The 57420-nt window shown below is 40.8% G+C and carries 59 protein-coding genes, 1 other RNA gene and 1 pseudogene (2 of these 61 running past the window's edge); 40 read left to right on the top strand and 21 right to left on the bottom strand.

Annotated elements, in window-relative coordinates; all coding sequences use genetic code 11:
• Window positions 1-927, top strand: partial view of a hypothetical protein gene (locus QWZ08_RS12260; RefSeq protein WP_353960482.1) — the 3' portion only. It extends 633 nt beyond the left edge of the window; only the last 927 of its 1560 coding nucleotides appear in the window; its start codon lies beyond the left edge, outside the window; it ends in the stop codon at window positions 925-927.
• A gap of 15 nt (window positions 928-942) precedes the next feature.
• Here the strand turns inward: QWZ08_RS12260 and QWZ08_RS12255 are convergent, their stop codons facing one another.
• Complete coding sequence (locus QWZ08_RS12255; RefSeq protein WP_290337707.1) at window positions 943-2118, bottom strand: class I SAM-dependent methyltransferase; 1176 nt, start codon at window positions 2116-2118, stop codon at window positions 943-945.
• 124 nt (window positions 2119-2242) lie between these two features.
• Window positions 2243-2518, bottom strand: coding sequence for a hypothetical protein (locus QWZ08_RS12250; protein ID WP_290337706.1), 276 nt, complete (start codon window positions 2516-2518; stop codon window positions 2243-2245).
• 412 nt (window positions 2519-2930) lie between these two features.
• On the opposite strand from QWZ08_RS12250, the gene QWZ08_RS12245 reads away from it, so the two are divergent.
• From QWZ08_RS12245 to QWZ08_RS12235, 3 genes are all read left to right on the top strand, one after another.
• Window positions 2931-3512 carry a TMEM175 family protein gene (locus QWZ08_RS12245; protein ID WP_290337705.1) on the top strand — a complete coding sequence of 194 codons (582 nt, stop codon included), beginning with the start codon at window positions 2931-2933 and terminating at the stop codon, window positions 3510-3512.
• 346 nt (window positions 3513-3858) lie between these two features.
• A complete protein-coding gene (locus tag QWZ08_RS12240) occupies window positions 3859-5364 on the top strand; it encodes a S10 family peptidase (protein ID WP_290337704.1) in 1506 nt (501 codons plus the stop codon).
• Between the two features lie 27 nt (window positions 5365-5391).
• A complete protein-coding gene (locus QWZ08_RS12235) occupies window positions 5392-5844 on the top strand; it encodes a DUF4268 domain-containing protein (RefSeq protein ID WP_290337703.1) in 453 nt (150 codons plus the stop codon).
• A 5-nt stretch (window positions 5845-5849) separates the two neighbouring features.
• On the opposite strand, the gene QWZ08_RS12230 is transcribed toward QWZ08_RS12235, so the two are convergent.
• From QWZ08_RS12230 to QWZ08_RS12220, 3 genes are all read right to left on the bottom strand, one after another.
• Window positions 5850-6275: a hypothetical protein gene (locus QWZ08_RS12230; protein ID WP_290337702.1), complete on the bottom strand. Its 426-nt coding sequence runs from the start codon at window positions 6273-6275 to the stop codon at window positions 5850-5852.
• Between the two features lie 419 nt (window positions 6276-6694).
• Window positions 6695-8044 (bottom strand): M20/M25/M40 family metallo-hydrolase, encoded by a 1350-nt coding sequence (locus QWZ08_RS12225; protein ID WP_290337701.1) that lies wholly within the window; start codon window positions 8042-8044, stop codon window positions 6695-6697.
• 137 nt (window positions 8045-8181) lie between these two features.
• Entirely contained in the window at window positions 8182-8541 is a 360-nt protein-coding gene (locus QWZ08_RS12220) for a methionine-R-sulfoxide reductase (protein WP_290337700.1), read from the bottom strand.
• Between the two features lie 231 nt (window positions 8542-8772).
• Between QWZ08_RS12220 and QWZ08_RS12215 the strand changes: the two genes are divergently transcribed.
• From QWZ08_RS12215 to QWZ08_RS12195, 5 genes are all read left to right on the top strand, one after another.
• Window positions 8773-9051, top strand: a complete 279-nt coding sequence (locus QWZ08_RS12215) for an ArsR/SmtB family transcription factor (protein ID WP_290337699.1) — start codon at window positions 8773-8775, stop codon at window positions 9049-9051.
• A 143-nt stretch (window positions 9052-9194) separates the two neighbouring features.
• The gene (locus tag QWZ08_RS12210) at window positions 9195-10565 is read left to right on the top strand and encodes a TolC family protein (protein ID WP_290337698.1); all 1371 of its coding nucleotides are present in this window, start codon (window positions 9195-9197) and stop codon (window positions 10563-10565) included.
• A 36-nt stretch (window positions 10566-10601) separates the two neighbouring features.
• Complete coding sequence (locus QWZ08_RS12205; protein WP_290337697.1) at window positions 10602-11747, top strand: efflux RND transporter periplasmic adaptor subunit; 1146 nt, start codon at window positions 10602-10604, stop codon at window positions 11745-11747.
• Between the two features lie 136 nt (window positions 11748-11883).
• Complete coding sequence (locus tag QWZ08_RS12200; RefSeq protein WP_290337696.1) at window positions 11884-15078, top strand: efflux RND transporter permease subunit; 3195 nt, start codon at window positions 11884-11886, stop codon at window positions 15076-15078.
• A gap of 41 nt (window positions 15079-15119) precedes the next feature.
• Complete coding sequence (locus tag QWZ08_RS12195; protein ID WP_290337695.1) at window positions 15120-15395, top strand: DUF1456 family protein; 276 nt, start codon at window positions 15120-15122, stop codon at window positions 15393-15395.
• 93 nt (window positions 15396-15488) lie between these two features.
• On the opposite strand, the gene QWZ08_RS12190 is transcribed toward QWZ08_RS12195, so the two are convergent.
• Window positions 15489-15833 carry an RNA recognition motif domain-containing protein gene (locus QWZ08_RS12190; RefSeq protein ID WP_290337694.1) on the bottom strand — a complete coding sequence of 115 codons (345 nt, stop codon included), beginning with the start codon at window positions 15831-15833 and terminating at the stop codon, window positions 15489-15491.
• A 465-nt stretch (window positions 15834-16298) separates the two neighbouring features.
• Here QWZ08_RS12190 and QWZ08_RS12185 point away from each other — a divergent pair, with 465 nt between their 5' ends.
• Window positions 16299-16727 (top strand): hypothetical protein, encoded by a 429-nt coding sequence (locus tag QWZ08_RS12185; RefSeq protein WP_290337693.1) that lies wholly within the window; start codon window positions 16299-16301, stop codon window positions 16725-16727.
• A 47-nt stretch (window positions 16728-16774) separates the two neighbouring features.
• Here QWZ08_RS12185 and QWZ08_RS12180 read toward each other — a convergent pair whose 3' ends face one another.
• The 5 genes from QWZ08_RS12180 to QWZ08_RS12160 form a co-directional block, all read right to left on the bottom strand.
• The gene (locus QWZ08_RS12180; protein ID WP_290337692.1) at window positions 16775-17794 is read right to left on the bottom strand and encodes a quinone oxidoreductase family protein; all 1020 of its coding nucleotides are present in this window, start codon (window positions 17792-17794) and stop codon (window positions 16775-16777) included.
• A gap of 165 nt (window positions 17795-17959) precedes the next feature.
• The gene (locus QWZ08_RS12175) at window positions 17960-18406 is read right to left on the bottom strand and encodes a hypothetical protein (protein ID WP_290337691.1); all 447 of its coding nucleotides are present in this window, start codon (window positions 18404-18406) and stop codon (window positions 17960-17962) included.
• Between the two features lie 379 nt (window positions 18407-18785).
• On the bottom strand, window positions 18786-19193 hold the full coding sequence (locus QWZ08_RS12170) for a hypothetical protein (protein ID WP_290337690.1): 408 nt from the start codon (window positions 19191-19193) through the stop codon (window positions 18786-18788).
• A 261-nt stretch (window positions 19194-19454) separates the two neighbouring features.
• Window positions 19455-20822 carry a Gfo/Idh/MocA family protein gene (locus QWZ08_RS12165; RefSeq protein ID WP_290337689.1) on the bottom strand — a complete coding sequence of 456 codons (1368 nt, stop codon included), beginning with the start codon at window positions 20820-20822 and terminating at the stop codon, window positions 19455-19457.
• Window positions 20823-20882: 60 nt separating this feature from the next.
• Entirely contained in the window at window positions 20883-21482 is a 600-nt protein-coding gene (locus QWZ08_RS12160) for a 3-keto-disaccharide hydrolase (RefSeq protein WP_290337688.1), read from the bottom strand.
• A gap of 379 nt (window positions 21483-21861) precedes the next feature.
• Here QWZ08_RS12160 and ffs point away from each other — a divergent pair.
• Window positions 21862-21960: signal recognition particle sRNA small type (gene ffs / locus QWZ08_RS12155), an RNA gene on the top strand.
• Between the two features lie 152 nt (window positions 21961-22112).
• On the top strand, window positions 22113-22766 hold the full coding sequence (gene fsa / locus QWZ08_RS12150; protein ID WP_290337687.1) for a fructose-6-phosphate aldolase: 654 nt from the start codon (window positions 22113-22115) through the stop codon (window positions 22764-22766).
• A 91-nt stretch (window positions 22767-22857) separates the two neighbouring features.
• Here the strand turns inward: fsa and QWZ08_RS12145 are convergent, their stop codons facing one another.
• The 4 genes and pseudogenes from QWZ08_RS12145 to QWZ08_RS12135 all read right to left on the bottom strand — a co-directional run bounded on the left by QWZ08_RS12145 (window position 22858) and on the right by QWZ08_RS12135 (window position 24298).
• Entirely contained in the window at window positions 22858-23262 is a 405-nt protein-coding gene (locus tag QWZ08_RS12145; RefSeq protein WP_290337686.1) for a hypothetical protein, read from the bottom strand.
• A gap of 68 nt (window positions 23263-23330) precedes the next feature.
• Window positions 23331-23966 carry an NAD(P)-dependent oxidoreductase gene (locus QWZ08_RS12140; protein WP_290337685.1) on the bottom strand — a complete coding sequence of 212 codons (636 nt, stop codon included), beginning with the start codon at window positions 23964-23966 and terminating at the stop codon, window positions 23331-23333.
• A gap of 42 nt (window positions 23967-24008) precedes the next feature.
• A pseudogene (locus QWZ08_RS28200) lies at window positions 24009-24101 on the bottom strand (hypothetical protein); the annotation flags it as partial.
• Window positions 24092-24298, bottom strand: coding sequence for a GNAT family N-acetyltransferase (locus QWZ08_RS12135; RefSeq protein WP_290337684.1), 207 nt, complete (start codon window positions 24296-24298; stop codon window positions 24092-24094). The pseudogene QWZ08_RS28200 and the gene QWZ08_RS12135, both read right to left, overlap by 10 nt.
• A 237-nt stretch (window positions 24299-24535) precedes the next feature.
• Here QWZ08_RS12135 and QWZ08_RS12130 point away from each other — a divergent pair, with 237 nt between their 5' ends.
• The 12 genes from QWZ08_RS12130 to QWZ08_RS12075 all read left to right on the top strand — a co-directional run bounded on the left by QWZ08_RS12130 (window position 24536) and on the right by QWZ08_RS12075 (window position 36647).
• Window positions 24536-25978: an anthranilate synthase component I family protein gene (locus QWZ08_RS12130; protein ID WP_290337683.1), complete on the top strand. Its 1443-nt coding sequence runs from the start codon at window positions 24536-24538 to the stop codon at window positions 25976-25978.
• Window position 25979: 1 nt separating this feature from the next.
• Window positions 25980-26558 carry an anthranilate synthase component II gene (locus QWZ08_RS12125; protein ID WP_290337682.1) on the top strand — a complete coding sequence of 193 codons (579 nt, stop codon included), beginning with the start codon at window positions 25980-25982 and terminating at the stop codon, window positions 26556-26558.
• 80 nt (window positions 26559-26638) lie between these two features.
• Window positions 26639-27625, top strand: a complete 987-nt coding sequence (gene trpD, locus QWZ08_RS12120; protein ID WP_290337681.1) for an anthranilate phosphoribosyltransferase — start codon at window positions 26639-26641, stop codon at window positions 27623-27625.
• Window positions 27626-27720: 95 nt separating this feature from the next.
• A complete protein-coding gene (trpC, locus tag QWZ08_RS12115; protein WP_290337680.1) occupies window positions 27721-28512 on the top strand; it encodes an indole-3-glycerol phosphate synthase TrpC in 792 nt (263 codons plus the stop codon).
• Window position 28513: 1 nt separating this feature from the next.
• On the top strand, window positions 28514-29140 hold the full coding sequence (locus tag QWZ08_RS12110) for a phosphoribosylanthranilate isomerase (RefSeq protein ID WP_290337679.1): 627 nt from the start codon (window positions 28514-28516) through the stop codon (window positions 29138-29140).
• A gap of 16 nt (window positions 29141-29156) precedes the next feature.
• Window positions 29157-29786, top strand: a complete 630-nt coding sequence (locus tag QWZ08_RS12105) for a phosphoribosylanthranilate isomerase (protein WP_290337678.1) — start codon at window positions 29157-29159, stop codon at window positions 29784-29786.
• Between the two features lie 174 nt (window positions 29787-29960).
• Window positions 29961-30461 carry a GNAT family N-acetyltransferase gene (locus QWZ08_RS12100; protein ID WP_290337677.1) on the top strand — a complete coding sequence of 167 codons (501 nt, stop codon included), beginning with the start codon at window positions 29961-29963 and terminating at the stop codon, window positions 30459-30461.
• Between the two features lie 144 nt (window positions 30462-30605).
• Window positions 30606-31799, top strand: a complete 1194-nt coding sequence (trpB, locus tag QWZ08_RS12095; protein ID WP_290337676.1) for a tryptophan synthase subunit beta — start codon at window positions 30606-30608, stop codon at window positions 31797-31799.
• A 10-nt stretch (window positions 31800-31809) separates the two neighbouring features.
• Window positions 31810-32277, top strand: coding sequence for a GNAT family N-acetyltransferase (locus tag QWZ08_RS12090; RefSeq protein ID WP_290337675.1), 468 nt, complete (start codon window positions 31810-31812; stop codon window positions 32275-32277).
• Between the two features lie 4 nt (window positions 32278-32281).
• Window positions 32282-33052 carry a tryptophan synthase subunit alpha gene (gene trpA / locus QWZ08_RS12085; RefSeq protein ID WP_290337674.1) on the top strand — a complete coding sequence of 257 codons (771 nt, stop codon included), beginning with the start codon at window positions 32282-32284 and terminating at the stop codon, window positions 33050-33052.
• Window positions 33053-33097: 45 nt separating this feature from the next.
• Window positions 33098-34192 carry a TlpA disulfide reductase family protein gene (locus tag QWZ08_RS12080; RefSeq protein WP_290337673.1) on the top strand — a complete coding sequence of 365 codons (1095 nt, stop codon included), beginning with the start codon at window positions 33098-33100 and terminating at the stop codon, window positions 34190-34192.
• A 223-nt stretch (window positions 34193-34415) separates the two neighbouring features.
• Window positions 34416-36647, top strand: coding sequence for a transferrin receptor-like dimerization domain-containing protein (locus QWZ08_RS12075; protein WP_290337672.1), 2232 nt, complete (start codon window positions 34416-34418; stop codon window positions 36645-36647).
• 260 nt (window positions 36648-36907) lie between these two features.
• Here the strand turns inward: QWZ08_RS12075 and QWZ08_RS12070 are convergent, their stop codons facing one another.
• Window positions 36908-37657, bottom strand: coding sequence for a pyridoxine 5'-phosphate synthase (locus QWZ08_RS12070; protein WP_290337671.1), 750 nt, complete (start codon window positions 37655-37657; stop codon window positions 36908-36910).
• Between the two features lie 171 nt (window positions 37658-37828).
• On the opposite strand from QWZ08_RS12070, the gene QWZ08_RS12065 reads away from it, so the two are divergent.
• The gene (locus QWZ08_RS12065; protein WP_290337670.1) at window positions 37829-38155 is read left to right on the top strand and encodes a DMT family transporter; all 327 of its coding nucleotides are present in this window, start codon (window positions 37829-37831) and stop codon (window positions 38153-38155) included.
• A 79-nt stretch (window positions 38156-38234) separates the two neighbouring features.
• Here QWZ08_RS12065 and QWZ08_RS12060 read toward each other — a convergent pair whose 3' ends face one another.
• Together QWZ08_RS12060 and QWZ08_RS12055 are read right to left on the bottom strand one after the other, a co-directional pair.
• Window positions 38235-39107, bottom strand: coding sequence for an OmpA/MotB family protein (locus QWZ08_RS12060; protein ID WP_290337669.1), 873 nt, complete (start codon window positions 39105-39107; stop codon window positions 38235-38237).
• A 272-nt stretch (window positions 39108-39379) separates the two neighbouring features.
• Entirely contained in the window at window positions 39380-39874 is a 495-nt protein-coding gene (locus QWZ08_RS12055; RefSeq protein WP_290337668.1) for a DUF4251 domain-containing protein, read from the bottom strand.
• A gap of 307 nt (window positions 39875-40181) precedes the next feature.
• On the opposite strand from QWZ08_RS12055, the gene QWZ08_RS12050 reads away from it, so the two are divergent.
• Window positions 40182-41039, top strand: a complete 858-nt coding sequence (locus tag QWZ08_RS12050) for a ThuA domain-containing protein (protein ID WP_290337667.1) — start codon at window positions 40182-40184, stop codon at window positions 41037-41039.
• A gap of 120 nt (window positions 41040-41159) precedes the next feature.
• Here QWZ08_RS12050 and QWZ08_RS12045 read toward each other — a convergent pair whose 3' ends face one another.
• Window positions 41160-41984, bottom strand: a complete 825-nt coding sequence (locus tag QWZ08_RS12045) for an SGNH/GDSL hydrolase family protein (RefSeq protein ID WP_290337666.1) — start codon at window positions 41982-41984, stop codon at window positions 41160-41162.
• Between the two features lie 240 nt (window positions 41985-42224).
• On the opposite strand from QWZ08_RS12045, the gene QWZ08_RS12040 reads away from it, so the two are divergent.
• The 10 genes from QWZ08_RS12040 (at window position 42225) to QWZ08_RS11995 (ending at window position 52178) form a co-directional block, all read left to right on the top strand.
• Window positions 42225-42464: a MoaD/ThiS family protein gene (locus QWZ08_RS12040; RefSeq protein ID WP_290337665.1), complete on the top strand. Its 240-nt coding sequence runs from the start codon at window positions 42225-42227 to the stop codon at window positions 42462-42464.
• Window positions 42465-42530: 66 nt separating this feature from the next.
• On the top strand, window positions 42531-43508 hold the full coding sequence (gene moaA / locus QWZ08_RS12035; protein WP_290337664.1) for a GTP 3',8-cyclase MoaA: 978 nt from the start codon (window positions 42531-42533) through the stop codon (window positions 43506-43508).
• Window positions 43505-43987, top strand: coding sequence for a cyclic pyranopterin monophosphate synthase MoaC (moaC, locus tag QWZ08_RS12030; RefSeq protein ID WP_290337663.1), 483 nt, complete (start codon window positions 43505-43507; stop codon window positions 43985-43987). The genes moaA and moaC overlap by 4 nt, the downstream gene beginning before the upstream one ends.
• On the top strand, window positions 43920-44573 hold the full coding sequence (locus QWZ08_RS12025; RefSeq protein WP_290337662.1) for an NTP transferase domain-containing protein: 654 nt from the start codon (window positions 43920-43922) through the stop codon (window positions 44571-44573). The genes moaC and QWZ08_RS12025 overlap by 68 nt, the downstream gene beginning before the upstream one ends.
• Window positions 44566-44940 carry a HesA/MoeB/ThiF family protein gene (locus QWZ08_RS12020; protein ID WP_290337661.1) on the top strand — a complete coding sequence of 125 codons (375 nt, stop codon included), beginning with the start codon at window positions 44566-44568 and terminating at the stop codon, window positions 44938-44940. Before QWZ08_RS12025 ends, QWZ08_RS12020 begins: the two co-directional genes overlap by 8 nt.
• A 9-nt stretch (window positions 44941-44949) precedes the next feature.
• A complete protein-coding gene (locus QWZ08_RS12015) occupies window positions 44950-45705 on the top strand; it encodes a sulfite exporter TauE/SafE family protein (protein WP_290337660.1) in 756 nt (251 codons plus the stop codon).
• 66 nt (window positions 45706-45771) lie between these two features.
• Window positions 45772-46959: a molybdopterin molybdotransferase MoeA gene (locus QWZ08_RS12010; RefSeq protein WP_290337659.1), complete on the top strand. Its 1188-nt coding sequence runs from the start codon at window positions 45772-45774 to the stop codon at window positions 46957-46959.
• Window positions 46960-47370: 411 nt separating this feature from the next.
• Entirely contained in the window at window positions 47371-49740 is a 2370-nt protein-coding gene (locus QWZ08_RS12005) for a TonB-dependent receptor (RefSeq protein WP_290337658.1), read from the top strand.
• Between the two features lie 2 nt (window positions 49741-49742).
• Window positions 49743-50828, top strand: a complete 1086-nt coding sequence (locus QWZ08_RS12000; protein ID WP_290337657.1) for a DUF4249 domain-containing protein — start codon at window positions 49743-49745, stop codon at window positions 50826-50828.
• Window positions 50829-50918: 90 nt separating this feature from the next.
• On the top strand, window positions 50919-52178 hold the full coding sequence (locus tag QWZ08_RS11995) for an aminotransferase class V-fold PLP-dependent enzyme (RefSeq protein WP_290337656.1): 1260 nt from the start codon (window positions 50919-50921) through the stop codon (window positions 52176-52178).
• Between the two features lie 7 nt (window positions 52179-52185).
• Here the strand turns inward: QWZ08_RS11995 and QWZ08_RS11990 are convergent, their stop codons facing one another.
• Window positions 52186-52980 (bottom strand): DUF481 domain-containing protein, encoded by a 795-nt coding sequence (locus QWZ08_RS11990; RefSeq protein ID WP_290337655.1) that lies wholly within the window; start codon window positions 52978-52980, stop codon window positions 52186-52188.
• A 206-nt stretch (window positions 52981-53186) separates the two neighbouring features.
• Between QWZ08_RS11990 and QWZ08_RS11985 the strand changes: the two genes are divergently transcribed.
• The 3 genes from QWZ08_RS11985 to QWZ08_RS11975 all read left to right on the top strand — a co-directional run bounded on the left by QWZ08_RS11985 (window position 53187) and on the right by QWZ08_RS11975 (window position 55365).
• The gene (locus QWZ08_RS11985) at window positions 53187-53951 is read left to right on the top strand and encodes an SDR family NAD(P)-dependent oxidoreductase (RefSeq protein WP_290337654.1); all 765 of its coding nucleotides are present in this window, start codon (window positions 53187-53189) and stop codon (window positions 53949-53951) included.
• Window positions 53952-54029: 78 nt separating this feature from the next.
• On the top strand, window positions 54030-54548 hold the full coding sequence (locus QWZ08_RS11980; RefSeq protein ID WP_290337653.1) for a 5' nucleotidase, NT5C type: 519 nt from the start codon (window positions 54030-54032) through the stop codon (window positions 54546-54548).
• Between the two features lie 61 nt (window positions 54549-54609).
• Window positions 54610-55365, top strand: coding sequence for a PIG-L deacetylase family protein (locus QWZ08_RS11975; RefSeq protein ID WP_290337652.1), 756 nt, complete (start codon window positions 54610-54612; stop codon window positions 55363-55365).
• Window positions 55366-55416: 51 nt separating this feature from the next.
• On the opposite strand, the gene QWZ08_RS11970 is transcribed toward QWZ08_RS11975, so the two are convergent.
• Window positions 55417-56439, bottom strand: a complete 1023-nt coding sequence (locus tag QWZ08_RS11970; protein ID WP_290337651.1) for a hypothetical protein — start codon at window positions 56437-56439, stop codon at window positions 55417-55419.
• 456 nt (window positions 56440-56895) lie between these two features.
• Between QWZ08_RS11970 and QWZ08_RS11965 the strand changes: the two genes are divergently transcribed.
• Window positions 56896-57420 carry the 5' portion of a phytanoyl-CoA dioxygenase family protein gene (locus QWZ08_RS11965; protein ID WP_290337650.1) on the top strand. 459 nt of this gene lie beyond the right edge of the window, so 525 of the gene's 984 nt are visible here — the first part of the coding sequence; the start codon lies at window positions 56896-56898; its stop codon lies off the right edge, out of view.

Below are 57420 nucleotides of genomic sequence, written 5' to 3'. Positions count from 1 at the left end.
GATAATTTGCCGCCCGGCGCCCATTTTCAAACTGGTTTTTATGAACGATTGTACCTGTATCAAAGCTATTGCTGGTATGCGTTTATCCGCCAGGATTTTTTAATGTACTACAGGTATGCGCAAAAATGGGTGGACATTTTTAACGAGCAGCCACTCATGATTAAGGTTGAGACTGGATATTACATTAAGGGAATGCATAACTTATTAAATGCGCATTTTGATCTTCGTAACTACCAGGGTTTTGAAAATGTGTTAAAAGCCTTCGAAGCATTTTCCAATACCGAACTGGCCATGCATCATGACAATCACCGAATTCAGACATTTGTGTACATCAGCGCATCAAAAATTAACCAACACTTTATGTTGGGCACTTTTTCTGAAGGACTTAAACTGGTGAAGGGGATCGAGGAAAAGCTGGAGGAATATTCGCTTTACCTCGATAATCATCGCCTGCTTGTTTTTAATTATAAGATTGCTAATCTGTTTTTTGGTGCGGGTAAATACGATATCTCCATCGACTATCTTCAAAAAATAATTAATGGTAACCCTGAGATGAGAAACGACTTGCAGTGTTATGCAAGATTACTGCACCTTATGGCGCATTACGAACTGGGTAATTTTGACATCATAGAGTCATTGATAAAATCTGTGTACCGGTTTATGGCAAAAATGCAAAATCTTACCATAGTGGAAGAGGCTATGTTCAAGTTTTTACGCAACTCATTTCAATTATCAAGACAAAAATTAAAACCCGAGCTGGAGAAATTTTTGCAGAGTATAAAAGGTCTGGAAAAAAACAGGTTTCAAACCCGAAGTTTTGCTTACCTGGATATTATATCATGGGTGGAAAGTAAAGTGTATGAGAAGCCGCTAAGTACAATCATTGGCAACAAATACCTGCAACAAAAAACGCGTATTTATCAATAAAACACCATCAGTATGTTATAAACGTTCCAGCAATGTTTCGAGATGATGCATTTGAATGCCAAATAATGATTTTAAGGCACCGATCTTGTTAAGATAAAATTGCTTTGTATTTGCGGGTTTGTCTTGTTTAACGCCCACTATCAATACATTCTTTGGAGTATGTTCTGTGGCGATAAATTCAAACACGCGGGACTTATAACCCCAAGCCTCCAGTAATAAAGATCTGATGGCATCAGTGACGATCTCGGCCTGTCGTTCCATTAAAATGCCATGTTTGGTAATCGATTTTAATTCATTGTCAGGAGCCATTTGTTTTCTGATTTGCTTATGGCAACAGGGCGCACAAATTATCACGCGTGCATTTGCTTTTATGCCACTGTAAATGGCATCGTCAGTTGCTGTATCGCAGGCATGCAATGCTATTAACATATTGGCATTATTTACAACTGCATCTTCAATTGTACCGCTCTGAAAACCAAGCGCCTCATAGCTTGATTCACGGGCGATCCTATTGCAGTTATCTACCAGCTCCTGCCTCAGTTCAATACCGGTTACGGTGGCTTCAAGGTGCAATTTACTGGTGAGGTAATCGTACAGTGCAAATGTTAGATAGCCCTTGCCGCAACCCATATCTACCACATGCAGGCCTTCTTTAAAGTCAATATCTTTAATTATCCCGTCAATAATTTCAACGTAACTGTTTATCTGTTTGTATTTATCCTGCCTGTCTTTTTTTACTTTTCCTTCTGCAGACGTAATGCCCAATGCTTGCAGATACCCTTTCTCAGTAGTTTGTATAATGCGATTTTTTTGTTTGTCGTGCTGATTTGCCTGTTCGGTTATTTTCAAGGAGGGGGCATTGGTGGTTATTTTTAAACGCTCATTTTCTTGAAGAGCCAGGTGTACATCTTTTTGCGACGTAAAAACATCGGCGTTTAAAAACTCGTTGTGGAGCATTTGTTGCATTAATGCAATACCTTCTTTAACGTCGTAATTTTTTGTGATGTCCTTTGTTGGATACCGGTATACATAACTTAATTTGAGGGAATTTTTAATAAGCAACGGCTTAATAAAAATATTTTTAAGTTCGGCCGTTTTTATTCTGCGATTGCCCAGTGTAATTTTTATTACCTGTAGCTTTTCAATGTCTGTAGCCAGTTGATTAAAAAATTGTTGCAATTCTGCTGACATTGGGAACATTGTTGGTTTATACAATACAGCAAAGGTAAATTGTTATTTATTGCGATTGTATCAAAACCCTCAGGCCAAAATTTTTTTAACTCAAAAACTGGAGGAAATTGTTCTATAGAGGTGCTTATGAAGAGGCTTTTAATTCTTCTTCTATGCACTCATGAAAATTGTTTTCATTTTCCAATATCCACTGGGGCAGGGGCTGTTTAGTGATTTTCCAGGTATTGTCTTCCTTTTGCATCTCAAAGATGATCCTGTTGTCCCTGTTATCAACCACATTTACAGAAAATATGGCCGGTGTACTGCCGGAATTATATCTTCTGAAATTAAATTCCCTCAGGCGTCCGTCGGCTTTTATCAGCTTGGTAAATTGTATATTCTTTATAAATGATAACTGCATATGTATATTTTAAGAAAAAAAATTAGAGCAATAAACATGCTACAAACTAGCAACCTGAAAGATAATTGGATTGATTTAATGTTATCAGTAAATTAATTATTTTTTAGCAAAATTAACAATCGCGTTTTGTTTGTTGAAGCCGTGCCTTAGAACTGGTTTACACGGGCATCGGCACTATTTAAAACCTGCTGAACAATCATTTTCGACAAATAAATATTGTAAGAATCAGATAGCAATGCCCTGCTAACCTGTGTCACAATATCTGCCAAAATTTCTTAGTCAAAAATAAAGGCCTTCGATGGAGTGCAGGTTGTTTATCTCATAAATTAAGCTGGACAAGGGACATTAAATATTCTTGCGTATGTTTGGGCGATTTTGATTTAAAATATTTCAAAAACAAACCAATGATAGTATGGTAAAGACAAGACTGGAAGCTTTTAGTGACGGCGTAATTGCCATTATAATAACGATTATGGTGTTGGAACTCAAAGTGCCACACGATGATAGTTGGACTGCTTTAAAACCCCTGTTCCCGGTTTTTTTAAGTTACCTCTTAAGCTTTATTTACATTGGAATTTACTGGAACAATCATCATCACCTGCTACATACTGTGAACAACATAAGTGGCAAAGTACTTTGGGCTAATAACAACTTGCTTTTTTGGTTGTCACTGGTACCGTTTACCACTACATGGATGGGAGAAAACCATTTTTCTACCTGGCCAGTGGCAATTTATGGTATAGTGTTATTGATGGCAGGAGTTGCTTACTATATATTGGAAAGAACGCTCCTTGACCATGCTATCAATAATACAAAGCTGGCAAAAGCAGTGGGAAGCGATATAAAAGGCAAATCATCCATCGCCATTTATATCATTGCAATCGTACTCACTTTCATCCATCCGTTTATCGGCTGTTTCCTATATATTTTCGTTGCGGCAATGTGGCTTATTCCCGATAAGCGGATTGAGAAAAAGCTAGCAGAAGAAAAATAAAATTACTGACTGGAATATAAAATAAAAGAGTTTTGGCTGTTGACCAAAACTCTTTTCCCTCTGCTTCTCTGCATGTACCCAAAGGCTATGCGGCCAGATGGTGCATTGGATATGTTCTCAGTTAAAATTCATTCAACTTTACATCATCACTTCGAGAAGCGATCTCTGCAATGTTAGGCCAAAAATATGCCATAAAATGTTAAAAATTCATCAGTTTGTCAATGCAATCGTCTGCATTTTAAAATTGTTAATAAGTTGTGAACTGGATTATATATGCATTAACTGAATTTGTTTTGATCTCATTCTTCGATGCTTTTATACTATATTGGGAAATTAAAATAATCTTATGCGCTATCTTATTTTGTTTTTGTTATCCTTGTTTTCTCTGGCAGTAACTGCTCAGAAAACGGCCCATACTGTAATAAAAACAGATCTTGTTCCGGCTGGAATTACTGCAACAATATCGAAAAATTCTGTCAATTTAACTGCTGGCAAAAGGCTGGACTATACTGCATTTACGGGATATTTAAACCTGCAGAATGATACAGGCAAACAGGTAGCGAAAATATTTTTCACTTATTACCGCAAAGATGGAGAAGATGCATCACAAAGACCGGTTTGTTTCACATTCAACGGCGGGCCGGGGTCATCTTCTGTTTGGCTACATATGGGTGGCCTTGGTCCCAAGAGAGTTTTATTACAGGATGATGGCACAGCACCGGCACCCCCTTACCAAATTATAAACAATGAGTATACCTGGCTTGATAAAACCGACCTTGTTTTTATTGATCCTGTGTCAACGGGGTTTAGTGTACCTGCCGGCGCGGAAAGTGCCAAACAGTTTCACGGTTTTGTTGAAGATGTACAAAGTGTCGGCGCCTTTATACGCAGTTTTTTATCTAAATACCAGCGCTGGGCTTCTCCTAAATATTTGGCAGGCGAAAGTTACGGCACCACAAGGGCGGCAGGGCTTGCAAAATTTTTAACGGACAGTTACCGGATTTATATTAATGGAATTTTATTGATTTCCCCCGTGCTTAATTTTGGAACTAATGACATTGCGATAGGGAATGATTTGCCGTTTGTGTTGTATATACCTTCTTACACAGCCGCCGCCTGGTATCATAAAAAATTGGCCGCAACGCTGCAAGGGGATTTACAAAAAACTTTAAAGGAAAGTGAAGACTTTGCAATGAATGAATATGCGCCGGCCCTGCTTAAGGGTGAATGGCTTGGAGATGCTGAGAAAGACCGGATTGCGGAGAAGCTGAGCTACTATACCGGACTCAGTAAAGTCTATATATTACAAGCTAATCTGCGTGTATCGGACAGTCGTTTTTATAAGGAATTACGGAGAAAGGACGGCCTTTCAATAGGCCGGCTCGACAGTCGCTTTACCGGGCATAATTTTGACAATGCCGGTGAAGGAGTTGATTACGATCCATCCTTCATTAATATTGATGGTCCGTTTACCAGTACAATGAATGACTATTTTGAACGGGACTTAAACTTTAATGAGGAAAGGGAATACAATATTTTTGGAAATGTTTATCCCTGGAATTATAATAACGTACAAAACCAATACCTGAATGTAGCTGAAAGCCTGCGGGACGCCATGACAAAAAATACGCACCTGAAAGTATATATTGGCAGCGGCTATTACGATTTTGCTACGCCCTACTTCACAGCCAATTATGATGTAGCGCATATGTTTCTGGAGCCAGACTTGAGAAAAAACCTGCGTCATTATTATTACGAATCCGGCCACATGTATTATATCAACAAGCCTTCCATGATTCAGTTTAAAAAAGATGTTGATAATTTTTTCGAATGGAGTAATGGCTTGAAATAGTGGCCGCCTTAAAAGCCAGAATTTTTTATGAATTCAAAACAGCAACCGGCTTTAGTCAGACAGCAATTCTGGACAGTTTTTGGAAAGTACATGCGACCGATACTTTCAGCTTCTGGCGAAAAGATCAACTGGATAAATTACAAAACTGGTGTAAAATTTATCCGGATCAACTTGAATTGCAGCAATGGTGAAGCCTCGATAGGGCTGGAATTATCGAATCCGGAAGAAGAGATCAGGCATTTGCAGTTTGATCAGTTATTACAATTCAAAAAACCATTCCAGCAGCTGTGTGGCGCAGACTGGCAGTGGCAAAAAGACGTTTTGAGCGATGGTGAAAAATGCAGTAGTACCATATCTGCCAGTATTAGAAACGTGCATATTTTAAATCAGTCTGACTGGCCGCAGCTGATTTCATTTTTTAAAAATGGGATGATTGCCCTGGACCAGTTTTGGAATGAATACCAGTTTGCGTTACAGTAGTATGCCTACTTCCATTTTACTATATCGCCACGACAGTTGGGTAACTCAGTTTTAGGAAAATTATAATCAATACTAACGGGCCCGCTGCTTGCTTTCAATTTTTTGTTTTTATCATTCTGATTCGAAACCAGTTTTCTCAAGCCAGTCAGGAATTTCCTTTTAGTAGCTATTTTTAATTTAGCCAGAGAAAATAAGACTTTAAATTCACCTTCTCTTCCGCAGCCGGTTATTTGCCATGCCTGGATAGTTATCTTGTTCTTCTTGTTAAATTGCTGAGTGAAATTTTTTAAAAAGTCATCGCTAACGGGACCGCAGCACATACTCCCAAAAGATACGACTGCATCATATTTTTCTACGCGGGACGAATCTGGTTGCGTATAGCCTTGCATATGCAACAATGCCGATAAAAAAAAAGTAACTGCAATTTTCATTTATTACAAATTTATTCTCAAAGGTCATGATAATTTAATAAACCGGGTATCGTAATTATTGAGCGGGAAGATCAGCACTGATCAATATTTGATTGAAGCTGTTTTGTAAAATGAAGGGAGCCGGATAAAAATCCGGCTCCGTTTTTTCTCTTAATACTCCTTGAAACCTTTGAAAAGCCTGTAAAATTTTAAATTATGTGGATTCGATTAATTACTGCTTGTTTATTGAATTTTAAAAATAATCTCTTTCGGGAGATTTAAATCGCTTTTTGAGTAGTCGGAAGTTTTTAATATGCAAACGGCAATCCTCGCCGTAATAACGGTAGACAATTCTACAAGTGTAGTGATTTCGCCAGTAGTTGAAAGTTGGCTCATCCTCTGGCAAGAGCAAATGTTCACATGCCCCGGGGCTATTTTTATTACCTGCTAACACCGGGAACGACAGCCAGGCTTTCATTACCACTTTCCCCAACGCTTTGCACAGCAAAAAAATAATTGTCTTTTGAGTAAGGCAATACTATTTGAAGTTCTTTAGTAAAAATTTTTTTTTGCCAGAAGGCACTGGTAGTTTCCCGCATCAAAACATAATATCCTTTCACTTTTCCGGTTTTTGGGGCAAGCCAGGTAAGATTGGTAGTGTTGCCTAATTTTTTTATGTCAACTTTTACTGCTTCAGGCATAGCTGGCGCTTTGGAAAGATTGGCCAGGTTGCAAAGATTCAGTGCTGTGTTTTTCCGCAGGTATTCAAAGTCAATGTGCTCAGGCAAATCCCCAAATTGAATTCCATTTTCCAAACGAACATCCTGGTGCTGGCGTGTATAGTTCTCGTTCATTTCTGTAATTCTCACCGCTGCAAAGCCATTTTCTACATAAGGTGTGTGATCGCCACCCCGTAAAAAACGGTCGTTGCGGTACACCATCACCACTTGTAAATTATCAACATATCTTTCGCCTGTTTCCTTTACATACCTCGCCAGCTGACGAGATATGCCATCGTTCTCCAATCCAAGCTGGCGGATGTTTTTAGCATTTTTATCCAACTCATAAAACGGAAGTCCTTCACTGAATACTCTCACCTGTGTATTGTTAATAATATTGGTTTCGCTGCTGTTATTACTGCCCATAATATCATTGTTCAATACTGCTTCAATATTCAGGTTTAGCGCCTTCGATTTTTTAGCCATATAGTTAGCCCCCAGGAGGCCTTGTTCTTCGCCGCTTACCGTCACAAAAATGATGGATGCAGGAAAAGTATGTTTGCTCATGATCCTGGCACATTCCAGTACTGCAGCGCAGCCGCTGCCATCGTCATTTGCACCGGGTGCATCGCCTTTTCTGTCCATTACATTGCTGCGCATATTATCCAAATGACCGCTGATAATAAAAATCCTTTTGTCAGCAGTATCTGTTCCCTTTAACGTAGCTACTACATTGCCCAGTAGTAAAACACTGTCTACTCTTTTTCCATCGGGTTGCAAAGTTGCGGTATCGATAAAAGCGGAAAGGCGGCCATTGGACTGCTTTGCAAATTCAGTAAACTTGCTCAATACCCATTTTCTCGCAGCACCAATACCACGGCGACTGTCAGTCTGTGTGCTAAGGGTGTTGCGGGTGCCAAATGCTACCAGCATTTTAATATAGCTTTTTAAAGAATCTGGATCAACCTGTTTTACCATCTGGTCAATCTCAGCATCCCTTTCAATTATTTGCTGGGCTGTTGCCGGATTTATAATACATGCGAACAAACCAATAACCAACGCTCTTTTCATGAAAAAATATTTGCTTTAAAATTAGCGCATTCGTTTACATCCGGGTAATTTAAATCGCCGCAATTAGTTTGAAATAATTTGCATTTATGACTGTTAGCGGCAAAAAATTTCATGAGCTTTTATGCTGCCAAATCATATCAGGCAGGAATAAATTTTAACGAAATGGAGTTTACACAATGCCTGGTATTTTTCCTAGTGAGTCTTTCCCCGGTAAACACGTGTCCCAGGTGGGCATCGCAATTGGCACAAACAATTTCAGTTCTGCTTCCGTCTGCATCGGGTATCCGTTTCACTGCTCCCGGTATTTCGTCATCAAAACTAGGCCAGCCGCACCGGGAATCAAATTTATCGGTTGAATTGTACAGGGGGCTGTTACACCTGCGGCAAACATAAGTACCTGTTGATTTATTATTGTTGTACTCACCGGTAAAAGGTCTTTCTGTCCCCTTGCGAACGATTACATATTCTTCTTCAGGTGTTAATTTATTGTATTCCATTTTTTTGAATTTTTATTTTAATTATGTACGAAAACTAACGCTTGGCGGATGCTTAAAATAGGTGCTTAAAAATTTTGTCAGCACCCATTCACTTTCCATAACGACCGCCATATTACCGCTTATAACAAATCGTTTTGCAAAATAGTTTGTTTAACCAACTTTGCTCTTCAAACTTAATTTCCCCGGATATTTATTTATTGATACATTTGCATACATCAATCTATCCATCTCATGGAATTGAAACAGCTGGAAAAAATTGCCAAGGCATTAGGCGATATGAACCGGTTGAAAATACTGGAAGATATGGCTGGAAGGGGAGGCTGTATACAATGTTCCCAGATAACGGATAAAATTAACCTTGCACAGCCTTCAGTGAGTCATCATATAAAAACGCTTACGGAAGCAGGCCTGATACAACCATCCAAAGATGGCAGGTGTTACAGCTACACCATTAATAAAGCGTTGTTGAAAGAGTATATAAAAGAAATTGCCTCTTTTGGCGGAAAGTAATTTGTCCTTTTCTTTTAAAAATCTTTTTGAAGTTGCATGCAGGGCATGCTATAAGTGGCAGCCAATTAACTGGTGTGAATATTGTTGACGCAATTCAGTGCCTTTAAATAATTAATAAATAAATGAATAGAAATTTACAATTAATGAGACAATTAAAAATAATGGTTCTTACTGCCTGCGATAAAAATAATCGGGTTGCTGTGAAATTATTTGTAAATAGCTTCTTTCTATTATGCCCGTTTTTTTTGCTGGGGCAATCGATGGGAAAAGATAGCTTACTGCAGGAAGTTACATTGAAGAGTGCAGTTGATTATGCTATTGTTCATCAACCGCAAATACAGCAATCCATAATAGACCAGCAGATTCTGGAAACCACCATCAGGAGTAAACTTGCAGACTGGTATCCCCAGATTAATTTCAATTATAACCTGCAGCATAATTTTATTGTTCAAACAGCTATTATTGGAGGCAATGCCATTAAACTGGGTGTGAATAATACGTCCGCGGGCCAGTTCACCGTTTCGCAGGCCATTTTTAATAAAGATGTTTTGCTCGCCAGCCGAACAAAAACAGATGCCCGGCTACAAGCCAGGCAACTTACCAGCAACAATAAAATTGAGCTTGCCGCGGATGTGTCAAAGGCTTTTTATGATGTGCTTTCTACCGAACAACAGATTAAGGTTTCAACGACAAACATTCAGCGGATTGAACAAAGTCTTAGGGATGCCTTCAACCAGTACAAAGCCGGTATTGCTGATAAAATCGATTATAAGCGGGCTACTATTACGCTGAACAATTCCAAAGCAGCCAAAAGAAGCAATGAAGAATTATTGAAGGCAAAACTGGAAAACCTTAAAACGCTGATGGGGTATCCGCTATCAGCCAGTCTGAATATTGTATACGATAGTCTGCAAATGGAAAAGGAGATTGCACTGGATACGTCACAGGAAGCTAACTACACAGCCAGGATTGAATACCAGTTGCTGGAAACACAAAGACGGTTGTTGCAGTACAATGTGCAATATAATAAATGGAGTTACCTGCCAACAATTTCTGCCAATGGGGCTTATAACCTTTCTTACCAGAATAATAATTTTGCAAAAATATATAGTAATAATTTCCCCAATTCTTTTGCAGCACTAACGCTGGGCTTCCCAATTTTTCAGGGTGGCAAAAGAAAAGCGGCGCTGCAGGCTGCGCAACTCGAGCTGGAAAGAAATAATCTCGATATCATCAATTTAAAAAATTCAGTCAACTCTGCTTATACGCAGGCAATGGCTGTTTACAAAAGCAACCTGGAAAATTTTCAGGCGCTGAAGCAGAATCTTGTGCTGGCCAAAGAGGTGTATGACGTTTTGCAATTGCAATACAAGTCTGGCATAAAAGCATATCTGGAAGTGATCACATCAGAAACGGATTTAAGAACAGCAGAAATAAATTATTACGCTTCTTTGTACCAACTGCTGGCCAGTAAAATAGATGTACAAAAAGCGCTTGGACAAATTGTTTATTAAGAAAATCACCCAACATAAAAATAAAATACTGTTTGTATGTACTTAAAATATCTTCAGCTGTCTGCAGGTTATGCAACTCTTTTTTTATTAACGGCCTGTGGTAATTCAAAAGACCAGGCACCTCCGCCGCCACCTCCACCGGCGAAAGTAACCGTGCAGCCTGTGATAAAAACGGATGCCGTTTATTATGACGAATATCCTGCAACAATCAATGCACTTAACCAGGTTGAATTAAGACCTCAGGTAAGTGGGTTTATTTCCGGCGTTTATTTTAAAGACGGTGCCAGGGTTCGCAAAGGTCAGCTGTTGTATTCAATAGATGAGCAATTGTATGCGGCCAATTATCAGCAGGCTGTTGCGGGCTTAAGTGTGCAGGAAGCGAACTTAAATAAAGCCCAGAAAGATGCCAACCGTTTTCACGAGCTGGATAAAAATGATGCGGTGGCAAAGCAACTTGTAGACAATGCGGACGCGGCATTGGAAGTAGCGAAAAAACAGGCAGAGGCAGCCAGGGCAAATATCCAGGCCGTGCAAACCAACGTGAAATACACAAAAGTATACGCTCCCTTTGACGGATTGATTGGCATCTCGGCAGTTAAACCGGGCGCAGCAGTTACAGCGGGCCAAACGGTACTCAACACGGTTTCATCAGACAGGGAACTGGCTGTGGATTTTAATGTAGACCAAAAAGAAATTTATCGTTTTACAAAGCTTATGAGCGATGCCCCGAAAAAAGCAGACTCCACTTTTTCACTTGCCTTTGGTACAGATGTGTATCCTTATCCCGGAAAAATTGCTTTGCTTGACAGGGCAGTAAATGCACAAACAGGAACCATTAAAGCAAGACTGATCTTTCCCAACAATAAAAATTTATTGATTGCTGGTATGAACGGAACTGTACGGGTTAAAAACAATTCGGCAACTCAATCTTTGCTGATTCCATATAAAGCAGTAACAGAGCAACTCGGTGAATTTTTTGTGTATGTGCCCAATGACAGTAACAAAGTTTCTCAGCGAAAAATAGTCCCCGGTAAACAGATAGGTGCCAATGTAATTGTAAAAGATGGTTTGAAAGACGGGGAGTCTGTCGTAGTGGAAGGAGTGCAGAATTTAAGGGAAGGTGCGGCTATCAATACTTCTTCAGCTCAGCCTGCAGGACCAACAACAACACCAGCAAAATAACGCCATTGATTGGTACAACATAATCTTTGATTCAAAATTTTGCAACAGGTTTTTATTACTGAGGTATTTTGAACGGTAACAGAACCTTATTGCATCCATAAAATAGTACCGTCTTAACGGTTAAATAGTAAATACGATGATAGCAGATACTTTTATAAGGAGGCCGGTAACAGCCATTGTAATATCCATTGTTATTGTACTGGTTGGAATTATTTCAATGACAATTTTACCCGTTGCACAATATCCTGACATTACACCACCAACGGTTTCTATATCCGGCAACTTTATAGGCGCAGATGCGGAAACCGTTGAACAAACTACCACCACTGCAATGGAAACGCAGGTGAATGGTACACCGGGCATGACCTACATTTCAAGTAGCAGCAGTAGCAGTGGTGCCAGTAGCATCAATGTAAATTTTGAGTTAGGAACCGATGTGAATATTGCAGCGCTGGACGTACAGAACCGGGTAAGTGTTGCCCAACCAACACTACCGGATGCAGTGAAACGTTTGGGGCTCACCGTTCGTAAACGTGTGCCAAGTATTATGGTGGCGCTGGCGTTTTATTCACCCAATGGAACGCATGATGCTACCTTTATTGGTAACTACGCTAACATTTATGTAAAAGACGCTTTACAACGGGTTCCTGGTGTTGGAGATATTGTGTCCCGTGCAGATGATTTTGGGATGCGTATCTGGCTGAATCCTGAAAAACTGGCTAATCTGGGCATGAGTACTTCTGATATCCTGGCTTCCCTTACCGAGCAAAACTTACAGGTTGCAGCAGGAACCATTGGTGGCAATCCACAACCATCTGCGCAAAGTTTTGAGTACAACGTATTAACCAACAGCCGCATCAATACCAAGGATCAGTTTGAAAATATCATTGTTCGTACAGTTCCGGCAACAGGTACCGTTGTATATTTGAAAGATGTGGCAAGAGTGGAACTGGGAAAATTTGATTACGGCAGCAATGCTTTCGTGGATGGAAAGCCTGCGGCGTTTGTGTTGGTTTACCAGGCCCCCGGCGCCAATGCATTGCAGACTTATGAAGGAATAACTAGAGCGCTTACCGAATTAAAAAAGACGTTTCCGAAAGACATTGATTACAGTATCCCGCTGGAGACCGTTTCAGTGGTTAAAATTTCGATCAATGAAGTATTGCATACTTTGGTTGAGGCTTTATTGCTCGTAACATTCGTGGTATTTTTGTTTTTGCAGAACTGGCGGGCAACCTTGATTCCTGTGTTGGCCATTCCTGTTTCTTTGATTGGCACATTCATTTTCTTTATTCCTTTTGGGTTTACTATTAATACCTTAACACTGTTTGCATTTGTGCTGGCCATTGGTATTGTGGTGGATGATGCGATTGTAGTGGTAGAAGCCGTGCAGCATTATATGGATCATGAAAAAATATCCGCCAAAGAAGCTACCCGTAAGGCAATGAATGATATATCCGGACCCGTTATTGCCATTGCATTGATACTCGCTGCTGTATTTGTTCCCGTGGGTTTTATTCCGGGCATTGTCGGTAAGTTGTACCAGCAGTTCGCTATTACCATTGCGGTGTCTGTAATTATATCTGCTTTTGTTGCTTTATCTCTTACGCCGGCTCTTTGTTCTATTATGCTTAAGCCATCCAAAGATGAAACGGCTAAAAAGAATGTCTTCGAAAAATTCTTTGCCTGGTTTAACAGGGGGTTTGGCAAGATAACCACATCATATACATCCGGCGTTGGTAAATGGATAAAAGCAACGCCATTAGTGTTGATCATGTTGGTTTGTTTATTTGTTGGCTTGTTCTTTTTATTTAAAAGTAAACCCACAGGCTTTATACCAAGTGAAGATGAAGGCCGGTTATATGTTACTTATGAAATGCCCGAAGCTACGTCTACCAACAGAAGTAAAGAGATGCTGTTGACTGTTTTAAAAAGAGTTCAGGCGATTCCCGGTGTTAGAACCGTTGGCGGCCTGGCAGGTTTAAATATTATCAGCTTTTCTTTTAAATCAAACGTGGGAACAATGTTTGTCAACCTGAAACCCTGGGATGACCGGAAAAGCAAAGAGATGCAACTGCAAAGCATTATCGATGCAATACAGCAACGAACGAGTGATATAAAGGAAGCAAGGATACTCGCTATTGCTCCTCCTGCCATTCCTGGCCTGGGTGCTACTGCCGGTTTTACTTTTGAATTACAGCAAACAACCAGTACAGATAACATTCAGCAGTTTGAAACAGTTGCTAAAAACTTTTTGGGCAATGTAAATAAACGCCCGGAGATTGGCCGTGCATATACTTTTTTTACAACGCATACACCAAGTTATAAAGTGGATGTTGATAAGGCCAAAGCAAAATTGCTGGGTGTAAATGTGGCGGATGTTTACAACACGCTTTCTACTTTGCTTGGAAGCAGCTATGTAAATGATTTTAATTTGTATGGGCGCAACTTCAGGGTGGTTGCACAGGCTGATAGCACCTATCGTTCTTCCATTGGGGAGCTGGACAAATATTACGTCCGTAACAGCCAGGGTGGCATGATACCCCTCAGTGCATTGGTGACTTCAAAAGTGATAGAGAGTCCTTCGCTTATTACGCACTATAATATTTACCGTTCTATTGAAATCAACGGATCTCCCAAACCCGGTTTCAGCAGCGGCCAGGCGATTGAGGCTTTACAGGAAGAAGCAAAAAAATTACCCGCAGGGTATGGATTTGAATTTAGTGGATTGAGCCGCGAAGAAATAAAAGCAGGTAGCAGCACTGTGACTATTTTCGCCATCTCAATTGTTTTTGTATTTCTTTTTCTGGCAGCCTTGTACGAAAGCTGGTCCGTGCCTTTTTCAGTTTTATTTGCGGTGCCGATTGGCGCTTTTGGATCTATCCTTACACTGGTATTACTGCCTAAAATTTCCAACAATGTATATGCGCAGATAGGGCTGATTACGTTGATCGGGCTGGCTGCAAAAAATGCGATCCTGATTGTTGAGTTTGCCAAAGAAAGGGTCGATCGTGGTGTTGACATTACCCATGCTACGCTGCAGGCTGTACAACTGCGGCTACGTCCAATCGTTATGACTTCGCTTGCATTTATTTTAGGTGTACTTCCTCTTGCTTTTGCAACAGGTGCAGCAGCAGAATCACGTAAAACAATCGGCTGGACAGTATTTGGTGGCATGCTGGCTGCAACAACACTGGCCATTTTTGTGGTGCCGGTTTTATTTGTGCTCATCACCAAATTATCTTACGGTAAGAAGTTGAGCAAGCTATCAGAAGAAAAAGAAAATGAAGACAACATAGACAAAACTATATTTGAAAACAATGTTGGATAAGAAGCTTTAGTTTTGCCATTATACCTGATAATTGAAATATTATGATCACCAATAACGATATCCTTAAGAAATTAAGGGTTGCACTTTCGCTGCGCAATGACGATATTATTGAAATATTGTCATTGGTAGATTTTGAAATCACCAAAGGAGCATTGGGCGATCTTTTCAGAAATGAAGATCATCCCGGATACGTTGAAGCCGGTGACCAGATTTTACGCAATTTTTTAAACGGGCTGATTATTTATAAAAGGGGAAAATTGCCTGAACCGAAACAGGGATTAAAAGATGGGAAAAACGAAACTCCCAAAAAACAATAAAGGTAGCTATAAGAATGTGTTGCAGCCAGTTATCAAAAACAGGAAAAGGCGCAGTAATTTTAAATTACTGCGCCTTTTTTAAATAATTAAATATTATTGAAACCGGTTGCGATCCCGATTAAATCCACCATTGTTATTACCGCGGGGAGCGCCGCCACCCGGGCGTGCATTAGGTCCTGCACCCGGCCCTCTTGAACTGCCTTCCTCAGCTCTTTTAACTACCAGCGGCTTTTTGCCCAACGAAATATCATTCAGACTTTCAATGGCGTCCAGTGCTTCTGCATCATTTTGCATTTCTATAAAACCAAAGCCTTTACTTTTACCGGTTTCCTTATCCATAGCTACTTTCGCAGAAATAATAGTCCCAAATTTTTCAAATATTTCTACCAGTTCATCATCATCCAGATCGTATGGGAGTCCAGCAACAAAAATTTTCATCAGGTTATTTTTTTGTAAATGTACAAAACTTATCGCGGCTATTGTTTGCAACATAAGTTTTCTTAAAAAAGCTATATAGTAAAAGTACTGTTTTTTTTATATGTGGCTGTATATTAACAACTAAAGACAGTAAAAAAACAGAAAAAAGGAACGCAGCACAATAATTATCTTCTTTTTCAGTTAACTATTCATCTGAAACCCTAAATCTTTACCCCATGACCAATTACCCCAACAACGCTTCAATGCTGTTGAACCTCACCCTCATTCTTTCTGTAGCTTCACTTGTTTACTTCTCAGTAAAACTTGCAAAGCAGTCTCCTAAAAAAGTATAACGAAAGGAGAGTGAAGGTCGATCTATGGAGTGTCCATTTAAACAACGTTTAAACGGACACTCCATTTTTTTGTGTTATATATCAATGATCGTTCCCGTATTTTTTTTCTTACTTTCATCTCCAAATCAAAAATATGATCAGAAAAAATCCATCGGTGGATGTTATCAATGATATTCTGCGGCTTACAATGGACGCTTACCCTGCATCAAATTTTATAAAAAGCTTGTTGTTTCAATACCGGGAAAGGGGCGGACTTAGTAAAAAGCAATTGCAGGATTTGCATGCCAAAGCTGCTAAAGTTGCCGGGATGCCACCGGGTAAATTAGCCACCCTGGAAGCGGTCATTCTTAAAAAGCCCACCCGTTATAAGTCTCCCATGCCGGTTGCAGCACCTGCTGTTATTAAAGATGAAAAATCGGGTGTATACATCAATGAAATTCTTGCAAAATACCCCCAGCATAAAATGGTTTTGTTTCTTAAATCCAAATATGATAACGGTGATATATTGTCGCCGGCTGAGAAGGGTGAAATTGAACGGCTGCACAAACTGCTGATAAAATAAACTTCGTATATTCAACAAATTATAAAATCATTTTTGCAGGTTCCGACTTATTTCCATTGAACCACCACCTTGCCGGTGCTCATCCTGTTTTCCAAAAAGTCATGTGCTTCACCAATTGCCGTTGAAGGGAATGTTTTTGCGATGGATGGTTTGAATACACCTGCCTTGTAAAGTTCCATCACCTGATGTAAACAACGTTGGATTACCGCCGGTTGGTGGTCTGCAATCTGCAGCATATTGATGCCGATTATCGACTTGGAAGGCATCATCAGCATGGCCGGATGATAGAACCCAAATTGCAGTGCGATAATGATTTTACCAAAAATATTTTTACCATTCAATGCAGAAGCGCCATAACAGACAATGCGGCCACCTGGTGCAAGTGATCGAATTCCTTTTTTGATGCTCTTACCACCAACCGCGTCAAAAATGGCATCTACACCTTTTTGTTCAGTAACATCTTTTATCACCTTTTCAAAATCTTGCGTATTGTAATTGATCGGGTGCTGAACTCCTAACCCTTTCAGGTAATTTAACTTGCTCTCGCTGCCAGCTGTGGCAAATATCCTGCACCCACGGTGTTTGGCAAATTGTATTAATGCCGTACCAACACCACCAGCACCAGACTGAATTAAGACACTGTCACCTCTATGCAAGTTCACCATCTCGGAGGCTGCGTAAAACGCCGTGCAATATTGTGTTGTAAGAGCGGTTGCTGTCGCTGTATCCAACTCGTCCGGAATTACAGCCACTGCGCTCGCATTGGTTAACGCATATTCAGCGTAACCACCAAACCTTGTCATTGCTGTAACGCGGTCGCCCTTTTTTAAATTGGTAACACCTGCACCGATTTCATCTATTGTTCCGGCGACATCATAACCCAAAATGGCGGGCAGAGGAGGGGCTTCTTTATACATCCCTCTCCGCGCCATAACATCGGCAAAATTCAACCCGAAGGCGGCTACTTTTATTAATATTTGTCCTGGTTTAATTTCGGGCTTCGGTACTTCTCTTATTTCGAATGCTTTAAGTGCTGGTCCTTTTTTTATTAATACTGCTGCTTTCATACAATTTTATTGCTTTAAGATAAGCAGTAAGTTTTACAAACAGCTTTTTTAAGTGATGGATATTTTTAGGTGCGTTTAATAACCAAGCTCAGCGTTGAAATAATTTAGTAGTCAACATTGATGAAGTTATTATCTACGCTGCTTTTGCAGATTACTTGCTTTTGTTTACGAAGGTCTCATTGCTGAAAGCTTCGCCTCATCATCAGCAATTTTCTTTCTTAACTTTTCAATTTTATCCCGGGTTTTATTTAAATCATCTTCTGATTTCCTTGCCTTTTTCGCATCTTTTTTCGCATCGCCAGCTTTGTTATCTGCTTTGTTAGCCAGTCTTTCACTTTGAGGACTGCTGTTTAATTTGTCAGCAGCTTTTGCATTGTTGTTTGCCGACTCCTGTGCCTTTCGGGCAGTATTTTGCATATCAAGGGTCTTCTTTTCTACACTATTTTCAAGATCAGCAAGTTTTAATTTTTGTTCATTTAAACGCTTGGCAATTTTTAGTGCTTCCTTTTGCTGTTTCAGCATATTGATAGAATCCTTTGATACTGTTTGTGCATGTACATTTGTCGTTGCCAGCAAGGCTATCAATGCAGTGATTATCCATTTAGTTTTCATAAACAATTTATTTAGTGAATTGTAATAAGAACAAATTGTATGCCCGGGCAGCTCGTGGTTTTGGTAATGCATGTAGGTAAAGAGAAAAATTATTAACACCATTAAAACATATGCCTTCCTAACTTTGTTAGCTAAATAAAAACAAATGAAAAAAATGTATTGCTGGAAATGTGTAGTGCTTTTGGCGAGTATGTATTCTGTGATATATGCTTTTATAAACTAGCATTTTAAGAATGATAAGAAATGAATTTTTTGAGTAAAATTCTTGGGAAACCTCAGCTGTTGTATTACAGCAGTAATCCGTACCAGTTAGTGTTGACTATTAATCCTATGAAAACCCCTTTTTGAATTGAAGCTTCACTTTTGAACACTATCTTAATTATACTTTTTTTCCTACTTGCTGCTGCGCTTTGTATCGGGCGATGGTGTTGTGGGCGTCAAGCAATTGGAGTTTAAGGGCGTGTAGGGCAGGTTGGCCCTGTCGTAATAATGCCTCCGTTTCTTCATTGCTTTTTTGTAACAATAAGATATCTTCATCCAATATTTTGTTCAACTTGTTGGCTTGCTCCAGCTTTTTTTCACACTCCATTTCTGCGGCTTGTTTTAACTGATGCACATGAACATTTTCCTTTTGCAATGTTTCTTTTTTTAACAGTGCACTTTCCAGATAGCCCTGCGTGCTCTTAAGCGATTTCTGCAATTTTGCCATCGCAATGGTGCGTACAATCCAGGCAATAACAAAACCTGCAATGAAAGCCGCTGCTGAAAAAATATATGTTTGTGTCAATGTGTTCAAATTTTAAGTTACAATAGTTTTTCTTACTCCTCAGCCAATAATAAATAGCCGGATATATGCAATAATCTCACCAACTATTTTGCGAAGGTAAATTTTTTATAACTTGTATACGTGTTGTTGCAGAAAATTATAAAAATAGATTAAAAAACAAAAGGCTGCAAATCCTGTGTTTGCAGCCTTTTGTTTTTTCCGTTAAGCTAATGCAAGCAGGGCGAAAGCTATTTTTAAAAAATACTTTTCATCCTGATGATTTTATTTTTTTACTAACTGCATTGTTTCTGGGTTCCAAAGCATGGCGGTGTCCTGGTTAAAACTGTCGTTGCAAAGTAAGGCAGGCGCCGCAGCCCTGTAGGCAAATACGGCATCTTCTGCAACCTTTCTGCCATTGCGTATAGCTGTAAAAAAGTTAACAAAATGATCGTATGGTCCGCCCAGGTAATCTTTCTCTGCAGCAAACGTGTATTCTTCCGGAGGCAAAATTCTTTTTCGGTCACTGAGTGGTGTACCTGCTTTTTTCATTTGCTCAATCAGGAAAGGATCATCTGTTTCGGTTGTTTTATTTCTTTTTAAAGTAACACTATCCCAGGTTACATCCATGCTGCCTTCGCTGCCTACCAGTTTTAGGTAAGTGGTACCGCTGGTGCCATCTACAAAATTACAACGCAGGGAAAGATTGAAAGGAGCATGGGCAACGCTTTGCGGATAATCAAATGTTCCCAACAAAACATCGGGTACTTCACGGCCGTCTTTCCAGTAGCGTAAGCCGCCGGCAGCATATATTTTATTAGGGCCGTAAGAATTGGTAATGAAATGAAGACTTGAGAATAAGTGCACAAAAAGATCACCCGCCATGCCGGTTCCATAATCCCTGTAATTTCTCCACCTGAAAAAACGGGTAGCATCAAACGGACGTTTGGTGGTGTTGCTGATATAGGTTTCCCAGTCAACGGTATCTGTTGAAGCATCGGCAGGAATTGGGTATTGCCATGCGCCTGTAGGAGAGTGCCTGGCCCAAAAACCTTCTGCATAATTTAATGTACCGATGGCACCATCCTTTAATAACTGTTTTGCCTTTTCATTACCCAGTGAAGAAACGCCCTGGCTGCCCACCTGGAACACTTTGCCTGTTTCCGTTTGCGCTTTTATTACGGCGGGCCCTTCTGTAATGGCATGTACCATTGGTTTCTCGCAATACACATGTTTACCAGCACGCATGGCATCAATAGAAATTTGCTGGTGCCAATGATCGGGTGTTGCGATGATGACCGCATCCACATCTTTACGACTTAAAATTTCTTTGTAGTGTTGCGTTAAAAAAAGATCATTGCCCCATTTTGTAGTGGCGTCTTTTAACCGGCCTTTGTACAGATCGCATACGGCTACCAGTTTTACATTGGGTGTTTTTAAGGCTGTGATAACATCCTGAGTGCCCATGCCTCCTGCACCTATCAGGGCGAAGTTTATTTTATCGTTTGCGCTGAAGGGGTTGCGGTGCAGCTTTTCGAAGTAGTTATTATTTGCTTGAGTTGCAAACGCGGCATTACCCACAGCAATTGCCGCAGAGGCGCCGGCCATTTTTTTGATGAAATTTCTGCGAGAGGAATCTGAGGTATTTTTCATTTTTTTAAATTATGTTGATTGGGAAAATTATAACTTGAATTCAGGTAAAATGAAGTGAATTTATTTCAGTTCTTTAATGCGAATATTTTTCCATCTTACTTTAATGCCACCACCATCGTGGATCTGCAATGCGATAAAACCTTCGCCCTGCCCGATTTTTTCATCCTTTAAATACACCATCTGGTGTCCGTTTAACCAGCTTGTAATTTCGTCACCGTTTACCAAAATCTTCATGGTGTTCCATTGTCCCATCCTTAGCCATTTTTCATCTTCCGGTTTTGGTTGTATCAGCCAGCCACGGCCGTACGATTCGTAAATGCCACCGGTATGCAAATTTTCCGGCGCCACTTCTACCTGCCAGCCGCTGATTTTTGTACCCTCAATAGAAGAGCGGATAAACACGCCACTGTTACCATTGGCCTCTTGTTTAAACTGTAAACTGAGCTCGAAATTTTTATAATTTTTTGTGGTAGAAAGATAACCATACTGTTTGTCAGGGCCACTTTCGCATACGAGTTCCTTTTTATCAACGTACCATTTTTCGGTACCGTTATTTTTCCAGCCGGTAAGATCTTTGCCGTTGAAAATGGATTTAAAACTTTGTGCAGAACCTGCTGCTGATAAAAATACAAGGCAGTAAAAAAGAGACCATCCTTTCATTCTGAAGAATTTTTTTTGTGAGTAAATTGTTTAAGCAAAATCGCTGGTTACAGGCGAAAATTTTGAATTTTAAATGTAAGGATGTTTTTCTTATTATTGGATTTTTATGTGCCTTGTTGTATAATGTGTGACCTAATTAAAACGTTTTATTTTACCAATTGTAATTGAAATATTTTTTTATGCGCAGATACATGAAGACGAAAGCTACCGCTGCATGAAAAATAATGTACAAGAGTGCGACGCAAATGCAGTACCACAAAGCTTCTTAGCCCGGACAAAAAGAAAGCTTACACAATGGTAATAGACTACACCTGAAATGAGTTGCAAAATAATTGAGATGTTATTTTTATCTCTAACTATTTCTACCCTATATTTGCATCGGCAAGTCTTATACGACCAGCTCCTGTTGAACTCCCCCAGGACCGGAAGGTAGCAAGGGTAGATGGTTGAGCGGTGCGATGTAAGTAACTTGCCATTTTTTATGCCCCATAGTTAAAATATCTTCCCTAATTTTGTGTATTGAATCTTCTGTATAATTTTTAATTGTTTTTATGACAATTAATCTACTTTTGCAATGTATTTGAATTTATCACCAATAAAAAAGCATTCCTCCTTTAAGGGGATAGTCGTATGAAATTTTTTATAGACACAGCCAACCTGGCACAGATTAAAGAAGCAAACGATCTTGGAATTTTAGATGGCGTTACAACCAATCCTTCACTGATGGCCAAAGAAGGCATCAAGGGAATTGAAGCCGTTACCAATCATTATAAAACTATCTGCGAAATGGTAGATGGTGATATTAGTGCTGAAGTAGTTTCAACCGATTTTGATGGCATCATCGAAGAAGGAAAAAAGCTGCACGCTATTCATCCGAACATCGTAGTAAAAGTGCCGATGATAAAGGAAGGCGTAAAAGCAATTAAATGGTTTAGTGACAATGGCATCAGAACCAATTGCACGCTGATATTTTCAGCAGGCCAGGCGATACTGGCTGCAAAAGCAGGCGCATCTTATGTTTCGCCGTTTATCGGCAGAATAGATGACAGTGGTTGGGATGGTATGGAACTGATTCACCAGCTGCGCCAAATATTTACCGTGCAGGGATATAAAACAGAAATTCTGGCAGCGTCAATACGCTATCCAAATCATATTATTAAATGTGCTGAGGCCGGGGCAGATGTTTGTACCTGCCCGCTGGATTCCATCCTTGGATTATTAAAACATCCATTGACAGATATTGGCCTGGCTAAGTTTTTAGAAGATGCCAAGAAGTTTGCATAACAATATTTGCCATAAAGAAGGCTGGTAAAAGAAATCCCGGATAATTGTATTTTCAGTTAGCCGGGATTTCTATTTGTGCTATATCGGAGCGTTATGATCTGCCGTTTTTCTTTCTGGACTGTCTCATTTCATTCATGATTTCCTCTGCTGTTTTCAAATGTTCATCATCCGGCTTCTGTTTGATGTAAATGTCGAATTCCCGGTGGAGCGCCGGATTGTTTTTCATCACCACCCTGATAGATACTTTCTGTTGTTTAAAATCCCTGTCAATCCATAAACTGTTTCCTTTAAACTGGCCGGCGGACGATGTAAAAACCAGGTCAGTAGTATCCAGCGGAAGGTATCTGCCGTTGGCCAATTTGCCGTCAATATTGATGTAATTGTAAGTGCCTTTTTTCAGACTATCGGTATATAGGTTTACATAGATGCTGTCTATCTTTTGCGCTTTGGCAAAGGCTGTGCAGACTACAAAAAAGAAAAGTAAAAGTTGCTTCAATTTTTTTTTGTAAAGATGTACAATATTGTACCCTGTTTTGGTTAAGGGTTTGATAAAATTAATTGATGTTAATTGGAGATGCCTACCCGGTGCTGAATGTATTCGTTGGCCGTTATTTCCTTCAGCATAAACATAGCCAGGTCGCCGGCGTTGATGCGGTATTTGTTTGTAGCCGGGGGATAGTCAGCATTGGTAGTATAATGTCCGGTAACTTCTGCATCAATAATATCAGGCGGACAAACAAACGTCCATTCGAGTGAAGATGCCTTTAAGAAATTATAGGCTTTAAAGTGTTCCATGCTGACGGGTATATATTCTGGTTTAAAATCCGGCAGATCCATGATCAGGGTCTCGTCATCTGCGCCGGCATTTAAAATACCCAATCCCCCGATGCCGATGATTCGTTTGCAACTTGATTTCTGCATTTGCGCAACAATATTTTTCATGCCCAGTGACCTTGTAACATCTGTTCCATCGAAAGCGCCACCCAATGCGGATAACACGGCATCGCAGCCTTTGATAGCAGTGAGCACCAGCTTTTCATCAAATAAAGCGCCTTGTATCAATTCCAGTTCTTTATGTTCCGGCAGGTTTTCTGTAAACACATTTCTGCCGTAGGCTTTTACCTGATGGCCCATGTACAAAGCCTGTTTTACCAATTGTTTGCCTACCATACCGGTTGCTCCGAATATTATCAGGTTCATATTATTATAATTTTTGTTGAAGGTACTTTATAAAATGCCAACTTAATTTTCCTTTAAAACATCTGCATATTCTGCTTTGTTCCGCTTCATTAACGTATTGGCAAAAGGACAATGCGGTATTATCTTCAGCTGATTTTTACGGGCATATCCTGCTGCTGTATTGACAAGGCCCTGACAATATCTTGTCCCCTTAAAAAATCATCCACTTCCCTATGGTTAATGATCATCACCTGGCCGGGTGTCAACGAATAGTCCAGTTCTGCCAGGTAATTATCCTTGCCTTCAATGTAAAATACGCCTTTGGTTGAAGCCTGTTTGTGTTGGATATCCATTCTTATATTTTTTATTGAATTTACTAAAAAAGTTTTTTTGGTAATAAAATCTGCCACATATTTGCACAACGAAATGAAAATACAAAATACATATAGCAAAATCTGGTGGTGGCAATCATTATTATGATGTGTCGCAATGCTATGTATGTACTAACTATATTAAGGCCCCGACACATTGTGTTGGGGTTTTTTAATTTATTGGTTTCGGGCTTTTAATTACGTTCACAAAAAATACGCATGAGGAAGATTATTATTGACACAACCTGCAAAAAATTATTAGCCGATGTATTTACCCCAGTGGGTATTTACCTCAGGTTAAGAGACCGTTTCAGGGATACTATTTTGCTGGAGAGCAGCGATTTTCATGCAGGTGAAAACAGCTATACGTTCATTGGTATCAATGCCATTGCGGGCATTGAAATAAGTAATACTGCTGTGCTGGAATTTAAGTTGCCGGGACAGCCACAGGAAAAAATTGCTATTGCAAATCCTACGGACGTGCCTCAACTGTTGTGGGATTTTATGCAACGCTTTGAAATAAAAACGCCCGCAGCAAAACCCATCAGTGTTGCCCAGGGGTTATTTGGCTACAGCACGTATGATGCGGTTCAGTTTTTTGATTCTATCGAACTTAATAAAAACAAGAACGCTGCAATATTGGACGGCAGTGGTGTTGCGGCGGCTGAAATACCGCTGATGCGCTATCGTCTATATCAGTATGTAATAGCCATCAATCATTTTAAAGATGAATTATTTATTTGCGAAAATGCGATTGAAGGCATTCCGAGCGAAGTAGAACTTGTAGAGAGTTTGATCCGCAGCAAAGACGTACCAACTTTCCCTTTCCATACGAAAGGTGAAGAAAGTTCTAATCAAACCGATGAACACTACATGGAAATGGTGAAAAAGGGTATCGCCAGTTGCCATCGTGGCGATGTGTTTCAGATTGTATTAAGCAGAAGATTTGAGCAATCATTTACCGGGGATGAATTCAATGTATACCGTGCACTGCGCAGCATTAACCCCAGCCCTTATTTATTTTATTTTGATTACGGCGATTATAAACTGATGGGGTCATCTCCCGAAAGCCAGCTGATCGTACAAAACGGAAAAGCCATTGTACATCCCATTGCAGGAACTTTCAGGCGTACTGGAAATGATGATACCGACAAAGCCCTGGCGATACAACTGGAACAGGATGAAAAAGAAAACGCCGAGCATGTAATGCTGGTGGATCTTGCAAGAAACGACCTGAGCAGGATGTGCAATGAAGTAGAAGTTACTCAGTACAAAAAGGTAAACTATTATTCTCATGTGATTCATTTAGTAAGTGAAGTACAGGGCAAGGTAGGAGCCGAGAAAAACCCTTTTAAATTGCTGGCGGTAAGTTTTCCGGCAGGTACCTTAAGTGGTGCGCCCAAGTTTAAAGCCATGCAATTAATTGACGGATACGAGCCGACTGTTAGAAGTTATTATGGTGGTGCTATCGGCTCCATTGGCTTTGATGGCAGTTGCAATCATGCGATTATGATCCGGACTTTTTTGAGTAAAAACAATACACTCATTTGCCAGGCAGGCGCAGGCATTGTTGCGGCAAGCAATCCCGCAAGCGAGTTGCAGGAAGTAAACAATAAATTAAATGCATTAAAACAAGCCATTGTTCTGGCGCAAAATATCTGAGATGAAAATATTGGTATTTGATAATTATGATTCCTTTACGTACAACCTTGTTCACCTGGTAGAAAAGATCACCCATGAAAAAGTGGACGTGTTTCGTAATGACCAGATTGCTTTGGATGATGTGAATGCATACGATAAAATTATTTTATCTCCGGGCCCGGGCATACCGGAAGAAGCAGGTTTATTATTGCCGCTGATTAAAAGGTATGCTGCCACTAAATCTATACTGGGCGTATGTTTGGGCCACCAGGCAATCGGTCAGTCCTTTGGTGGTACTTTAAAAAATTTAGATAAAGTATATCATGGCATTGCAACAAAAATCAACATCCTGAATGAAGAGGCACCGGTATTAAAAGGTTTGGGTAAAGAAGTTGAAGTAGGCCGTTACCATAGCTGGATTGTTGATAAGGAAAATTTTCCTGCTGAACTGGAGATTACAGCGGTAGACGACAATGGTTATGTAATGGCACTGCAACATAAAACATATGATGTGCAGGGTGTACAGTTTCACCCGGAAAGTGTGCTGACACCATTGGGGGAGAAGATGATGCGTAACTGGCTGGGCGAAAGTTATAAATAAGACGTTATAAGTTGTAATTGAAAATCAGATTTTAAATTAATGCTTCCCGCATTCTTTACCGGGAAGGCAATATTGCTAGTATGAAACAAATATTAAGCTATTTATTCGAACACAAAACACTTTCAGCTGAACAGGCAAAAGAGGTATTGTTGAATATCAGTAGGGGCATATACAATGAAAGTGAAATCGCTTCCTTTATTACCGTGTATTTAATGCGCAGCATTACCATTGCAGAGTTGCAGGGTTTCCGGGATGCATTGTTGGAATTGTGTGTGCCGGTGAATTTACATGGGCAGGAAGTGATGGATATAGTAGGCACAGGCGGAGATGGAAAAAATACTTTCAACATATCAACTCTCAGTTGTTTTATTGTTGCCGGAACGGGCAACAAAGTGGCTAAACACGGCAACTATGGCGCTTCTTCCATCAGTGGTTCAAGTAACGTAATGGAGCAATTGGGTTACAAATTTAAAAATGATACCGATGCCTTAAACAGGGAAATGGATGAAGCAAATATTTGTTTTTTACATGCGCCATTATTTCATCCCGCATTAAAAGTAGTAGGACCAATCCGTAAAAATTTAGGCGTACGCACCTTCTTTAATATGCTGGGTCCGATGGTAAATCCTGCCTCCCCCAAACACCAGCTGGTAGGAGTTTACAATCTTGAAATGGCGAGGATATACAATTATTTATTGCAACAAACCAGCAGCAATTTTACTATTATTCACGGGCTGGATGGTTATGACGAAATCTCTTTAACAGGTGATACAAAAGTGATCACCAATACAGGTGAAAAGATCATGAGCGCAGAATCGCTTGGCAAGCGCACGGTAAGTGCGGTTGATATTTACGGAGGCGACACACCGGAAGAAGCAGCTAAAATATTCCTGAACGTTTTAAAGGGGGATGGTACATGGTCACAGAATTCAGTCGTATTGGCCAACTCAGCCATGGCATTGCAGTGTACAGGTAAATATGCCGATTATGAAACCTGCTACCAGCTGGCCGTGGAAAGCCTTGAAAGTGGTAAGGCATTGGAAACGCTCAGAAAAGTATGCGCCTGATTAATTTTACAATGATGCTGACAGCGTCATTGTATTGAACGTTTGAAATAATTATAACCAACTTTTATACAAGTCAATTTTACTCCATCTACTGAATGAATATTTTAGACACGATAATAGCGCATAAAAAAATAGAAGTTGCACAAACCGAATTACAAACGCCCGTTCAGGAACTGGTGCAATCAGCGTTGTATAAGCGCCCAACGTTTTCACTGAAACAATTTTTGCTGGATGAAATCAAAACAGGTATCATCGCAGAGTTTAAAAGACAATCTCCCTCCAGGGGAATAATTAATGATAAGGCAGATGTGGTAGAAGTTACCGGAGCATATACTCAATATGGGGCAAGCTGTTTATCGGTATTAACAGATCAGCATTTTTTTGGTGGCAGCAACGCGGACTTAATAAAAGCCAGGGTAAATAATATACCTATTTTACGCAAAGATTTTATTGTTGATGAATACCAGATCACTGAGGCCAGGTCGATTGGTGCAGATGTAATTTTGCTCATTGCTGCCTGCCTTACACCGCAAAGGGTGGAAGAACTGGCCCGGTTTGCAAAAAATCTTCAGCTGGAGGTATTGCTTGAAATACACTGTGAGGAAGAGTTGCACCATATTTGCGCCGCCACGGAAATTGTTGGTGTGAACAACCGGGACCTTAAAACGTTTACCGTAGATATTAACCGCTCCATCGCTTTAAGTAAAAAAATACCGGCTGATAAAATTAAAATTGCCGAAAGTGGTATCAATGATATTGAAACAATTGGTATCTTCAAAAATGCTGGTTTCAAAGGGTTTCTGATAGGCGAAAACTTTATGAAACAACCTGATCCGGCGATTGCTTTTGCCCATTTTGTTCAACAATTAAACGCAACCAACAAATAAAATGAGAGTAAAAGTTTGTGGTATCACGCAGGAGGAGCAACTAGTAAAATTACCTGAAACGGGCGCCACTTTTGCAGGCCTTATTTTTTATCCTAAATCACCGCGGTATGTGTTGCGGCAGATGACAACCACGCAAATAAAAAAAGAAAGCAATGTAAATAAAGTAGGCGTTTTTGTAAACGCTTCTGTGGAAGAAGTGCTGCACATGGTGGATGAATGCCGCCTGCATATGGTTCAGTTACATGGTGATGAAACACCAAAATATTGCGAAAAAATCGCTGACTATATTTCGGTGGTAAAAGCCTTCCGCATCAGTGACAGTGATAATATTGGCTGGCGTATAAAAGACTATATGGAAGTGTGCGATATGTTTATGTTCGACACGGAAGGCGCAGGTTACGGTGGTACCGGCAAAAAATTCGACTGGGGTAAACTGCATGATGTGGCGGTTGGTAAACCCTATTTTTTAAGCGGAGGCATTGAGCCCGGGGATGTTGAGAAATTAAAAGCATTCAGTCAGCTGCCCGAAGCGAAAGGATTGTTTGCCATTGATATCAACAGCAAGTTCGAAATATTGCCCGGCGTTAAAGACATGGAAAAAATTAAAAAATTTATACAACAATTATAACCAGAAAAAACAAACGATGAACATTAAGGTATGTGGTATCACGCAGTTAAAACAATTGCAGCAGTTAGATGGATTGAATATCGATTTTGCCGGCCTGATTTTTTATAAAGAATCACCCCGTTATGTGGTGGGTAAAATTTCTAAAGAAGAACTGGAGTCAACCGACTTTGACATTAAAAAAGTAGGTGTGTTTGTAAATGCCGCTTATGATGAAATTATACAAATGGTGGAAGATTATGGTTTGGATGTGGTGCAGTTGCACGGCGAAGAAACGCCTGAGTTGTGTGAGCAGCTATCTGATGACGTAGAAGTAATTAAGGCTTTCAGTATTGATGCAAACACAGGCTCAATAGATGGGCTGGTAGCGGATTACGATGCCGTGTGCGATTATTATTTATTTGACACCGCTGGTAAAAATGGTGCTGTAGGCGGCACGGGAAAGCAGTTCGACTGGAAGTTGTTGAAAAAAGCTAAAATTGAAAAGCCATTCTTTTTAAGCGGCGGAATTGGCCTGGAAGATGCGGTAAAAGTAAAGGCCTTTAAGCACCCCGATTTTATGGGTATCGACATCAACAGTAAGTTTGAAAAGGAACCTGGCGTAAAAGACATGGCATTGGTGCTGCAGTTAAAGCAGGCCTTGAAATAACTCTTTGCATGTATTCAAATTTCTTTTGTCCTTGAATGCAAAAAGCTGTAATCCCCTTCAGGGGATTGGTCCGGGCCAGTAAGCTTTGTGGTACTTTGTTGCATCGCCCTCTGGTACCGCATACCATTGTTGGACTTTTATTAAAGCGTAGTGGGTTTATTTTAATTGACAAGTATGATAACAATTCAAACCGCCACTGAAGAAGATATACCAGCCCTGCTGGAAATCTATAACGATATCATCATCCACACCACGGCAGTATGGCACGAAGAGCCGCATACGCTCGCCATGCGGGAGGAATGGTTTGCAATTAAAAAAGAACAGGGCTTTCCGGTATTTACGGCAAAAGAAAATGGCGTCGTGATAGGATTCAGTACCATTGGGCCTTTCAGGCCATGGTTTGGGTACCGGTTTACGGTAGAAAATTCTGTGTATGTTGCCGGTAAAAGCCGCGGGAAAGGCGTGGCAAAATTATTGATGCCACCGTTGATTGAAGCCGCAAAACAATTGGGACTTCATGCAATAGTAGCGGGTATAGAAGCTACCAATGAAGCAAGCATTGCGCTGCATGAAAAGTTTGGCTTTGTGGAAGTGGCGCACTTTAAGGAAGTAGGGTTTAAGTTTAACAGGTGGATGGATTTGAAATTTTTGGAACTGATTATTCCTGGCATTTAAAATATTAAATGCATTGCAGCAGGAACCAGGGTCAGGCCGCAAATTCAAACAACATAAACAGCAGCCGGTACTCCGAATTGAAAGGGCTGCACATAGCTGAAAAAGTACAAGTGAGTGACACAACGATGTTAAATTGAAATACAAATGATGACAACACAACAAAATAATTTCGCTGTAAATGAGCATGGATATTACGGCGATTTCGGCGGGGCTTTTATACCGGAAATGTTATATCCCAACGTAAAGCAGCTGCAGGAGCAATACCTGCAAATAATGCAGGAGCCTGCGTTTCAGCAGGAGCTGCAGCAATTGCTTCGGGATTATGTAGGCAGGCCAACACCGCTGTTTTTAGCAGAAAGGGTGAGTGAAAAACACGGTGTAAAAGTGTACTTAAAAAGGGAAGACCTTTGTCATACCGGCGCACATAAAATCAACAATACGGTTGGACAAATTTTGCTGGCGCAACGCCTCGGCAAAAAAAGAATTATCGCCGAAACCGGCGCCGGTCAGCACGGGGTTGCAACGGCCACCGTTTGTGCACTGAAAGGTTTGGAATGCATCGTGTACATGGGGGAAAAAGATATTGAGCGGCAAGCCCCCAACGTGGCAAGAATGCAAATGCTGGGTGCCACAGTGGTGCCGGCCATCAGTGGCAGTAAAACGCTGAAAGATGCCACCAACGAGGCGATCAGGGATTGGATCAACAACCCCGTAGATACACATTATATCATCGGCAGCGTGGTAGGGCCGCATCCTTACCCCGATATGGTGGCACGTTTTCAAAGCATCATCAGCGAAGAAATTAAAAAGCAATTGCTGGAAAAAACAGGTAGTGAATTACCAACACATGTGATAGCCTGTGTTGGCGGCGGCAGCAATGCAGCAGGTGCTTTTTATCATTTCCTGGACGATTTGTCTGTACAACTGGTGGCGGTGGAAGCAGCCGGTTGTGGTATTGATAGCGGCATGAGCGCAGCAACAAGTCAGCTGGGTAAACCGGGTATTTTGCATGGCAGCAAAAGTTTATTGATGCAAACCGAAGACGGTCAGGTGGTAGAACCACACAGCATTTCAGCGGGACTGGATTATCCGGGTATTGGTCCTTTACATGCACATTTGTTTAAAACTGGACGTGCTGTTTTTATGAGTGCAACCGATGAGCAGGCGTTAAAAGCAGGCTTTGAAATAAGCCGTACAGAAGGCATTATACCGGCACTGGAAACTGCTCATGCTTTTCACATATTGAATGAGATGACTTTTAGAAAAGACGATGTAGTGGTGATTTGTTTAAGCGGAAGAGGGGACAAGGATTTGGCGACTTACATGAAGTATTTATAGTAAAATGATTATGGACAGCACAGTCGAAATAATCCCCTTCTCCACCAACCTCGCAGTCAATTTTGCTGCCCTTAATAAAGCGTGGGTGCAAAAATATTTTGTGCTGGAACCGCAGGATGAAAAGATGCTGGCTGACCCTGAAAAGTATTATATTAACGAAGGCGGATTTATTTATTTTGCCTTGTTCAATGGCGAAGTGGCCGGAACAATAGCCCTGCTGAAAGTAACTGACAGCATTTTTGAATTATCGAAAATGGCGGTGGATGAAAAGTTCCAGGGGAAAAGGATCGGGAATGTATTGGTAGATTATTGTCTGACAGAAGCGAAAAGCTTGCAGTTGGAAAAATTGATTTTGTATTCCAATACCACGCTTGGCCCAGCCATTCATTTGTACGAAAAATATGGATTTAAGGAAGTGCCGGATTTTGAATCGGAGTATAAAAGAGCAAATATTAAAATGGAACTTGCATTAAAATAAAAGGATGAACAGAATTGATGAACTATTCGCAAAGAAAAATAAAAAGGTACTGAACGTGTACTGCACGGCAGGCTACCCGCATTTAAACAGTACGGTAGAAGTGCTGACAGCTTTGCAGCAAAATGGGGCCGACCTTGCAGAGATCGGTATGCCTTACAGTGATCCGCTGGCGGATGGTCCGGTGATCCAGCAAAGCAATATGATAGCATTGGAAAATGGTATGAGCATTTCCATTTTGTTTGAACAGCTGCAGCAGGTAAGGGAAACGATTGCCCTGCCAATTATTTTAATGGGCTACATGAACCCGATTATGCAATACGGCCTGGAAAAATTTTGTGCAGATGCTGAAGCAGTTGGTGTAGATGGCATCATTTTGCCAGACCTTCCGATGTATGAATTTGAAACCATTTACAAGGATCTTTTTAACAAACATAACTTAAGGTTTATCTTTTTGGTAACACCTGAAACCGGTGAAGAAAGGATCAGGAAAATTGATGCGTTGAGCAGCGGTTTTTTATATGCGGTATCTTCCTCATCCACCACGGGTAATAATAAAGCCATCAGCGATCAAAGTAATTACTTTAAAAAATTGCAGGGCATGCAACTCAAAAATCCCATCCTGGTTGGGTTTGGTATTAAGGACAGGGAAACTTTTCAAACCGCTTGTGCCAACACCAATGGCGCCATTATCGGCAGTGCGTACATTAAGGCGTTGCAGGATAGCGTCAATATACAGGCAAGCACTAAAGAATTCCTAAATAGCATCACTGCTTAAAACCATTTGATCAAAACGGGTTAAATTGCATGTTAAATAAAAACCATGAAGCATTTTTTTCTAATTATATTATTACTGCCCTTGCTGGTAACGGCGCAAACAAAATCAAAAGCAAAGTCGGCTGCACCCGTAAAAAAGGCTGCGACAGCTGCCAATGCCCCGGCTGATGGTTTTGCAATTCATGGTGAGGTAACAGGTTTTGCAGATGGTACAACGGTGGCATTATTAAACGGTCAAACTGGTACACCTGAAGCCGAAACAACTATCAATAAAAACAAGTTCGCTTTCACAGGAAAACTGGCTGCTCCTGATTTTAAAATTGTGTTGTTCAACAAGCAGCCTCCTTATCTCGTGTTGTTTTTAGATAACAGTACTGTAACTGTTAAAGCTACCAGGGATGCCATAGGTAACGCTGTGGTAACCGGTTCAGCAACGCATAAGGATTACGAAAGTTTATTGCAAACTATACAACCGTATCAAAAATTGTTTGCTGAAAATGCTTCAGAAGGTGATGGTGATAAGGACAAAGCGTTGGCGGCAATTGATCAGTTTATCAAACAGCACGCTGCTTCTTTTGTTACCCCGCTCGCAATCATCCGCTACAACCAGTTATCAGAAGATGCAGTTAAAATGGAAGCCATGTACAATGATTTAAACGCTCCGTTAAAAGCTTCTTCTATGGGCACCTATATCGCCCAACAAATTACAGAGGCAAAGAAAAATGCGGTGGGCACCATGTTGCCAGACTTCACGCAACCTGATACAACCGGAACGCCGGTTAGCCTTTCTTCTTTACGTGGCAAATTTGTACTGGTAGATTTTTGGGCAAGCTGGTGCAGGCCCTGCCGCCAGGAAAACCCCAATGTAGTAGAGAGTTACAATAAGTTTAAAGACAAAAATTTCACCGTGCTCGGTGTTAGTTTAGATAAGGCAAAACCTTCCTGGGTTGATGCCATAAAAATGGACGGGCTTACATGGAATCATGTAAGTGATTTGCAGGGGTGGAGCAACGCTGTGGCACAACAGCTGGGCATCTTCAGCATTCCCCAAAATTTCTTAATCGGCCCTGACGGTAAAATCGTAGCCAAAAATTTAAGAGGCCCTGCGTTGGAAAAAAAGCTAAGTGCTTTGTTGAAATAAAAGGGGAAGTTAACTTTTAGTCATTATGCTGATGCTACAAATTAATTTAGATTAAGTTGATTTTTGATATGTAAAAACTACTTTTTTTTGTTCGTGCAATGTTGTTATAAATTATCTGTGCTCAGGTAATTTTATTATTCATGTAGCTTTTTAATCTTGCATTAAAAAGCTATATTCGTTTTAAGAGCATGATTCAAATATCTTTCCACCAAAACTTTTAACCATGAGAAAATTTTGTACGCTGCTGATGGCAGGTAGTTTTAGTTATGTTGCCGCTGTAGCGCAAACCAATAGCATACTGGGTTTTAGCGCCTCTTCTGCACAGGCGCAGTTGGAAACAGAAAAAAAATACGATGCCAACTTGCAGGCGAAAAACGTGGATGTTTTAATCAAAGAAATGTCTGCTGTACCACACCATGTAGGCTCTCCCGGCGATGAAGCCAATGCAAAATACATACTCGATAAATTTAAAAGCTGGGGCTATGATGCACAGATAGAAACTTTTTATGTATTGTTTCCAACACCTGTCACAAGGCTGCTGGAAATGACCGGTAGCAAAAATTTTAAAGCTTCTCTAAAAGAACCTGCCTTGAAAGAAGATGCTACATCGGGGCAAACTTCCACCCAGTTACCAGTGTACAATTGCTGGAGTGCCGACGGTGATGTAACCGCCGAGCTGGTTTTTGTAAACTATGGCGTACCTGCCGATTACGAAAAGCTGGCGAGGATGGGCGTTGATGTAAAAGGTAAAATTGTAATTGCCAAATACGGGCAGAGCTGGCGGGGTATTAAACCAAAAGTGGCGCAGGAGCATGGCGCCATTGGTTGCATTATTTATTCTGATCCCAAAGAGGATGGATACTTCCAGGGAGATGTGTATCCAAAAGGCCCGTACAGGCCTTCCTTTGGTGCACAAAGAGGCTCGGTGATGGATATGCCTGTTTATCCCGGTGATCCGCTCACACCCGGTGTTGGTGCCACCAAAGATGTAACAAGGCTCGACAGAAAAGACGCAACCAATTTATTAAAGATACCTGTGATCCCAATCAGCTATGCCGATGCATTGCCCTTGCTGCAAAGCCTGGAAGGACCGGTTGTTCCGGATGCATGGAAAGGTGCTTTGCCCATTACATATCATGCAGGCCCAAGTGTAAATAAAATTCATTTAAAATTATCATTTGACTGGAAAATAAAGCCTTTGTATGATGTGGTGGCAAAATTAAAAGGTTCCGATTTCCCGGATGAATGGGTGATCCGGGGTAATCACCATGATGCCTGGGTTAATGGCGCCAACGATCCATTAAGCGGACAGGCTGCTATGATGGAAGAAGCCAGGTCTGTCAGTGAACTGGTAAAAACAGGGTGGAAACCAAAACGTACCATTGTGTATTGTGCCTGGGATGGCGAAGAGCCAGGTCTGATGGGGTCAACAGAATGGGTGGAAGAACATGCGGATGAGCTACAGAAAAAAGCCGTGCTCTATATCAACTCGGATGGAAATGGCCGTGGCTTTTTAGATGCGGGAGGTTCCCAGGCGCTGGAGCCTGCCTTTACTGAAATCGCTAAGTCGGTAATGGATCCGCAAACAAATGTTACGGTATTCGACAGAAGGCGGTCGCTCGAAATCATTGGTGCAACCAGTGCAAAAGCAAAGAAAGATTTGCTGGCTATAAATACATTCACTTTGCCTGCATTGGGCTCTGGCTCTGACTTTTCGCCGTTTGCACAACATGTAGGCGTACCTTCTTTAAACATTGGTTTTGGTGGGGAAGATGAAGGCGGCGAATACCATTCCATTTATGATTCATACGACTTATACAAGAAATTTAAAGACCCTGAATTTGCATACGGTGTAGCCCTTGCAAAAACAGCAGGCCACACAACGCTTCGGTTTGCTGATGCAGAAACCCTTCCTTTCGATTTTCGTAATCTGCAGAGCACCATCAGTAAGTATGCATCCGAAGTAATTGCCATGGCCGATGAAATGCGGGAAAATACGCTCGTGGAAAATCAGCTTATTAAGGATAAATATTACACCATTGCGGATAAAGTAACCGAGCCTTTATTGCCGCCTGTTGCAAAAACCGAAGTGCCTTTTTTAAACTTCAGTTCGCTGCAAAATGCAGTTAGTACGCTGGCCAAAAGCGCAGCTGCTCTAAACACTGTGAGCAGCGGAAACATTCCTGCTGATAAGAAAGATGAACTTAATAAACAATTATACCGGGCAGAGCAGGTGCTCCTTACAAAGCAAGGCTTACCACGCCGTGGCTGGTACAGGCATGCCATTTATGCTCCCGGATTTTTTACCGGCTATGGCGTAAAAACATTGCCAGGTATCACCGAAGCGCTGGAACAACGCAACTGGAAAGAAGCGCAGGAACAAATTGAAATTGCAGCAACAACCATCAACAGTTTTTCTGCTTACCTGGATGCGGCAGCCAATGCGGCAAAGTAAGATGATAGAAATGTTGGTCCGGGCTACAAAGCAATGTGGATCATCGTTGCATCGCCCTCTTGTACTTTTTTAAGCCATTTGGAACGCCTTCAGTTTGTTGTGGTTTCCACTGATTTAAAATAAAAATTTGAAGAGCTCATTTCAACCGTCGTCAGTCCCGATAGATATCCGGATTAACCGCTGACGGGGTTGCAATGGGCTTTCATTTTTTCCTGATATTTGAGATTGAAAAAGATAAATTTATAAGTTCAAGGTGGCACTTACTCTTCCCCATAAACATAAGATTCTATCCCGCTCAGGCAACGTTTGTATAATTGTACAGTATTTTCCAATCCCAGATAAAGCGCATCACAAATCAAGGCATGGCCGATAGAAACTTCCAGCAAGCCGGGAACGTTCTGTGCAAAATACTGCAGGTTTTGCAGGTCCAGATCGTGACCTGCGTTAATGCCCAGCCCAAGCAGGTTGGCCTTTTCAGCTGCTTTTATATATGGTTCAATAGCAGCTTCTTTATTACCAGCTGCAAACTCTTTGGCGTAAGCTTCGGTGTACAACTCAATGCGGTCGGTGCCTGTAGCGGCTGCACCTTCCACCATTTCAATTACCGGGTCAACAAAAATAGAAGTGCGGATCCCTTCATTTTGAAACAGGCGGATCATCTTAATTAAATAATCTTTGTGCTGAATCGTATCCCATCCATGGTTGCTGGTAATCTGTCCCAATGCATCGGGCACCAGCGTTACCTGTGCCGGCTGGTTGGCCAATACCAGTGTTACAAATTTCTCTTCCGTACAATTGCCTTCAATATTCAGTTCAGTGTTGATCACTCTTTTTAAGTCAAACACATCCTGGTAACGGATATGTCTTTCATCCGGCCTTGGATGAACCGTGATTCCCTGGGCCCCGAAACGCTCAATATCTAAAGCTGTTTTAACAAGATCAGGGTTGTTGCCGCCACGACTGTTCCGCAGCGTAGCGATTTTATTGATGTTAACCGAAAGTGTTGTCATAAAAAAAATATTACTTGTCTGTACAAAGTTAAGTTTGTTTGCAGGCATTTAAAACGACGGGCAGCAATTTTAGAGATGACGGGTGTCAGTAAGGATCCCAATGGTATTGGCAGAACAATGTTAAGTTTGCACCAGGTTAATATACACTACTTAATTAAAATTTGATAAAATATGAACTGGATTTTGCTGATTATTGCAGGCCTTTTTGAAGTAGGTTTTACCACCTGCCTGGGCAAAGCTAAATTAACTACCGGCACTACATCTACGTTGTGGATTGCCGGCTTTTTTATCAGCCTTTCACTCAGTATGTTGCTGTTATATAAAGCAACACAATCATTGCCGATGGGAACAGCTTATGCAGTGTGGACGGGTATTGGCGCCGTAGGTACCGTGTTAACCGGCATATTATTTTTTAAAGAGCCGGCAGATTTTGCACGCCTGTTTTTTATCAGCACACTAATAGCTTCGATCGTAGGATTAAAAGTGGTTACAAACTAAAACTAACCCTGTATCAAAAAACAAAAACCATCTTTTTACAGATGGTTTTTGTTGTATTAAATCGTTTATAAAAATGGTATTACTTTTTGGGTTCCAGTAATTTAAAGAACTGGTCAAGCTGCGGCAGGATAACAATTCTTGTTCTGCGGTTGGCGGCTCTTCCTTCTGCAGTAGTGTTATCGGTAACTGGTTTATATTCGCTACGTCCTGCAGCTGTAATGTTAGCAGGGTTTAAGCCATATTGTTTTTCCAGGATGCGTACAACAGCAGTAGCTCTTTTAACACTCAAATCCCAGTTGTCAATCAGCATATCGCTTCCTTTGTAAGGAACATTGTCCGTATGGCCTTCCACCATAAATTCAATATCCGGTTGGTTTTTCAACACCATAGCAACTTTGCCCAATACAGCACCAGCTTTGTCGCTTACATTATAGCTTCCACTTTTAAATAATAATTTATCGCTGATATCGATGTACACAACACCTTTATCAACTTTAATATTGATGTCTTTGTCGTCCATATTGCCAATAGCACCTTTTAAATTGGTAACCAATGCCAGGTTCATAGAATCTTTACGGCTGATGGCTGACTGGAGGTCCTGGATATAGGCATCTTTTGCACCAATATTATCCAATGATTTCTTGATACTTTCAGCCTGTGACCCACTGATGACTGATAAATTTTCCAGTTGCTTTAAGGCAGTGGTGTTGTTTTCTTTCAGAAAATCAATTTGTTTTTTCAGGCTGGCAATTTCTGCATCAAGCAACGCTTTTCCCTGGGCATTTGATGCGGTAAGGGTTGTACAGTTTTTAAGATCTTCCTGCAGCTTAGCGTACTCAGCCTGCAGTGCAGTATTCTTATCTTGTTCGCTCTTCAATACTTTTTTACTAACACAAGAGCTGAAAAATAAGGCAAATGCCGTTCCTAAAACAATACCGTAGTTACATTTCATATTTATAAGAGTTTAAGTTATTGGCGAAGTTATCTGATTAGCACTTAAAACAAAAAAAAACACTGGTTAAAAAATACCTATCGTTGCAGATATATTCTATTATCAAAATATAAGGTAAATAAGTTGCATCATTTGTAATAATAGTGTTAGGCAGTAGGCTCACTGCGCAGTGCTTTTAGCTCTTAAACACATTGGAGGATGCCCTTTAAGTCGCGCCATATTGCCCAACACCCATGTTGGGAATGGCAATTTCATTGAAATAATACAGCTGATTATTTTATGTTGGTGATACGACCGTTAAAAGAAATTGCCTGCCTGTTGTTACTGTTTACATTCAGGTAAGCCTTTCCATTATCGTAGATTGTGAGGCTCATATTCTGTACATCCTGGCCATCTTTGGGTTTAATGTTAACATCCCAACCTCCTTTTTTTCTGCGGTTGATTGAATAGTCAAAATCAACAGAGGTAAATTTTATCCCACCGTCTGTATTTCCAATGGGTGCTGCATAGGCACGGCCAAAATAGGGGAGATCGCTGATGATCGAATCTTTTAAAATCGTAACAGTATAGTCAGTTGTTAAGATGCGCTGGCGGCCGCTTGAGGGTATTACGGACTCCGCATAAAAAACATACCGTTGATTATCCAGTAAATTTTTTATCGTGGTTTCTTTTGCATAAACTTTTTGCTGGGCAGTCACCACCATTTGAATGCACATCAACAGCATTAAAAAAAGAAAAAACGGCGATAGTTTTACTGTCTTTTTCATGATTCTTTTTATAATTAAAATTACCATTTAGTCTCTTAAATTAAAAGTTAATAATACAGCTGACACTCGCCAGGATTGAAATGTGCATCTATACAAGTGTGAAATTAAAATTCGTAAGGAGGGTCGTTTATATCACTTCAATTACTATTCCGCATTACCTTTCGATATCTTTGGCAACCTTGATCTTAACCATGCGGGGGAGCCACTTCTATGAAAAGAAAGAGTGCCAATCGCAACAAATTAAATCAATTTTTAACAGGTATCTTTAGGCACAGGTTTGTGTGTGGTTATACAAAAAGAATTAAAAATGAAAAAGCAGGTTAATACAGGGTTGATGCGTTCATTCATTGTTTCGTTGGTATGCCTGTTATTTTGTTGCAATATTTTTGCACAGGAAAAAAATGGCAATAAGAAGTTTAACGTGCTTGCTTTTTTTACCGCAAAAGAAGACCAGGCGCACATCAGTTTTGTGCACGAAGCCAACCAGTGGTTTCCTGCAATGGGGAGAAAATATCATTATACATATGATACTACCAGCAACTGGGACAATTTAAATATAGTTTTTCTTTCCCGTTACCAGGTAGTGATTTTTTTAGACACCCGCCCGGAGGATGCTAAACAAAGAGCAGCCTTTGAAAAATATATGGAAGATGGTGGCGGCTGGATGGGTTTTCATTTTTCGGCCTTTGCCTTAACACCTTCCGACTTTCCGCAAAACTGGGATTGGTACCATAATCATTTCCTCGGTTCTGGCTCTTATGCCAGCAACACCTGGCGGCCTACCAGTGCAGCATTGCGGGTAGAAAATAAAAGCCATCCTGTAACAAAAAATGTACCGGCTACTTTTACCGCAGCCTCCAACGAATGGTACCGTTGGGAAAACGATCTCCGCAAAAATCCTGACATCAATATACTTGCATCTATTGATTCCTCCAGTTTTCCGCTGGGCACCGGTCCCAAGCCTTCCGAAATATGGCACAGTGGCTATTACCCGGTAGTTTGGACAAATAAAAATTATAAAATGATCTACTGCAATATGGGCCACAATGATATCGACTATGAAAATAAAACCAACAAAACGTTGTCCTCCACTTTCAGCAGTAAAGAGCAAAACAAACTGATTATTGATGGGTTATTATGGCTGGGTGGTGTAAAAAGAAAATAGCCAATTTTACCCCTGGCAATCATTTCTGGAGATATGCGGCTTATGCATTTTGTAGCTACCTGCAAGCAAGACATTTTGAACTCACCAAATGAAAACGTGGTAAAATAACCATCAAAAAAATTATAATTTTTTCATCAGTTTAACCAGCATATCTGCAATTACCGCATAGCCTTTATCGGAGGGATGCAATCCATCGTATGTCATATCAACCGCATCAACAGGGTAGGGATATTCATCCATTGCAGGGTTAAAGGGAACATCAATAAAATCAGGGTAGGGATAATTAGTGTAAACGCCGGTTGATGGGTTTTTTAAACGTTTGTATTTTACCATATTCTTTAGTGTGATGCCACTTTTATGATAAAGATCAACCAATTTGCAATGGTCGTATGCCGCAATGGCTTTAATGGCTGCGGCAAACTGTTCCAGTGTTTGCCCGTTTTTCGCTTTGTAACTTCCCCAGGCATTGTTTTTAAAATCAGTGATATAAACAAAATCTGCCCGTTGTAAAGGGGTAATTAAAATAATTTCCGCAGCGCTGTTTAAACTGTGCAGCTTGTTAATGATAATGCGGTAACTGCCATATACCGTGTTATTGCCGGTATTGTTTTTATAATCGTCAATGGTGCCAATGGGGCGTCCCTGCCACCAGTCGTTCGTGCCTAAAAAAACGGAGTATACATCTGCTTTTGTTAATTCCAGCTTATCAATACTTTCAGCAATCCCGCCACTGGTCCACCCATTGTAGCCTTTGTTAACATAGGTTATATCGGGCAGTTTTTCTTTCACCCTCGTCATATAACCTTTTGTAACCCGGTCACCAGTCTCATTGGTGTGTTCATTTAAGTAAGTAATGGAATCGCCAATGGCAACCCAGGTTAAAGGCCTATTGTTAAAAGATACGATTGCAGCAAAAGTTACGGCAAGGCCTAGAAGTTTCAGCATGGCGTTGTTGATTTATTTGCTTAAAGATATAATTGTTTTTAATAATCGTCCACCGTTAAAAGTTCGGGCTTACACAGTTTATATTTGTAATAAGGAATGAGTTAAAACCCGGCTCCTTTTTTGAATTACCGAAGATTACAAGTTTAGCAGAATTAATTGGTTTTTTACAATTTCACCTGCTTATATTTATTGATATTTGCAGTAGAAAAGAAAAAGCAGTGTTGCGAAAATAAAAGAGATATGAAAATAATTGCCTTTGGAATTGCGAAAGAAATAACGGGCGATCTTTTTACGGAGTTTGATGCAGGGCCTGATCCGGTAAGTGTTGCCGAATTGAAAAAGCTACTTTTCAACCAGTTTCCTAAGTTGGAAAAACTGGCGACCTTATCCGTTGCGGTTAACAATACATATGCAGGTAATGACGTCATGATCAGAGGGGAAGATGAAGTAGCGCTGATACCTCCAGTTAGTGGCGGCTAAGCGTTGCCCGCAAATTTTATAATGAAGAATTCAAAAATAATTACATTGGGTAAATCCTTACAATAAATGCTCACAGACAATCACAACAGGGTTATAAATTACTTACGCTTATCTGTAACAGACAACTGTAATATGCGTTGCCAGTACTGTATGCCGGCGGAAGGAGTTGAGTTTTCGCATAATAAGGAATTGCTGTCATGGGATGAGATGTTCCTGCTTTCATCTACTTTTATTGAGTTGGGTATTACTAAAATAAGAATTACCGGCGGAGAGCCTTTTGTAAGAAAAGGACTGATGGATTTTCTTCACCGGCTGGCAGCTGTAAAAGGGCAGGAAGAAATTTCCATTACTACCAATGCAACGTTGATAGGGGAACATATCGCTGCCTTAAAAGCATTGGGCATACTGAATATAAACGTGAGTATGGATAGCCTGGATAAGGACCGCTTTAACGCCATCACCCGACGCAATTATTTTGATGTTGTTTACAATAATGTGCTGCAACTGCTACAAAATGGTTTTAATGTAAAGATCAATTGCGTAGTAATGAATGGCTTAAACACAGATGATATTTTGCCTTTTGTTGAGTTTGCTCACGAACAGAATGTCTCGGTTCGTTTTTTGGAAGAGATGCCGTTTAACGGCCACAGCAAAGGTTTTGAAAAAATAGAATGGGATTTTTTGAAGATCATGGATCACATTCAGCAACATTTCCCGGGTACCCACCGTATGAATGATGGGCCAAGTTCAACATCTGAAAATTATACCATTGAAAATCGCCGCGGATCATTTGGTATTATACCTTCATTTTCAAGAACATTCTGCGGTACCTGTAACCGCATCCGGGTTTCTGCAAAAGGAGAATTGCAAACTTGTTTGTACACCAATGAAAGCGTATCATTTAAAAGGCTGTTGCAACAAAATCCGCATCCCGATTTAATAAAGCCGCTTATTTTGAAGGCTATCCACAACCGGTTTAAAGATGGCTTTGAAGCGGAGGAAAAAAATGAATTCAAAAAATCAATGTCATTAATCGGCGGATGAAAAAAGAGAACAGCATACTATCGCATCTTGATACAGATGGAAATCCGCAGATGGTGGATGTATCCGGTAAACAAATTACCACCCGTACAGCAACGGCTCAGTCAACAGTGGTATTCCCAGTTTCGGTTTTTAAACAGCTTGAAAAAAATAAATTTCTCAGCAGCAAGGGCAGCATTTTTGCAACGGCTATAATTGCTGCAACAATGGCAGCTAAACGCACAGCTGACTTAATTCCGCTTTGTCATCCGTTGTCGCTTTCGCAAATTTTAATCAATATAGAACCTGGCGAAAATTTATTGCTGATAAAAGCCACGGTAAAATGTGATGGTAAAACAGGTGTTGAGATGGAAGCTTTAACGGCGGCGTCTGTGGCGGCATTAACAGTGTATGATATGTGCAAAGCACTGTCGCATGATATCATCATTTCACAAACCAGGTTACTGGAAAAAAAAGGAGGTAAAAGTGATTTTAACAGGTGACTTATATGGCCTTGTGCTGGCGGGTGGGAAAGGCAGCAGGATGAATATGGATAAGGGCGAATTGCAGTATCACGAAGCCATTAACCAACGCAGTTTTTTATACCAGCTGCTGACAAAATATTGCGCAAAAGTTTTTATAAGCTGCCGGGTAGACCAGGTAAATAATTTGCAAACAGGCGAAGCATATATTACGGATGAAGGTCTTTACAAAGGGCCACTGAATGGCATTTTATCTGCACATCATGCTTATCCCGATAAAGCCTGGCTGGTGGTGGCAGTGGATTTGCCGCATTTGACCGGTGAAACAATTGCTCAATTAATTAATCAGCGGGATAGCCAAAAGCCCGCTACAGCTTATGCAACTACGCAATCTAAATTGCCGGAACCATTGATTGCAATATGGGAACCTGCTGCTTTGGAAGCAGCCGAAACCTATATACAAAGTGGCAGTACGTGTCCCCGAAAATTTTTGATTGGCCAGGAAATTAAAACTATTTTTCCGGCAGATGATGCCGAACTTTTTAATGCCAATTACTACACCGATTTCCTGGAGGCAAAAAACAGGATGGCATCCAATCATGAATGAACTTAGATTTTCCAAACAGATAAAACTAAAAGGTTTCGGCATAGCCGGGCAGCAGGCGCATCAAAACGGTAAAGTGCCGATTGCAGGCGCGGGTGGATTGGGAACACGTTATGCGCAGTATCTCAATAGTATGGGCGTTGGCGCCATCGGGCTGGCAGATGAAGATACCATTGCACTTAGCAATCTGCCAGGACAAACCTTATTTGACAAAGCAGAAACAGGTCAAAAGAAAGTGGGGGTATTATCTAAAAAACTTTCCCTTCAAAATCCTTCAACAAACATCATTTGTCACGATGCATTTTTAACCCCGCAAAATGCGCAGGGCAATGTGTTTAGCCTGCAGGGCGGTTTATCTTCATATCAATAATTATGTAAAATGCACACTTCTACTCTTATCATTATTTCCCTGCTTTTCCTGGTGATTGCTTTTTTATACAGCAGTGTTGGCTTTGGGGGCGGTTCCAGTTACCTTGCTATTCTCAGTCTGTTTATAACTGATTTCAATACCATTCGCACTCATGCATTGCTGTGCAATATTGCAGTGGTAACAATCGGTTGCGCTATAGCTTATTCAAAAGGTTTTTTGTCTTTAAAAAAGGCAATTCCGTACGTTATTTTTAGTGTGCCTGCTGCTCTGCTGGGAGCCACCTTTAAATTATCGGAACGCACTTTCTTTATCTTGTTGGGAGCGGTGCTTGTACTTTCCGCCATTGCCTTGTTTTTTCAGGTGGTAAGACCGGTAAAGCCTGTCACAGACAGAAAAAAAATAATGATTCGGTCCATTCCTTTGGGCACGGGGCTGGGATTTTTATCCGGTATGGTGGGTATTGGCGGGGGGATATTTTTATCCCCGGTACTGAACCTGTTAAATTGGGAAGAAGCAAAAAATATTGCAGGTATAGCCAGCTTTTTTATCCTGGTAAATTCCATCGGTGGTATTGCCGGGCTGGCTGTCAGCGGTTCAATTACGGTGTTAGTGCCTTTTACGCTTTGTGTGATGGCGGCAGTGGTAATTGGAGGCTTAGCGGGTTCGCTTATCAGTATGAGATTATTTGATGCTTTGCTGATAAAAAGGCTGACAGCAGTTTTAATTATGGTTGTAGGCGTAAAATTATTGGCAGAGCATATTTAATAATCAGATCGTTTCGAAATCCTAAGAAAATGTAACTATATGGATTAGTACACAAAATTTTCGTTCATGATATCAGTTGAAGAAGCGCTTGAAATTGTTTTATCAAAGCCGGGTAACTATGGCACAGAAAGGGTTTTGCTTAATAAAATTGTGCACCGGTTTTTGGCAGAAGATATTTTTGCCGACAGAGATTCTCCACCCTACGACAGGGTAATGATGGATGGGATTGCTATTAACAGCAGCGCAATGGACGCGGGCACCAAGCATGGTTTTTTAATTGAAGGAATACAGGCAGCTGGTGATGTTCAAAAGAAATTGCAACAGCAGCAAAATTGTATTGAAGTAATGACGGGTACTTTAGTACCAGCCGGTACTGATACGATTGTACCTTATGAACAGATTGATATTATTGATAACAGGGCTTTTTTAAAACAGCCCTTTGTTCCAAAGAACCATATTCACCAACAGGGGAGCGATCATAAAAAAGGGACGCTGGCGCTGCAAAAAGGCAAGCGCCTGGCGGCAGCAGATGCAGGTTTACTGGCGGCAGTTGGTATTGAACAAGTCCCGGTTTTTACTTTGCCAAAAACAGCTATCGTCGCCACGGGGAACGAATTGGTGCCGGTTGCACAGGTGCCGGAAAGTCACCAGGTGCGCATGTCGAATGTATATGCTTTGCAGGCCGCCCTTCAAACGGATTCTATCGCTGCAGATATATTTCATATAAATGATGATGAAACAATATTGCTTACTCAACTTTCTGCAATCGTAAAGGATTACGATGTGGTGCTCATCAGTGGTGGAGTATCAAAAGGAAAATATGATTTTGTGCCTGCAATATTGGAAAAGCTGGGGGTGCAAAAGCTATTTCACCAGGTAGCTCAACGCCCCGGAAAGCCTTTTTGGTTTGGTCATCAACCTGCGCTGCAAACCCATGTTTTCGCTTATCCGGGCAATCCGGTTTCTACATTTGTCTGCCATCAGTTTTATTTGCGGCAATGGCTTTCAAACAATTTTAATAACCACCAAAAGCTGCCGCTGGCGAAGTTATCAGGCGAAATCAATGGCTCCGCAGCTTTGTCATTATTTATATCTGTTAAAATCAGCAATGATGATAATACGGTAAAAGAAATAGTTAATAATGGGTCAGGAGATTTATTTAGTCTTACCAAAACAGATGGGTTTATTTATCTCCCTAAAGGAGCCATGCATTATTCTTCCGGTTCAGTCTTTCCCTTTCTTAAAATTGATTAATCTGTAAAAAAAGTGGGCGCAGGATGGGATTCCTGCGCCAGAAGTAATTACTGCTATAAAAGAATCGCAGTGTGTATTATGGAGAACATTTCAGGTATGGCAAAATGTCTTGACGATATAAAATGTAGATCTGTTTTTAAACGGGAAAGTTTACAAACAGCCGGCACTGGCTGGTTTAGTTCGCAGGATCTTGGAGCCGTAAATTGAGATAATCAATTGCATTAGCATATAGCCAACACTTGAAACTACTATAGAAAAAAAACTACATTGAATTAACGTTTGTTATAGCGCATTGTGCCGTCCAAAATGCCTCTCATCAATAAACTGTTACCTTCTCTATATTCTCCCGGTGCACATTGAAAAATTTCTGCTATATTCATCTATATTCATTGGTTATAAAACTATTGCTTCATGCCTGTATCGCCGCGGTTGTTATTTCGTATCCTGCTATTGCTGTTATTTCCTTTTAAGAGTATGGCGCAACTGGATTTTAAGGCAAAGGGAAAAGTGATAGATCTTGATACACATTTACCACTTAAAAATGTTAGCGTCGTGCTGGATCAAACCCTGGCCGGAGTTTCCACCAACGACAGTGGTTATTTTGTGCTGCCTTCTCCCATTCCTTATTTCTCCATTACCATTTCGTCAGTAGGATATCTGCACGCCAGCAGGGAAATTAACCTGTTGGGCGATAGTGCATCTCTTACTATAGAATTAAAAAAGAAGGCCAATGAACAATTAGATGAAGTAGTAGTGAATGCCTATAAAAACAACAACAAAATAAAGGCGGTGGAAATGAACATCGTCAAGATTAATCCTGAGATGATCAAGCGAAGTCCATTGCTTTTTGGAGAAGCGGATATCATTAAGGCATTGATTTTACAACCTGGTGTAACAAGTACCGGTGAGGGCGCAGGCGGGTTTAACGTACGTGGCGGCAATGCTGATCAAAATCTGGTATTGCTGGATGGAGCGCCACTGTTTAACACTTCGCATTTGCTTGGTTTTTATACTTCAGTTAGTCCCGATGCGGTGCAGGATGTAACCTTATACAAAGGCGGTATGCCTTCGGCTTATGGCGGGCGTTTGTCTTCCCTGTTAAACATGAAAATAAAAAGTGGCAACGTCAGCAGGATGCAGTATACGGGCGGTGTTGGCCCCATGAGCGGACGTTTTTTTATGAATGGCCCGCTGATAAAAGATAAACTTACTTTTATTGCCGGCTTTCGTGCAGCCTATCCTGATTTAATATTGAATCAGCTGGGAGATAAATTTGGCAGCAGCCGGGCTTTTTTTTATGATGGTATTGCCAAGGCGGAGTACACCATTAACCACGCTAATAAATTGTCTGTAACCGGCTACCGCAGCTATGATAAGTTCAGGTTTGATGGGTCAACTGCTTATAATTGGGAGTCCAACCTGGTGTCGTTCAATTACAATGCAGACATCAGTCCCAAACTTTCTTTAAAGCTCAATGCCAATTACAGCCAGTTTATTTCTACCATCAATGGCCTGGATAAATATTATGAATTTAAACTTCCCTCGTCCATCACGCAAAAACAACTAAAGCCGGTATTCGTATATAAACCAAGCGACAAACACACCATCGAAACCGGCGTTGATTTTATATTGTATGGTATTTCACCGGGCAGCCGCACACCAACTTCCGATTCAGGCAGTATCATCCCGCTCACCATTCCAAAAGAGCAGGGCAGGGAGATGGCCCTTTTTATAAGTGACCAGGTTGAAATAACAGATAACATTTCTTTACAGGTAGGTTTACGGTATGCGGGCTATGATTACCTGGGTCCAAAGAAAGTGTATTCCTATGATTCGGGTGTACCATTATCAAAAGAAACAATTGCTGACAGCACTACATTTACTAAAAATAAAAGCATACAACATTATGGGGGATTAGAACCCAGGGTATCCTTAAAGATTGGGCTCAGGGATGATCTCTCTTTAAAATTAAGCTACAACCGGGGGCAGCAATTTTTGCATTTGATCTCAAACACTACTTCCATTTCCCCGGTTGATTTCTGGAAATTAAGTGACCGCTTTATCAACAGGCAGATCGGGGATCAATATGCGGCGGGTGTGTTTAAAAATTTCAATAGCAACCAGTATGAAGCTTCTTTTGAAACCTATTATAAAACAACCCAAAATACGGTGCAGTATAAAGACGGAGCTTTGTTATTATTGAATCCATACATCGAAACAGCTTTATTAAATGCAAGGGGAAGGGCCTACGGATTTGAATTTAGCGTTGCAAAAAATAGCGGCAAAGTTACCGGCCAGGTTAATTACACCTATTCCAGGTCGCAGGTACAAGTGCTTACCCAGTTTGCATCCGAAACAGTAAACGGTGGCAATTATTACCCGGCGGATATCGATAGGCCGCACAACCTGGCCATCATGTCGAAAATAAAATTGGGCAGGGGCTGGAGTTTTAGCAGCAATTTTATTTTTAGTTCCGGCCGGCCAGCTACTTACCCCGACGGGAACTATGTATTTAACGGAGGAATTGTAACCAATTACTCTTTACGTAATATGGATCGTCTGCCAGCGTATCACAGGCTGGATGCAGGTTTCACCTTTGTGTCAAAAAGATATGCCGAACAAAAAAGTTACAGCATCTGGAACATTTCTTTTTATAACATTTACATGCATAAAAATGCCTATTCAATTTATTTCAGAAGAGATGATACCCGGCTGCTGGCCTACCGGCTGTCGGTTGTAGGCGGACTAATTCCATCTTTATCCTGGAACTATAATTTTTAATGATGATGCAGCTGCTAAAAATAATTTTTGTAATTACCGTGATTTCTATCACCAGCCAATCCTGTATTAAACAGGTTGATGTTGCTTTAAGAAATGCGCCCCCGACTCTTGTTGTGGAGGGAAATATCACAACAGATTCTGTTCCTTATACGGTAAAGTTAACTTACTCCGGACCGATTGCTTACAGCGATACCATCCCTGACCAATATCTTGAAAAAGATGCAACGGTTACCGTTGCTGATGATTTGGGAAACGCTACCTCACTGTCATATACCTCACAAGGCGTGTATACAACAACCGATGCAAACTATATAGGCAAAACGGGCAGGAGCTATAGCGTAACTGTTATTTTAAAAGATGGCAAGAAATATGTTTCTGTACCAGAAAAAATACAACCTGCAGTGCCCATTGCCGAAATCAACACCAATTTCGTCAATCAGTTTGATATGTTTTACCCAACGTTCATCAACGTTACCATCAATACTAGAGATCCGGCAGCGGATGAAAATTATTACCGCTGGACTTTTATGGCATATAGCGGAAGACAAACCAGGGGCGTATCCTGCGGTATCAATTGCATCATGAATGAATACTGCTACGTAAAAAATGTTGATAGAGAAGTCCGTATTTTATCAGACGACGCCATCAATGGAAACGACATCCGGAATCAAACAGTAGGCAATTGTTATGTATATACGTACCTCAACGATTTTATTGATATCAGCCAGCTATCTATGACACGAGAGGCATACCAGTTTTGGCAACACTACCAGGATCAGCAAACAAGAACAGGTGGTATCCTGGATCCATTGCCCGCATCAATCAGGGGCAATGTGTACAATGCTGCCAACACAGGTGATATTGCGCTGGGCTACTTTTCGGCATCATCAGTAACACATAGAAAAGTGATACTGGTGCCTTACAGCATTACTCCCTATTTGCTACAAATATCTGCGCAGCAATTTATTCCCGACCAGTATATTTCCTGTTTTGATTATTTTTCAAATGCACTTTCTTATCCGCCCGATCATCAGTATCCGCCGCCACCCGGCTGGGAAAATGCTGAACAAATAAAAGTGTACTGGTAGTATTTTGAATACTGCCTTTATTTATCTTTTCATTGATGTAGGTTTATTAATTAATTTACAGCAACATTCACCTATAGTAAATCAACTCGTATGAACAAACGCTCCTTTATAAAAAAAGTCGCCATGGCCGGCATCGGTGTACCATTAACAGGCAATGCGCTGGCCAACTGGGTAGACAGGGTGAATCATTTGCCTGCTGAAAAGGTAGCTGCGGATGAGTCTTTTTGGGCAGGCATCAGGGGGGGATACAGACTAAAGCCGGATTATATCAATCTTGAGAATGGCTATTATAATATTATGCCAGAGCAAATACTGGAAAATTATATCAAACAAATAAGAGAAATAAATTACCAGGGTGCTTATTACATGCGTACGGTACAATTTGATAATAAGAAAAACATGGCCACCAAACTGTCTGCCATGGCCGGTTGCAGCCCGGAAGAATTAATTATTACCCGTAATACAACCGAGAGCCTGGATATGATTATTGGCGGCATTCACTGGAAAGCCGGCGATGAGGCGGTTATGGCCGAACAGGATTATGGTTCGATGCAGGAAATGTTTAAACAGGTAGCAGCGAGATTTGGAGTCGTAAATAAAATCGTATCTATACCCAATCATCCTGCAACGGACGAAGAAATCGTGCAGCTGTACGCAGCGCAACTCAACAGCCATACACGGTTGCTGATGATACCTCATATGGTAAATATTACGGGCCATATTTTACCGGTACAAAAAATTTGCGACATGGCCCATGGTAAAGGCGTAGCGGTTATGGTGGATGGAGCCCACGCCATTGCGCATATTGAATTTAAAATTGCAGACCTGCATTGTGATTATTATGGTGCCAGCCTGCATAAATGGCTGAGTGTGCCATTGGGTTCGGGAATGTTGTATGTTAAAAAAGGAAAGGCAGGTGATATCTGGCCCTTGCTTGCAGAGGGCGGCAAGGATGCCAATGATATTTCAAGGCTCAACCATATTGGTACACATCCTGCAGCTACTGATCTTGCTATTGGCGCAGCCATTGACTATTACAATATGATTGGACCGGCCCGAAAGGAAGCAAGGCTGCGATACCTGCAGCAATACTGGACAAGTAAAGTGCGTAGTTTACCGAATGTAATTGTAAACACGCCTGTAGATGCAGCTCGTTGTTGTGGAATAGCCAACGCAGGTATAAAAGGAATGAAGCCGGGGGAGTTGGCAGATACATTACTGAAAAAATATAAAATATATACAGTGGCGATTGATTCCGCCAATGTGCAGGGTTGCAGAATAACACCCAATGTATTTACCATGCCAGAAGAACTGGATGTATTGGTAAAAGCATTGACGGAATTGAAATAATCAAGCGTTAAAATTTGTACACAATGCTGTTGGAAAAGTTGTAGTAAAATTTCAGGATTGGTACCACGGGCCTTGAATCGTACATGGAACTGAAAGAGAACCCCAAATCAAAATGTTTGGCAAAGTTGACGGTAAAGTTGATATTGGATGCCAGGCGGTACTGGCCGAACAAGTTATTGAATGGCATCTGCAAAAATACCACAGCTGAAATATTGCTGTTGGCAGACGTTTTTCCTTCCCACCTTACATAATTATTTGATTTTAGTAAGCTTGTTACCTGGTTGGTTTGAATGGCAGGCTTTAAAGCAGAATCAACTGCTGTGTAGTTCCATGTTTCGTTTTCATACATCACGCCGGAAGCAACACTAAACTCCTGGTTGTTTTTATTCCAGTGATTGTACCGGGCGTTAATCCCGCTTGTTAACCGGTGCAGCAACCCTCTTGAATTGTTCCATTGATATTGCACAAAAGTTTCCGGTTGCCAGGTGTTCTTATAATCATGCCGCCAGCGGAGATGCAGGTAACCTGAATTTAAAAAATCTTGTCCGCCATTATAGGTAAAACGGTAGCTGGCAGCGAGTATCAGCAATTCCTTATAGTGGCGTAACTGTACATCCAGGGCATTGGTACCATCCAGTAATAATTGTCTCTGTTTATCACCTTCAATACCAATGGCCAGGTTAGCTTTCAGCATTGTTCTTTTTGTATAGGCTGAAGTGTCTGTTTTGTCAATGGTTAAAATTTGGGCATTGCAAAAAGCAAAATAAAAAATCGCCGAAAAAAGCAGCATTGATTTTTTCAAAATACCTCGTTTTAGAGAATCGTTCAAAATTATTTGCCGCAAAAATAAATATAAAAAGACACAGGTGCATCGGATAAAAGCTATCTGCATGTTAACGGGAACCTTTCCTGGGGGTCAGAAAAATTAGCCAAATAAAATGAGTTCCTGCCGTCATTCCGTAGCTGCATGCAGTAGATTTGTATAATATTCAACCAATCAAAATTAATATGTCAGCAACAACGAAAATAGCCCTTGTAACCGGTGGCAGCCGCGGCCTGGGAAAAGATATGGCTATCAGTATTGCCCGCAAAGGAATAGATGTCATTCTAACTTATCGCAGTAATCAGGCAGAAGCGGAGGAAGTTGTAAAAGCCATTGAAGGAATGGGGCAACAGGCGGTAGTACTGCAACTGGATATGAGTGATTTTAATTCGCTGGATGCATTTGTTCAGCAGGTTTCAGCCACCTTGCAATCCGTGTGGTCAACCGGTTCCTTTGATTTTTTAGTTAACAATGCAGGCATGGGAGCTACCGTTCCTTTTGAAAAAGTAACCGAAGAACTGTTTACTGATTTTTTAAACGTTCATTATAAGGGTATCTATTTTTTAACGCAGAAATTAGTGCCAAATATCAATCCCGGCGGCCGTATCATCAATATATCTTCTGGTACTACCAGGTTTGCCAATCCTGGCTATTCGCTGTATGCATCAATGAAAGGTGCTATTGAAACCTTTACCAAATACCTGGCGAAGGAGTTGGGTGCAAAGGGGATTGGGGCCAATGTTGTAGCACCCGGCCCGGTTGAAACTGACTTCAACAATGCCGCTATCCGCAGCAATCCTCAAATGAAAGGTTTCCTCAGTTCGCTGTCGCCGCTGGGCCGTGTGGGAGCGGCTGACGACATCGGGAGCGTGGTGGCATTTTTATGTACAGATGATGCCAGGTGGATCAATGGCCAGCGCATTGAAGTGAGTGGTGGCATTAATGTGTAGTGACTGGTTTCTAATTGTTGCAGTGATTTTTTCAACCGGAATTTAAAAGCATAACGATAAATTTGTTTAAAATAAAACATGAAAAGAATATCAGTTGACATGGATGGGGTGATTGCGAATGTGTACAGCCAGTTTTTAAAACTGTACACTGCTGAAACCGGTAAAATCATCACATTGGAGGATGCCGTCGGGAAATTTGAACACGAGGTTTTTGAAAATGCCTACCAGTATGTAACCAGTCCAGGCTTTTTTCGTCATGCGCCTGTAATGGAAGGAAGCCAGCAGGTGCTGGAAAAACTGAATGATCAGTATAAAGTTTTTATCGTGTCCGCCGCAATGGAATTTCCTACCAGCTTTGGTGAAAAACGGGACTGGCTCAACGAACATTTTCCATTTATTGGCTGGCAGCAAATGGTTTTTTGCGGATCAAAGGAAATTATCAAAGCCGATATTATGATTGACGATCATTTTAAAAATTTAAATTATTTCACTGGCGAAACCATTTTATTTACGCAACCGCACAATCAGCTGGCGGATGAGGGCGTGCATAAAAGGGTAGATAACTGGCAGCAAATTGAACAGTTGTTGTTACCCTGAAATTTAATTTATAACAAAGCTATCGATTCAATATTATTAACGATTCAGCAAATTAAAAGTCATGTCCACTTCCCGCAGAACCTTTGCCAAAAATATGTTAGCTGCAACTACAGCATTTAGTTTACCTGCTTTTGTAACGGCAGGCAATCCTAAAAAGCAAAACAGAAAATTAAAAATAGTTTGCGTGGGCGGCCATCCAGATGACCCGGAAAGTGGCTGTGGTGGCACATTGGCGATGCTGCAGGTGCAGGGGCATGACGTAACAATTATTTATTTAACCAGTGGTGAAGCAGGCATACCCGGCAAGAGCCATGCAGAAGCTGCGGCCATTCGCACCAAAGAAGCAATTGCTGCCTGTAAAATTTTAAATGCCAAACCAATATTCGCCGGCCAAATAGACGGCGCAGGTATGGCAGACAATGAATGGGTAGGAAAAATACAGGAACTGATTAAGATGGAGAAGCCGGATATTGTTTTTACACACTGGCCAATTGATACACATAAAGACCACCAGGCAGCCAGTCTGCTAACCATACAAAGCTGGGTGAGACTTGGGAAAATATTTGAACTTTATTTTTTTGAAGTATGCACCGGATCTCAAACGATGGGTTTTAAGCCGACCGATTATGTAGATATCACCAACACAAAAGAACAGAAAAAGAAGGCGGTATTTTGTCACACCAGCCAAAATCCGCCGGGCATTTATGCAGCATCTGATTGCAACCATGGTATGATGGAAATATTTCGTGGCATAGAAATAAATGTGGCTGCTGCAGAGGCTTTTGTAAGGATGGGAACGGCACTTAATTTTGGTTGAATAACATATTCGCGTTTAGAAACACTCGTTCCCGTAGGCTGGTCAACACGATTATTTTTTTGCAGATAATACAGCTTCTGGCAACTCCACCACTTTTTGCTGCTGAATTTTTCCGTTAAAAATTTTGAATAAAACAATTACAGAGGATGCTTCGCCAGCGGTGACGATATCATACATTTTCCGCCAGTTGCGCCAAACATATTCTCCTGTCTTTTCTGTTCCGTAGCCTTCAATGCCACCGATAAGTATGATTGTCTTTCGGTTGCTGAGTTGCAGCCTGGCAAATACACCGTAGTCTGTTTTCTTTTCCCTGTTGGCTGCATACTCTTTTCCCATCAGTACTATTTTATTTTGTTGCGGCAGCCAGTTGAAGCAAGTGCCAAATACATTTTTCTTTAACAGGGACGCGGTAAGTCTGTTGCCGAATAAACCAATGTTCACCCATGTTTCCCGCTTTTTATTTTCTTTTTCAAATTGTTCCACCACGGAAGAATCAGTTAAGATTTTGTAATTGCTCACATTCATTCGTGTACACAATTGTTTAAAAAGCACTTCGGTTTTGATGTCGGTATAGGCACCGAAATGTGTTGCAGGTAAGTTGGCATCCAGCTCGCCGAAAGGGTAGTTGATGAGAATGGTTTTAATACCTGTTTCTTCCTGGTAATTTAACAGGCGCTTAAAATAAATTTCATCATCAGCGGCTTTAAACTGCAACAGATAATTTTCTGCTTTTTCCAGGTAAGTATAATAGTTGCTGCTTCTTTTATATAACTGGCTGATGCGTTCATGAAACTGGTTAAAATGTTGTACCGGCAGGTTCAATGCCTGGGCCACAAGGTTGAAGGTTTCTTCTTTTGCTTTTAATAAATAATTATGATTGGTTTTGCAATACCTGGATATTTGTTTGGCTGCGGACAGCACGCCTGCACTTTGGTTACCTGTTTTTAACAACATTTTTTTGATGTCGGTTTCTGTTGGATATTCCTTATTGGTTCGCTTCCTTACTTCGGCGATAATGTAAATACCAAAGCTGACTTTTACTGTATCATACTGCGTTTTAATTATTTTTTTCAATGGCTCCCGGTATTTTAAATAAATAATTTCTGTTAATGAATTTTGTTGCCATAGAGATAAAAACGCTGGTGCAGCGGATTAAAGCAGATAAGCCGGATTTTTTGTGCGCCTGATGATACATTGTCCGCCGGGACAGTATAAACCAGGATTAGCCTTTGTCTGCATCATCTGCTAAATCAGTGTTTCTATCCTACGCGTCTTCGCCGCCTGTGGGAAGGGAGTAACAATCATTTTTAAATATACAACAAATTGCGTTTTGGACCTGGCTGGACTTGTTGTTTAAATTAGGTGAAAAGGATTGTAATATTGTCCTGTCAATGTTGCCAAATGGAATGCGATACAAGAGGGCGACGCAACGATGATCCACATGGCTTCTTAGCCCGGACCAAAAATTAAGCGAACGGACTTTACAATATTTAAAAATCAATTCTTTTATAAAACTAAAAAACGATTGTTATGCAAGTGGAAGAAAAACAAACCATGACCATGAATACCATGGGCAAGTTGTACGATAACAAACAAACACCGGGCAATGCATCAGTGGCCCGAACTGCACAAAAACTAAACGACCGAACCAACGGTAAGCCTTTGCGTGAGTTATCGGAGGAGCAGTGGAAATTCTGGATCGACAATGGGTATGTAATTATACCTAACGCCGTACCCGCTGAAGATGTTGAAAAAATGGCCAGCCTGCTGTGGGAGTTTGAAGAAAAAGATCCTAATGACCCGGAGACCTGGTATGCTGAACCAAGAGCAGAAATACAAATGAAGGAGTTGAAAAATACGGGTATGGTAGAGATGTATAACAACCCGCAGATGTGGAAGAACAGGATGAATCCAAAAGTGTACAATGCTTTTGTTGACATCTGGGGTATCGAAGAATTGTGGGTTACAATTGACAGGGCTAACTTGAATTTTCCGATAAGACCAGGGCATGAATATAAAGCATTTATTCATTTTGATATTGATACCAGCATGAAC

It is taken from the genome of Ferruginibacter paludis (assembly GCF_030409685.1).
In the GTDB taxonomy this organism is placed as follows: Bacteria; Bacteroidota; Bacteroidia; order Chitinophagales; family Chitinophagaceae; genus Ferruginibacter; species Ferruginibacter paludis.
Note: the sequence above shows the minus strand (reverse complement) of the source record. Positions and strands in the feature narration are given on the sequence as shown.

Excerpts from the sequence above, each read along its gene's own strand:
- QWZ08_RS12015 (WP_290337660.1), top strand. The coding sequence starts at position 44,950 with ATGCACACTTCTACTCTTATCATTATTTCCCTGCTTTTCCTGGTGATT.
- QWZ08_RS12040 (WP_290337665.1), top strand. The coding sequence starts at position 42,225 with ATGAAAATAATTGCCTTTGGAATTGCGAAAGAAATAACGGGCGATCTT.
- QWZ08_RS12125 (WP_290337682.1), top strand. The coding sequence starts at position 25,980 with ATGAAAATATTGGTATTTGATAATTATGATTCCTTTACGTACAACCTT.
- QWZ08_RS12135 (WP_290337684.1), bottom strand. The coding sequence starts at position 24,298 with ATGGATATCCAACACAAACAGGCTTCAACCAAAGGCGTATTTTACATT.
- fsa (WP_290337687.1), top strand. The coding sequence starts at position 22,113 with ATGAAATTTTTTATAGACACAGCCAACCTGGCACAGATTAAAGAAGCA.
- QWZ08_RS12225 (WP_290337701.1), bottom strand. The coding sequence starts at position 8,044 with ATGAAAAGAGCGTTGGTTATTGGTTTGTTCGCATGTATTATAAATCCG.
- QWZ08_RS12215 (WP_290337699.1), top strand. The coding sequence starts at position 8,773 with ATGGAATTGAAACAGCTGGAAAAAATTGCCAAGGCATTAGGCGATATG.
- QWZ08_RS11995 (WP_290337656.1), top strand. The coding sequence starts at position 50,919 with ATGAACAAACGCTCCTTTATAAAAAAAGTCGCCATGGCCGGCATCGGT.
- QWZ08_RS12235 (WP_290337703.1), top strand. The coding sequence starts at position 5,392 with ATGAATTCAAAACAGCAACCGGCTTTAGTCAGACAGCAATTCTGGACA.
- QWZ08_RS12180 (WP_290337692.1), bottom strand. The coding sequence starts at position 17,794 with ATGAAAGCAGCAGTATTAATAAAAAAAGGACCAGCACTTAAAGCATTC.
- QWZ08_RS12245 (WP_290337705.1), top strand. The coding sequence starts at position 2,931 with ATGGTAAAGACAAGACTGGAAGCTTTTAGTGACGGCGTAATTGCCATT.
- QWZ08_RS12105 (WP_290337678.1), top strand. The coding sequence starts at position 29,157 with ATGAACATTAAGGTATGTGGTATCACGCAGTTAAAACAATTGCAGCAG.
- QWZ08_RS12050 (WP_290337667.1), top strand. The coding sequence starts at position 40,182 with ATGAAAAAGCAGGTTAATACAGGGTTGATGCGTTCATTCATTGTTTCG.
- QWZ08_RS12190 (WP_290337694.1), bottom strand. The coding sequence starts at position 15,833 with ATGAAAATTTTTGTTGCTGGACTCCCATACGATCTGGATGATGATGAA.
- QWZ08_RS12010 (WP_290337659.1), top strand. The coding sequence starts at position 45,772 with ATGATATCAGTTGAAGAAGCGCTTGAAATTGTTTTATCAAAGCCGGGT.
- QWZ08_RS12160 (WP_290337688.1), bottom strand. The coding sequence starts at position 21,482 with ATGAAAGGATGGTCTCTTTTTTACTGCCTTGTATTTTTATCAGCAGCA.
- QWZ08_RS12090 (WP_290337675.1), top strand. The coding sequence starts at position 31,810 with ATGGACAGCACAGTCGAAATAATCCCCTTCTCCACCAACCTCGCAGTC.
- QWZ08_RS12195 (WP_290337695.1), top strand. The coding sequence starts at position 15,120 with ATGATCACCAATAACGATATCCTTAAGAAATTAAGGGTTGCACTTTCG.
- QWZ08_RS11985 (WP_290337654.1), top strand. The coding sequence starts at position 53,187 with ATGTCAGCAACAACGAAAATAGCCCTTGTAACCGGTGGCAGCCGCGGC.
- trpB (WP_290337676.1), top strand. The coding sequence starts at position 30,606 with ATGATGACAACACAACAAAATAATTTCGCTGTAAATGAGCATGGATAT.
- QWZ08_RS12065 (WP_290337670.1), top strand. The coding sequence starts at position 37,829 with ATGAACTGGATTTTGCTGATTATTGCAGGCCTTTTTGAAGTAGGTTTT.
- QWZ08_RS12025 (WP_290337662.1), top strand. The coding sequence starts at position 43,920 with ATGATATCATCATTTCACAAACCAGGTTACTGGAAAAAAAAGGAGGTA.
- QWZ08_RS12205 (WP_290337697.1), top strand. The coding sequence starts at position 10,602 with ATGTACTTAAAATATCTTCAGCTGTCTGCAGGTTATGCAACTCTTTTT.
- QWZ08_RS12075 (WP_290337672.1), top strand. The coding sequence starts at position 34,416 with ATGAGAAAATTTTGTACGCTGCTGATGGCAGGTAGTTTTAGTTATGTT.
- QWZ08_RS12055 (WP_290337668.1), bottom strand. The coding sequence starts at position 39,874 with ATGAAAAAGACAGTAAAACTATCGCCGTTTTTTCTTTTTTTAATGCTG.
- trpC (WP_290337680.1), top strand. The coding sequence starts at position 27,721 with ATGAATATTTTAGACACGATAATAGCGCATAAAAAAATAGAAGTTGCA.
- QWZ08_RS11980 (WP_290337653.1), top strand. The coding sequence starts at position 54,030 with ATGAAAAGAATATCAGTTGACATGGATGGGGTGATTGCGAATGTGTAC.
- QWZ08_RS12230 (WP_290337702.1), bottom strand. The coding sequence starts at position 6,275 with ATGAAAATTGCAGTTACTTTTTTTTTATCGGCATTGTTGCATATGCAA.
- QWZ08_RS12100 (WP_290337677.1), top strand. The coding sequence starts at position 29,961 with ATGATAACAATTCAAACCGCCACTGAAGAAGATATACCAGCCCTGCTG.
- QWZ08_RS12070 (WP_290337671.1), bottom strand. The coding sequence starts at position 37,657 with ATGACAACACTTTCGGTTAACATCAATAAAATCGCTACGCTGCGGAAC.
- QWZ08_RS12240 (WP_290337704.1), top strand. The coding sequence starts at position 3,859 with ATGCGCTATCTTATTTTGTTTTTGTTATCCTTGTTTTCTCTGGCAGTA.
- QWZ08_RS12005 (WP_290337658.1), top strand. The coding sequence starts at position 47,371 with ATGCCTGTATCGCCGCGGTTGTTATTTCGTATCCTGCTATTGCTGTTA.
- QWZ08_RS12045 (WP_290337666.1), bottom strand. The coding sequence starts at position 41,984 with ATGCTGAAACTTCTAGGCCTTGCCGTAACTTTTGCTGCAATCGTATCT.
- QWZ08_RS11975 (WP_290337652.1), top strand. The coding sequence starts at position 54,610 with ATGTCCACTTCCCGCAGAACCTTTGCCAAAAATATGTTAGCTGCAACT.
- moaC (WP_290337663.1), top strand. The coding sequence starts at position 43,505 with ATGAAAAAAGAGAACAGCATACTATCGCATCTTGATACAGATGGAAAT.
- moaA (WP_290337664.1), top strand. The coding sequence starts at position 42,531 with ATGCTCACAGACAATCACAACAGGGTTATAAATTACTTACGCTTATCT.
- QWZ08_RS12255 (WP_290337707.1), bottom strand. The coding sequence starts at position 2,118 with ATGTCAGCAGAATTGCAACAATTTTTTAATCAACTGGCTACAGACATT.
- trpA (WP_290337674.1), top strand. The coding sequence starts at position 32,282 with ATGAACAGAATTGATGAACTATTCGCAAAGAAAAATAAAAAGGTACTG.
- QWZ08_RS12200 (WP_290337696.1), top strand. The coding sequence starts at position 11,884 with ATGATAGCAGATACTTTTATAAGGAGGCCGGTAACAGCCATTGTAATA.
- QWZ08_RS12220 (WP_290337700.1), bottom strand. The coding sequence starts at position 8,541 with ATGGAATACAATAAATTAACACCTGAAGAAGAATATGTAATCGTTCGC.
- QWZ08_RS12110 (WP_290337679.1), top strand. The coding sequence starts at position 28,514 with ATGAGAGTAAAAGTTTGTGGTATCACGCAGGAGGAGCAACTAGTAAAA.
- QWZ08_RS12140 (WP_290337685.1), bottom strand. The coding sequence starts at position 23,966 with ATGAACCTGATAATATTCGGAGCAACCGGTATGGTAGGCAAACAATTG.
- QWZ08_RS12000 (WP_290337657.1), top strand. The coding sequence starts at position 49,743 with ATGATGCAGCTGCTAAAAATAATTTTTGTAATTACCGTGATTTCTATC.
- QWZ08_RS12130 (WP_290337683.1), top strand. The coding sequence starts at position 24,536 with ATGAGGAAGATTATTATTGACACAACCTGCAAAAAATTATTAGCCGAT.
- QWZ08_RS12020 (WP_290337661.1), top strand. The coding sequence starts at position 44,566 with ATGAATGAACTTAGATTTTCCAAACAGATAAAACTAAAAGGTTTCGGC.
- trpD (WP_290337681.1), top strand. The coding sequence starts at position 26,639 with ATGAAACAAATATTAAGCTATTTATTCGAACACAAAACACTTTCAGCT.
- QWZ08_RS12185 (WP_290337693.1), top strand. The coding sequence starts at position 16,299 with ATGATCAGAAAAAATCCATCGGTGGATGTTATCAATGATATTCTGCGG.
- QWZ08_RS12210 (WP_290337698.1), top strand. The coding sequence starts at position 9,195 with ATGAGACAATTAAAAATAATGGTTCTTACTGCCTGCGATAAAAATAAT.
- QWZ08_RS12165 (WP_290337689.1), bottom strand. The coding sequence starts at position 20,822 with ATGAAAAATACCTCAGATTCCTCTCGCAGAAATTTCATCAAAAAAATG.
- QWZ08_RS12175 (WP_290337691.1), bottom strand. The coding sequence starts at position 18,406 with ATGAAAACTAAATGGATAATCACTGCATTGATAGCCTTGCTGGCAACG.
- QWZ08_RS12060 (WP_290337669.1), bottom strand. The coding sequence starts at position 39,107 with ATGAAATGTAACTACGGTATTGTTTTAGGAACGGCATTTGCCTTATTT.
- QWZ08_RS12250 (WP_290337706.1), bottom strand. The coding sequence starts at position 2,518 with ATGCAGTTATCATTTATAAAGAATATACAATTTACCAAGCTGATAAAA.
- QWZ08_RS12080 (WP_290337673.1), top strand. The coding sequence starts at position 33,098 with ATGAAGCATTTTTTTCTAATTATATTATTACTGCCCTTGCTGGTAACG.